The sequence below is a fragment of the Shewanella sp. ECSMB14101 genome (assembly GCF_000773485.1).
Classification (GTDB): Bacteria; Pseudomonadota; Gammaproteobacteria; order Enterobacterales; family Shewanellaceae; genus Shewanella; species Shewanella marisflavi.
The window spans coordinates 1-57,671 of record NZ_JSFF01000021.1 but is presented as its reverse complement, the minus strand read 5'-3'; the positions used below and the strand labels follow the sequence as shown (position 1 = coordinate 57,671).

Below are 57,671 nucleotides of genomic sequence, written 5' to 3'. Positions count from 1 at the left end.
GGGCTATCAGCCAAGGGATCTGCGGCGTGTCATGCAGACTCTGGTATTCAAATAGCGTGGCGTCTACCTGTTGCTTCACCTGAACCGTGTAACGGCCATCGATGAAGATGGCGGCACTCTCTTTGAGCACTATGGCCATGCCAGCCGAACCGGTAAAACCGCTAAGCCACAGGAGTCGCTCGTTACGCGCCGGCACATATTCTCCCAAGTATTCGTCGGCCCGTGGCACGATAAAGGCATCGAGTGAATGATTGAGCATTTCGGTTCTCACGGCGTGTAGACGTTGTGCAGTTACAGATGTCATGTAGGCTCCTCTTTTGGCCATCTATGGGTGGCTTAATGTGCAGGGATTATCTCAGTTGCGGCCAAGACTTGGAAGGGAAGTCAACAAAACTGCTGAGTTGTCGGCGTAAACCTTAGGTGAACTTAGGTTGTTTTCAAGTGGCCTGAGCCAGATCGTTAATCGCTCTTGGCACATGGATCCAACACGTATTGGCTAATTAAGCTCAGTGCAGACTGGTAAATTGAGTCATGAGTCAGTATTTTGCATATAAATAGCCTGAAGATGAGATCCTGATGCCAAGAAATGTTTGGGTGTTAACCCTGGCGCAAGCTTTTGCCATGAGTGCCACGCCCATGATGATGTTGCTGGGTGGATTGATTGGTGCCCAGCTTGCGCCCACTCCCGCTCTGTCAACTCTGCCTATCGCCGTGATGGTGATTGGGGTTGCGCTGTCAGTTGTGCCCGTGAGTCGTTTGATGCGCCGCTTTGGGCGTAAGAAGATTTTTCTCTTGGGCAGCGCGCTCGGGATGTGCGGCGGCCTGTTGGCCGCCTTTGCTACCTTGATGCAATTCTTTATACCTTTTTGTATTAGTGGCCTGCTGCTGGGCGCGGCTGGGGCCATAGTGCAGCAGTACCGCTTTGCGGCGATGGAGTCGGTCGCGCCAATCGACGGCGCTAAGGCGGCCTCTCGTGTGCTGGTTGGTGGCTTAGTTGCTGCCTTTATGGGGCCTGAACTGGCGGTGCTGGGGGAGAAATTGTTCGAAACGCCCCATGTTGGTGCCTTTCTATTTCTGATCTGCGTCTGCTTGCTGGCGGGATTGGTGCTCTGTTTTTATCAGGATAACCAGGAACATCAGGCGGCGGTTGAGCTAACACCTCAGCCAGTACGCCCCCTTGGTCATATTTTGCTGCAACCCTCTATTTGGACTGCCATAGGCGCAGCGACTATAGGCTATGGCATGATGAGTTTTATCATGACGGCCACGCCACTTCACATGCATCATATGGAGCATTACTCGCTAGCCGACACCAAATGGGTGATTCAGAGCCATATTATCGCCATGTATTTCCCCTCACTGTTTAGCGGTTACCTAGTGGCTAAGTTTGGCACCAGCCGTATGATGCTGGTGGGCTTGCTGGCCTATGGGGTGACCATTACAGTTGCTTTGCTAGGGCGAGAGTTACTCAATTACTGGGTGGCACTGGTGTTACTTGGCTTAGGGTGGAACCTGCTATTTGTGGCTGGGACTGTATTATTGTCCCGTCATTATCATAGCGAGGAACGTTTTAAAGTTCAGGCGTTTAACGACGCTTTTGTGTTTGGTTCTCAGGCTGTGGCCTCATTAAGCGCTGGCTGGGTACTGCATCAGCTCGGTTGGGAGGTGATGTTGCTTAGCTGCATTCCATTACTTGCCATACACTTGTTGTTGATGGCCTGGGGTAGGGTACCGATTGACCTCAGTATACAGACGGCAGAGGAAAAAAATCGCTGACCCTGCATAAGGCTTGGTGGAAATTCAATCAAAGCAAAGTGTTAGTATGATTTTGTGTAGCCTAATGCGGCTATTTTTATGATAAAATTCGGCCATACATAACTCTCATTGTCTCTGTAATGAGATAGCTGGTAACGGAGCTCGCTATGCAATCCCTCACCATAGATATTGGCGCGACAACGGCCTTGTTTGAAATCGAGACTCAGGGGCGTACCGAACAGTATAAGATCGCCACGGGTGAGCATTTTACCTGGGACGATCTTAATCGGCATATTGCCGATATCGAAGCGGACTATGGATTGACCGATTATGCACTTGGGGTGGCCGTACCAGGCTTAGTCAAGCAAAACACTCTCATTGCCTGTAAGGTGGCGCCTAAGCTCAATGGACTCTCTTTGCAACACCTTCATACCCAGGCTCGTTTCAGTCTGATCCACAATGATATCGATGCCGGCATGTTGGCGGTGTGTGATCCAAAAAATGCTTGCGAATTACTGCTGATGAGCGGCGCAGGGATAGGCATGGCAATCGCTATCAAGGGTGAGCCGTTTCTCGGGGCGGGTGGCGTTGCCGGTGAACTGGGTCATTGCCGGGTGATGAGTGAAGGCGGCGAGTACAGTTTGGAGCAGCTGGCCAGCGGCGAGTCGATCCGCATCAGAGGCCTTAAGAGCCCGCAGGAGCTTTACCGTGCGGGCAGTTACTTAGGGATGGGGATTGCCTGGGCGATCAACCTGTTCAACCCTAATCGTATCTGGTTGGCAGGCCCTATGATGAATCAGCCCGACTACTATAAGGGCTGTGTTGAGTCTCTGAAGCAGTTGGCACTGACATCGCCACTCAGTGATGTCAATATCGCCCGGGTCGATGATATGGAGACCCTGGTTTGTCGTGGCCTTAAGGTGTTGCTCGATAAGCATCAGCTAGAAAAAGAACAAGCCTAATCGACTCTAGTGTATGACGCCGTCTGAGAGATATGAGACTGCTGCCGTGATGTGAGGCTGTAGTTTATCTGATAAAAACACGCCGATACATTAGCTGACTGGCACATTATCTACTGGTGTCGGTCTCTATTGTCGGTACCGCAATATGTTTGCTACCCCACCTTGAAGATTTTTCTTTCTTTAGACTAATGCTTTTTTGTATACAGTATGCTAAAAATGCAGGTTATCCATTGATGTTTTCTACGGTGACCGCAGACTTGTTCGGCGGTTGCCTTGTAAGGTGTAAGATATGATTGAAGCGAGTGTAACAACCACCAAGGGCGTGGGCGGCTCAACGCCCGAGCAGGAGCTGGCAAAATTATCTGATATGACTCAAGGCGTTGAGGCTCCCTCGGCGCAAGAGTATCGTGCCCGCATCGAAAAGGCGCAGGGCCTGATGCGTCAACAGGGGATAGGGGCTATCTACCTTAATGCAGGCACTAACCTCTACTATTTTACCGGAACACGCTGGTATGCCAGTGAGCGTATGGTGGGTGCCATTTTGCCTGCCGATGGCGAACTGGAATATATCGCTCCGGCGTTTGAACTCGATACCCTCAAGGGCTACATGGTGATTGAGGGGCGGGTGAACTGCTGGCACGAAGATGAGAGCCCCTATGCGCTGTTTGTTAAACGTCTGGGGGAGCTGGGGATTTGTCAGGGTAAGTTGGCCATGGATGAGTCGGCGGCCTTTTTCATCTTCGATGGCGTACGTCAGCTGAGCAGTGAGTTTGAATTTGTGAACGGTAAGTCGATCACCGCAGCCTGTCGCATGATCAAGTCTGAAGCTGAGTTGGCCCTGCTGCAGCGTGCTAAGGATATGACGCTGGAGGTGCATAAGGCGGCGGCGCGTATCTTACGTGAAGGGATCACAGTGGGCGAGGTGGAGAATTTTATTCATCAGGCGCACAAAGCCGTGGGCGCACCGGCGGGTTTATACTTCTGTATTGTGCTCTTTGGCGAAGATACCGCCTATCCCCATGGGGTGAAATCGCCTAAGGCGCTGGCGTTAAACGATACCGTGCTGATTGATACAGGGTGTCAGTTACATGGTTATAACTCAGATATTACTCGTACCTATGTGTACGGTACCCCAAGTGAGCGTCAGCGTCAGTTGTGGCAACTTGAGCAAGATGCCCAGCTGGCGGCCTTTGAGGCAGCTAAATTGGGTGCGCCTTGTTCTAGCGTCGATCGCGCCGCGCGCGATGTGATCGAACAGGCTGGTTTCGGCCCAGGTTATGACCTGCCGGGTCTGCCCCATAGAACGGGTCATGGTATAGGTCTGGATATTCACGAATGGCCCTATTTAGTGCTGAACGATCACACGCCGCTGGCCGCAGGCATGTGTTTTAGTAATGAACCCATGCTGTGTGTTCCAGGCGAGTTTGGGGTGCGTCACGAGGATCATTTCTACATGACGGAGAGCGGGCCGAAATGGTTTACCCAACCAGCTCACTCAATCGATAATCCCTTCGGGTATTGATATAAAAAAACGCGCCCTAAGGCGCGTTTTTTATTGCTGCAGAAGCGAGTTGTGCACCTGCTATTTATCAATGCTGATCAGCTCGACATCGAAGATGAGCACTGAACCGCCGGGGATCTTGCCAGCGCTGCGGTTGCCATAGGCCAGGCTGCTGGGAATAAAGAAGCGGGTCTTTTCGCCTTCGACCATCAGCTGCACCCCTTCGGTCCAGCCTTTAATGACGCGATTGAGTGGGAAGGCGATAGGTTCGCCGCGCTCGACTGAGCTGTCAAATACCGTACCGTCGATCAGGGTGCCATGGTAATGCACTGTCACTGTATCGCTCGCCTTAGGGTGGTCGCTGCCATCGCCCTTTGCCAAGACTTGGTATTGCAATCCCGAGGCGGTCTCAACAACTCCCTCTTGTGTCTTGTTTTGGGTTAAAAAGGCTTCGCCCTTGGCGATATTTTCCTTTGCCGCCTTTTGGTTGTTCATACTGGTAAAGAAGTAAAACAAAACGCCGGCGATCACCACGACTGCTAATATGATTCTCATTATTGATTTTCCTGTAAAAGTGCGGCCCTCATCATAGCCAATTGTCCTCTTTGGGTAAACGAGCCCTAGGTAAACTTATTCTTGGCTAATTGGCTTTTAATTAAATGAAATCAGCGCTTGCCCCTGGGGTGACAAGATGGCGAATAACAGCCCGAGATTGATCAATACCATTAGCCAGAGCATCAAGCGAAAGGAGCGCTTACTGGATTTGTGCCTGAGTTGCTGCTGAGCCAGCATAGCCCCCGGCCAGCCACCAAGAAGCGATAACCAATGCAATCGACTCTCTCTTATACGCCATCTGTCTTGTTGGGCAGCCCTTTTGTCTAGGGCATAGCAGATAAAAGTGAGCAGGCTCATAATGGCATAATAGATAAAGACGCCTATCGGCAGCAGGTGTTGCTGCTCGGCAAGTAGCAGGCCGATAAATAGCCCGATAATCAAGAATAGGCGCAATTTAGCGCCTAACGTCCATCGAGTCTTTTTCTGTTTACGCTTGTTCCCATTGCTCTTTGTGGCACTGGGTTTGGCCCTATGCTCGTCTAATTTTTGATGCTGCTTTGGGTTATTTGGGCGATGTTTTCTCATAGTTTAATCTAGGGATAAATGCCGACAGTGCGCTTTATACCATTTAGAAATAGACGATCTCCAGTTCATACAGGGTGGCGTTATCATCATAAGAGTCATACTTAGCCACGAGAGAGAAGTTGTTCTCTGAAACTTCGACGCTGTCGAACTCATCGTTAGCCTGGTCGAACTGCTCAAGCAACTTATTTTTTCGCGATGGAATAGCCATACTTTCGCAAAGCTCTGTGAGGTCGGCATCATCCATTTGTTGATAGATGCCAGAAGCCAGTTTGACCTTATGCAAGGTGTCGCCGTTGAACTTGAGCTGCAGATGGTTGCCTAGCAGCCACCATTCGCCATCACTGGAGATCGCTAACCTTGCCATGGTGGGATAAGTTTTCTGAAGCTGCTGCAGGCTGGGGCGGTCCTGGAGTAACGAAGGGGTAAGACGCTGCAGCAGTGGCGAGAGTGACTCGTTGTCGGGTTGTTTTCCTCGCAGCGTCAGTTTCCCCTTGTCTTGATAGAGACTGAAGCCGGTTAATTGGGCTTCAGGTGCGGCGTCCTTGTTCTGATGAAAGGTGTCAAAATTAAGGGTTAGATGACGATTACCGTCACTAAGTTTTAGCTGGTCAGGACGTTTTGCTTGATTGATGCCTAAGGCTTGGCTCACCTGAGACATGGGCGTGCGATAGGCGAACTCACCATTAATCAGCCAGGGAGCGCCATCGAATCCGTCGCGATAATCGATAAGATTCTGCCCCGTATTATTCAGAGGACTAAAGTCAGTAGAGATGGCCGATAGTCGCTTTTTGGTAAATACAAACCAGAGTTGCCTGCCGTAACCCCAAGCAAAATCCTGCGCGCTAAGCGGTAACTCTATGCTTGCGGGGCCGAGTAACTCATAGATCGCCTCGGGGCTCATGCCAAGTGTTGCGCCGTAGACCCCTTTGTCTAACGAGACTAAGGCGGGAGGCACAGTCTTCGCCGCCGCAAGCTTGGCGGCTGATTTAGGGGTAGGTGGCTCGAAGGTGTATTCAAAGTGTGACTGACGGATCTCATAGCCTTTGCTGTCATAGGCAGCCGCTTGTTGAGACAGGCTTTTATCATGATCGCAGAGACGATATAGCTCAGCTTCGAGATGGGTCTTTAGCTGGGTCATTTTAACCATCTCTTGTTGCGAGTGTTGAGACAGCTTTTTTTGCTTCATCTTGCTGACAATATGATTGCCCACCTGGGTGAGTAAGATAGCTTCAGCGCCTTGCTCTGTGGCCCGTTGGACAAGTTGCGCCAATGCCGCCTTAAAGGCCTCACTTTCCAGAGGCTTAGTATCAGCAGGATATTTATGGCTGGTAAGGGTCAGAGAGATAGGTGTTAGTGTTTGTTCAATACAGCTTGGCTTTTTATCATAGATCTTGGCGCTTATATCTGCGCCTTTATGATCGTCATTGGCCGTGGCGTTAGCGGTAAGGCAAAGAGACCCCAATAGCAGAGTGAAAGGTGAGAGTGTCCTGAAAGTCGATGTCATGTGGCGCGTCCCTGATGCCAAAGTATGTCACTAACTTGAGAGACTGAGGACAAAATGTCAAATTTTCATAGGATTATCGATATTCACTTTGCTGGGAACCGGGGCGGAGTTTAAGCCGCCCTTTAACACTGTTTGTTAAATTCGCCTCTAACGAGCGGCTATGCTTTTGTGGGTTTAAGGGAGATCCACAGCTTGATATGACCTTCGACCACCACAACGTCATTCTTATCCAGAGCAGTCACAGCCACCAGCATGTCACCTTCAACCCACTGCTCTGGCTTAACCTGGGCGATACAACGGATATCGCTGCCTGCCTTGGCGGTGTAGTCGACGCTCATCCCCTTGGGGATCCAGCGCAGATGAGGCGGAATAGAGGCCTCAGCCATAGTCCCCATAGCCATCTCTAGGCCGTTACAGATAGCAATCACATGTACCGTGCCTATGTGGTTTTGTACTGTCTTACGCTTTCGCACCAGCACCTGGCAATAGTTGGGTTTTAGCTCGGTGATAAGTGGTTTAACGGTGGCAAAGTAGGGGGCCATACGAGACACCATGACGGAAAATAGCTTATGGCCAAATGGCCATTTGGTCAGTCGGTGGTAGAGTGCCATCACTTTTGTTGGTTTGTTATTCATTGGCTTATCTCGCTAATAGAAAACCTTGTCTGCTGTATAGAGAAAGTTTGGTCTGGTCAGATGAGTTGCTAGACTAGCCTAATAACAACCGCTTAACAATAGTGGGCCGGACGTCTCGTTAAACCAAACTTCATTTTCCATTGCTGGGCGAGGATGCGTATAATCTGCCCCGACAAGCGAATGCTGTAACTCAGACCAACTTAAGGATTTTGCGTGAAATATCTGCTGACCTATTTTAAAGGGATGGCCATGGGGGCCGCTGATGTGGTGCCCGGCGTGTCCGGTGGCACTATCGCCTTCATTACAGGCATACTCCATCCACTATTGGACAGCATAAGAAAGGTCAACCCCAGCCTGTTAGGCATGATACGCCAGCAGGGGATAAAAGCCGCATTTATGCACATTAATGGGCCATTTTTACTGGCGGTGTTTGGCGGCATTTTGACCAGTATTTTTACCCTGGCAAAGCTAATCACTTACATGCTGCATAACCATCCTATTCCTGTGTGGTCATTTTTCTTTGGGCTGATTCTGATCTCTGTGGTGCACATGCTCAGACAGGTTAATGGCTTCTCAGTCGGACGTTTGCTGCTGTTTGCACTCGGTGTGGCCTTCGCCTGGGGGATCACCGTATTGCACCCGATAGATATGCAGATGAATACCCTGAACGTTTTCATTGGCGGCAGTATTGCCATTTGTGCCATGTTGCTGCCGGGGATCTCCGGCAGTTTTATCTTGTTGCTACTAGGGCTTTATACCTCAGTGCTGGGTGCCGCTAAGAGCCTGGATATTCCTGTGTTGCTAACCTTTGCCAGCGGTTGTGTGTTTGGGCTGCTCTCATTCAGTCATCTGTTGTCGGCACTGCTGCGCAAATATCATGACGCCACCCTGATCTTTTTAACCGGCTTGATGCTCGGTACCTTGGGTAAGATTTGGCCCTGGAAGCAGGTGCTGACCTGGCGTGAAAATTCGGCCGGAGAGCAGGTGCCTTTGCTGGAACAGAATCTCTCTCCGATGAGTTTTGAGCAGTTGACGGGGCAGCCGTCTCAACTTGCGCTGGCTATCTGCGCCATGTTGCTGGGCATCGCCTTGGTTGGTGGGTTAGAGTATTTTGCTGGCGCAAAGGATAAAGCTGAATAAGCGAATGGGGTCTGGACTCATGGGCGAGTTGTTTTAGTCGCTTATTCCACGGCCTGAATCGCACGACCTGGTTCTAGCGAGCAAGTACGCAGCTACAGGTCAAAAGGTTAAGCTCTTAGCACTAGCACTAGCATTAGAGCAGAGAAAGTGCCACGCAAGATGGCCGCTGGAATCAGGTATTCGCGGCCATCATGCACAGGGCAGACTGGTTTAGCCTGCCTGGCGAGAGTTGTCGATGGTTTTCTTGTCGTAATATTCGAAGGGGAACAGGTTGCGAATGCGCTGGGTGACGGCATCACTGACGTTTGCCGACACATGCAGTCTCACACCGCCGTTCTTTTCGGCGCGCACCACGCAGGTGAGTTTTTCACTCTTGGCGATAGCTCTGCACTCTCGTTGAAATTTCTCTGGGATCTTGCCCTTATGGGAAATAAGACGCCCATCCTTAAAGTGCATCTCAAACAGGGGTAAGCCACGTTTGCCTGAGAAGATCAGCTTATAGATCACAAAAAGACCCACCAGGATAAAGACGATTTTAAATAGGGTTTCAGTCATAATCACTCCTTAGCTTTATAGCTTGAAGATACTCCCGGCAACGCTTTTTTCCTAGCGGCTTAGATCAAATTTTTAATAAACTGGCTATACTCTTCGAAGGAGTTTAATACGTTAAGGACAACACTATGCACCTCTCTAATGCCCGTCGCTGGGAAAAGCTCTGCCATCAGCAAGCTAATATTCTGCAAGATTTATCAAAAACCTTTCCCGAGCGCGCGCGGGAGCATCAGGAACTGGTTAACTATTGGCGTATGCTGGCTGAGCGGGTTCGCCGCGGTGAGAGCCTGAAGCTGTAATAAAAAACCGCCAATCTTGGCGGTTTTTTTGACAATCACTTAGGTTGGGGAAAGAGGGTTAGAAGCTGTAGCTGGCTGACGCCAGAATAGTGCCTTCATTTTTCCAAGGACCATCGGTGATCTCATTTTCGCTGCTCAGGTTAGTGTCTAACCAAGCCAGTGAAAAGCCAAATCCATTCATCTCTGTTGAGACGCCGATTGAGTAGTCTAGATAGTTTTCACCCCAGTCCAGATCGGCACCGTCGCCATAGTTGTAGCCTACATGAAGGTCAAGACTCCAGTTTTCGGCGAACCCGTAAGAGTAGTTCACTTCAGTGTAGTGCAGTGACACGTCTGCGTTGGCATAGTCGTTGGTGTACCACTGTGCAACATGGAAGTCGGCGATATAGAAGCCCAAGGTCGCTTCCAGATACTGGCTGCTCTCATCTTGTCCAGGATAGGTGTAGTAGGTGAGGGTAAAGTCATATTCTACTGCATCATCTTCGCCAAAGGCGCCGGCATAACCTGCGTAAATGTCAATCTCGACATCGGCGTCATAGCTTTCATCATCGACATTACTTCCCCAAGCGCCGACAAAAAAACCACTTTCCATGCTGTAATCTATGCCGGCTTGAACGGCAAAGTCGCCAGCGGTTTGTGAGACACCGCGAAAGCGGTAATCGTTAGTGATGCCTATCTCTCCCGAAACTTCGGCTTGAGCTAAAGGTGTAATTAGCGCAGTTGCCAAGGTTAAGCCAGCTAGTTGGGCTATCCGTTTCTTATTAAATTTTTTATACACGGTGGTTTCTCCATTTCACTTTGTTGACACCAGTCTGATTAGCAAGCTAACCCGACCAGATTAAGCCAAACAACAGCTAAGATGCTGAGACAACATGGCAATACTGATAATTATTTTTGTTCAAAAACGACGTAGATCTTGCGGCACTCCTGCAGCACTCGCCATACCCCTTTAAACCCTGCTGGGATAACGAAGCGATCGCCTTTAGTGACCGTGATGCTATTGCCAGCTTCATCGATAATTTCGCTGCTGCCTGACAAGATCTCGCAATACTCATGTTCGCTGTAGTTGACCTTCCAACTGCCGACCTGACCCTGCCAGACCCCGGCGTGAAATTGATCGCAGGGGCTGGAGTAGTGATTCTCCAGTTGCTGTTTCGGCTCCCCGCTAAGCACCTTCTCAGGTGCGACTTCATAATGTTCTGTCTTAACCTTATGTTGGCCAAAATTGATGATGGCATCAATAGTTTGCGTCATATCGGCTCCAAAAACTATAACAAATATTTAAGGCGCAGCACTGCGCCTTAAGGGAATTTATTTCATGGTAGGCATCACAAACTCTGCCTGACCGCTGTTACCTTTTGGCCAGCGGGCGGTGATCGCCTTTCGCTTAGTATAGAAACGCACCCCATCTGGACCATGCATATGCAGTGGGCCAAAGAGCGAGCGTTTCCAGCCGCCGAAGCTATGGAAGGCCATAGGGACTGGGATAGGGACATTGACCCCTACCATGCCGACCTGTACATGATGGCAGAAGTGTCTGGCTGCCTCACCGCTCTGGGTAAAGATGGCGGTGCCGTTACCAAACTCATGCTCATTGATCAGCGCTAGCGCCTCGCTATAATCTTTGACGCGCACGATAGCAAGTACCGGGCCGAAGATCTCCTCTTTATAGATGGTCATCTCTGGAGTGACATGGTCGAATAGGCAGCCACCGAGGAAGTAGCCCTGCTCGTGGTCAGCAACAGTGAGTTGACGGCCGTCAGCCAGCAGAGTCGCCCCTTCGGCAACACCTGTGTCCACATAGCCGCGCACCTTCTCCAGATGCTGAGCCGAGATCAATGGTCCCATCTCCATCTCACCTTCGAGGCCATTGCCCACCTTGAGTGCCTGGATCTGTGGCAGGAGTTTCTCTACTAGCGCATCGCCCACATCACCGACGGCAAGTACTACTGAGATCGCCATGCAGCGCTCCCCTGCACTGCCATAGGCGGCGCCCATCAGGGCACTGACCGCCTGGTCAAGATCAGCATCTGGCATCAACAGCATATGGTTTTTCGCGCCGCCCAGCGCCTGGACTCGTTTGCCGTGTGCGGCTGCGGTTTGATAGATATACTCGGCAATAGGGGTTGAGCCAACGAAACTCACCGCTTGAATATCTTTGTGGGTCAGTAAAGCATCTACCGCTTCCTTATCGCCGTTGACCACGTTAAACACGCCATCTGGTAGGCCTGCCTCAGTGAGGAGTTCTGCCATACGCATTACAGAGGTAGGATCTTTCTCTGAGGGTTTCATGATGAAGGTGTTACCCGCTGCAATGGCGATGGGGAACATCCACATAGGTACCATGACCGGGAAATTAAAGGGCGCGATGCCTGCAACCACCCCTAAGGATTGGTTGAGTGTCCAGGCATCGACGCCACCACCGACTTGCTCTGTATGCTCGCCCTTGAGCAGATGTGGGATACCGCAGGCAAATTCCACGACTTCCAAGCCGCGAATGATTTCGCCCTTGGCATCGTCAAGCACCTTGCCATGTTCACGGGTGATCATGGCGGCCAGTTCATCCATGTTGGCTTCGACCAGGGCCTTGAACTTAAACAGGATGCGTGAACGGTTGAGCGGGGTCATCTCTGACCAGGGGCCGTGGGCCTTTTTCGCCAACTCGACGGCTGCATCGACCTCTATGGCGCTGGCCAGAGAGACATTAGCCTTGTGCTGACCTGTCGCGGGTTCGAAAACGGCGGCGCTGCGTTCACTCTTGTCTGTGTGTCGGCCGTTGATGTAGTGGTTTATCTGCTGCATAGCACGTAAATTCCCTGCAAAAATCTTAATGTCTTTCTATTGAATAGGGTTAGCCAACGCTGATGATGGCATCGCTTAAGGTATTGATTATCTGATCTATCTGCGCCTCTTCCACTATCAGTGGTGGCGATAGGGCGATAGTGTCGGCCGTAGCCCTGACTAAGGTACCGTTCTTGAAACAGGTCTCGAAGATACCGTAGCCACGCTTACCAATGCCTTTGTCGCTTGGGCTAAACTGGATGCCAGCCACTAGGCCTGTGTTACGAATGTCGATGAGATTCGGCAGTCCTTTGAGGCTGTGTACCGCCTGTTCGAAGTAGCCTTCCAGCGACTTGGTGCGTTCGAACAGCTGCTCCTCTTGATAGATATTTAAGGTGGCTATCGCGGCGGCCGCAGCAACCGGATGACCCGAATAGGTATAGCCATGATAGAGTTCGATGGCGCCCTCTGGGGCGTCCATGCTGGCATCATAGATAGCATCATCGATCAGCACGGCGCCCATAGGAATGGTGCCATTGTTGAGCGCCTTGGCGGTGGTGATCATGTCTGGTGTGACGCCCCAGCGCTGACTGGCAAAGGCATCGCCTACGCGTCCAAAGCCGGTGATCACCTCATCGAAGATCAACAAAATGCCATGTTGCTTAGTGATTTCTCGCAGACGCTTGAGGTAGCCCTGTGGCGGCAGAATGACGCCGGCAGAGCCTGACATAGGCTCGACGATCACCGCGGCGATATTTTCGGCGCCATGGAGCGTGATCAGTTGTTCGAGTACCTCTGCTTTTTCTGCGCCAGCCTCAGGGAGTCCTTTGCAGAAGGCATTGGCCTTGATATCTAGGGTATGGGGCAGATGATCGACCCCTTGCAGTAACTGCTGGCTGAAGGTGCGGCGGTTACCGCCAATGCCACCTACTGAGATACCGCCGAAGCCGACGCCATGGTAGCCAAGCTCTCGACCGATAAAACGGGTACGGGTGGCTTCACCACGGGCTCTGTGATAGTTGAGGGCGATCTTTAATGCGGTGTCGACAGACTCAGAACCCGAGTTAGTGAAAAATACCTTATTGATCCCCTTTGGAGCGATGGCAGCGAGACGCTCGGCCAGTTCGAAGGCCAGCGGATGGCCCATCTGGAAAGAGGGGGCATAATCCATTTCGTGGATCTGTTTGCTAACCGCTTCAGAGATCGCCTTGCGACCGTGACCGGCATTACAACACCATAGACCTGCGGTGCCATCGAGTACCGGGCGACCCTTCACATCCGTGTAGTACATCCCCTCCGCCTGCGCGAGCAGGCGTGGGCTTTGCTTAAACTGTCTATTGGCGGTAAAAGGCATCCAATAGTGTTCCAGAGTGCCTGTGGCCTGCTGGTCAGCGCGATTAAAATCTTCCATATCATCTACCCTGGTTCTGTGTAATTGTTGTTTTATTGAGTGGTTGATATTTGCTATGCTATGTCAGAAATAATGAACATGAAAGCTTTTTGTTCATTATTTATAGCAAAAAATAACTTTTTGTAAAAAATATTGAAATTGAATTGGGGTTAAGCGTAATCTAGGGCAGGCATTGTCGCTGTATGAATCGCGCCTGGGCCGGTTCAGCATTGACGCTAAAGCAATTATCACCCGTTAAGAGGTCAGAATGAGTACTCCACAAAATCGTGAACAATGGCAACAGATGGCGGATAACCTGGTTATTCAGGGGCAGGCATTTATCAATGGCGAGTATTGCGCCGCCGATTCAGGTGACACCTTTGATTGCATCAGCCCCATAGATGGTAAGGTGCTGACCCAGGTAGCCAGTTGCGATCTCGTTGATGCTAACCGCGCCGTGGCCAATGCCCGCGAAGTGTTTGAGCGCGGCGATTGGTCTCAGCTGCCGCCGGTTAAGCGCAAGCAGGTGATGATTCGCTTTGCCGATCTGCTTGAGGCTCATAAGGATGAGTTGGCCCTGCTGGAAACCTTAGATATGGGTAAGCCTATCCGTTATTCTGGCGCCGTCGATGTGGCGGGCGCCGCCCGTGCCATTCGTTGGTCGGGTGAGGCGGTCGATAAGATCTATGATGAGATTGCCCCGACGGCCCACAATGAAATTGGCATGATCACCCGTGAGCCTGTGGGTGTGGTGGCGGCGATTGTTCCCTGGAACTTCCCCCTCTTGATGGCATGCTGGAAGTTGGGCCCTGCGCTGGCTACAGGTAACAGTGTGGTGTTAAAACCGTCAGAAAAATCTCCCCTAACCGCCATCCGTATGGCGCAGTTGGCGATAGAAGCTGGTATTCCTAAAGGTGTGCTTAATGTGCTACCGGGTTACGGTCATACCGTGGGCAAGGCGCTTGCGCTGCATATGGATGTCGATACCCTGGTATTCACCGGCTCGACTAAGATCGCCAAGCAGTTGATGATCTATGCGGGCGAGTCCAACATGAAACGTGTCTGGTTAGAGGCGGGCGGCAAGAGTCCGAATATCGTCTTTAATGATGCGCCAGATTTGAAAGAGGCGGCCATCGCGGCGGCCTCAGCCATCGCCTTTAACCAGGGCGAGGTGTGCACCGCTGGCTCTCGTTTGCTGGTGGAGTCGGGCGTTAAGGAAGAGCTTATTAAACTTATTGAAGCTGAGATGCAAGCCTGGCAGCCAGGGCATCCGCTGGATCCTGAGACCACCTGTGGCGCCGTCGTCGATCAGCAACAACTGGACAATGTACTGCGCTATATTCGCGCCGGAGTCGCCGAAGGGGCCCAGCTACGCCAAGGTGGACAGCAGGTGTTGGCTGAGACTGGTGGTGTGTATGTGGCGCCGACTATCTTTGCCAATGTGAACAATGAGATGACCATCGCCAAGGAGGAGATCTTCGGGCCTGTGCTTTCTGTGATCGCCTTCGATGGGATGGAGGAAGCTATTCGTATTGGTAACGATACCATCTACGGATTGGCCGCAGGTGTGTGGACCTCAGATATTAGCAAGGCCCACAAGACGGCCAAGGCGCTGCGCAGTGGCATGGTGTGGATCAATCACTATGATGGTGGCGATATGACAGCGCCGTTCGGCGGCTATAAGCAGTCGGGCAATGGCCGGGATAAGTCGCTACATGCCTTCGATAAGTACACAGAGATCAAGGCAACCTGGATTGCTCTCTAGTTTAGTCTGGTCTAGGTTCAGCTCACGCTGAAAACTGCTTTACCAATAGCCCTTTAGCTTATAAAGGGCTTTTTTATGTCTGTCATTTCGCTTGGTCATTATAAGTCACTTGTCCTTATCCCTATGCATCGTATATTGTTTTAGCAGTAAAACGTTATCACATTGAGAAGAGGGGTGAGGTTGATGCTGACGAGCCCCCAGATTGGGAGTCTATATGGAATATCCGTTGGTGACGACGGCTTGGCTTGAAGCGAACCTGTTTGAGTCAAATCTAGTCCTGCTCGATGCGAGCATGGAGAGTGTCGTTGGCAAAGAGCCTATCTTGTATGATGAGTTTGTCTGTATCCCCAGGGCGCAGAAGTTCGATCTTGAGAAGGTGTTTTACGACAGCACATCAACTCAGCTTCACGCCATGCCGACGCCTGAGCAATTTGCCAATGAGGCCACGGCGCTGGGGATCGACAGAGACAGTTTAGTGGTTGTCTATGATAATCAGGGGATCTATAGCGCGCCCAGAGCCTGGTGGATGTTTAAACTCATGGGCCATGCAAACGTCTACGTGCTCGATGGTGGACTGCCTCAGTGGCTAAGCGAGTCACGCATGACCAGTGAAACCTATCAGATACCAGTGCTCGATGAAGCGCGCGAAGCCTATCGGGTCGATTATCAGCCGTCGTTTATCTGTGATGCTAATCAAGTGCTGGAGCGGCTAGGCGGTAATAGTGCCATCTTAGATGCCAGGGCGGCAGCGCGTTTTAGCGGTGAAGCCAGTGAGCCAAGGCCTGGGGTGCGTAGCGGGCATATTCCCGGCTCAGTTAACCTGCCGTTTGCCGATCTACTGCGTGGTCACAGAATTAAGCCTGTTGAAGAACTTGAGCAGATCTTTGAATCGCTGCTCGGTGATATGGAGGCTGAGCGTATCTTCAGTTGTGGCTCAGGCATTACCGCCTGCATCTTGATCTTGGCCTCGGTGGCTGCTGGTCACGACAAGGCGGTGCTTTACGACGGCTCCTGGGCCGATTGGGGCACCAACCCTGATCTGCCCATTGAATGATACCAATCGTAATAAATAACTGATCATTTTAGCTTGTTAAAACGCTCGATAACTGCGTTAGTATTTTTGATTGTAGAATAACTACTTATCGAAAAATCCTGCCTTGTTCTCAAGCGTTTTTCCTGTGCTATTTCTGATCACTTACTTACTGTGATTGGTATTAGGGCTTAATTGCCACTAACAGAAAAGGTGCCTAGGGCACCTTTTTTATAGGTTATCGATTTAAGGCTAAAACAGATCTTTGAGCCTGTGGTATAGCATGCCGGCTGCCAGCATGGGCGACCGAAACGTTGGTCCGCCGGGGAAGGTCATATGTTGTACCCTGTCGAAGATATCGAAACGCTCAGCCTGGGCCGTCAACGCTTCGGCGATCAGCTTGGCGGCCATGTGGGTGGCGTTAACGCCGTGGCCGGCATAGGCCTGTGCATAGAGAATATTGGGGCAATCAGGTAGCCTGCCGATCTGCGGTAGACGATTGGCGCCAATGCCTATCATGCCACCCCATTCGTAGTCGATTTTGACCCCTTTAAGTTGAGGGAATACCTTCTCCAGGTTAGGGCGCAGGGCGGCGTTGATGTCCTTGGGATCTTTGCCCGAGTAGGTACATAGGCCGCCAAACAGCAGGCGATTATCCTGGGAGAGGTGGAAGTAATCGAGATCGATACGCATATCGGCAAAGGCCATATTTTGTGGAATGATCTCGTCACACTGTTCCTGGGTCAGTGGTTCGGTGGCTAACAGATAACTGCCTGCTGGCAGCACCTTGCCACCCACATAGCTATTGAGTTCGTGGCCGATATAGGCGTTGCCCGCGAGCACTAGATAGCGACAGTCGACGCGGCCGTGCTGAGTATGCACTATGGGGCGCTCTCCCTTAACTATCTTGGTGGCGGCGCTATATTCGAACATCTTCACCCCTAAACTGCGGGCCACCTTGGCTTCGCCAAGGGCGAGATTGAGGGGATGCAGGTGGCCGCTGTTCATGTCGACTAGTGCGCCGCTATAGATGTCTGAGCCTATCACTTCGCCGAGCTGGTGTTTCTCCAGCAGTTTAAAGCCTTCGCGCCCCTGATTGAGCATCTCCTGGTAGTCGGCGGCAAGCTCCTTCATGTGTCTGGGCTTGGTGGCCAGATCGCAGTAGCCCATCCTTAGGTTACAGTCGATATTATGTTCGGCGATACGGTTACGTACTATCTCCACCGCTTCGAAGCCCATCTCGTGAATGGCTGCCACACCCTCAGAGCCTATTTCGTTACGAAACTGTTCGACATCGTGGCCTATACCACGGATCAGCTCGCCCCCATTGCGGCCCGATGCCCCCCAGCCGATCCGCTTAGCCTCAAGCAAGACAACGCTGAAACCTTTCTGAGCCAGCTCTATGGCGGTGTTGATACCACTAAAGCCGCCACCAACGATGCAGACATCGGCACTGATCTGTTCGGTGAGCTGAGGCTGTGGTTCCAGGGCATTAGCTGTGGCATGGTAGTAAGAATCGGGATATTGGTCACTGTGGACCGGGCGCTTGCTAGTCATCTTGGCTCCGAATGCGGGGTTTATTCTTGTTATTCGACTAAATTGGTCAGAGTAAGTATACTTTTGACCCTTGAGTTGGTTATACTTCACACCTGTTGATTATATTTAACATGCTTTTTAGTTTGATACAAACTAGTATGGGAAATTGTTTCGGCTGGGGTCTTGTTGGATAGGAGATGTTTTTTGGATATAGGCGCAAATCTCAAAGCTGTTCGTAAAATGAAAGGGTTATCGCAACGCGAGTTAGCCAAACGTGCCGGCGTGACCAACAGCACCATCTCTATGATCGAGAAGAACAGCGTCAGTCCGTCGGTAAGCTCCCTGAAGAAAGTTTTGTCGGGATTACCTATGTCTCTGGTGGATTTCTTTTCCATCGAAGAAAGCATGCCCTGTGAGCAGAAGGTGGTTTACCGCTCAGGTGAGCTGCTGGATATCGGCGATGGTAATCTGGATTACAAGCTGATCGGCAGGGACTACCCTAATCGTGCCATGTCTGTGATGAACGAGGTCTACCCGCCAGGGTCTGATACCGGAGAAGAGATGTTACAGCACGAAGGTGAAGAGGCGGCCATGGTGATTGAAGGTAAACTAGAAATCACCATAGGCGATGAGGTCTATGTGTTGTCCGAAGGCGACAGTTACTACTTTAACAGTGAGCTGCCCCATAGGTTCCGCAATCCATTCGATAAACCTTGCCGTATCGTCAGCGCGACCACGCCTGCCAATTTCTAATCTGTCTGCTGGGCGCAGAGCCCAGCACCTCCACTTTCCCCTCATGTTTTCCTGTTCATTTCCCTGTAATGTTTTCGCTTACTTGTGTAAATAATTTTACCCATAAGATTGGCTTTTACGATTTTTAATCGCCGCCAAACTTTGGGAGCTGTTTCACAAAACAATTGACCCTAATTTAGTCGATTATCGGTGGTGATATTAAATTTTATCGTCTTTCACTATTGTTTTAATTAGTTTTTATTTTATTTGTTACCTGCTTGTTTATTTTGTTTTCTAAGACCTATTGCCTCGTTAACTATTTCAGTGTAGTGTGTGAAAAAATGAACATTGAATGAAGTCTGTTCATTGCTATAACGATAAAAAGACGCAATAAGCTAAAGGTGAACTATGTCCGATGAAGGACTTGCTGTTATCGGTGTTACGGCCTGTAATCAACAGATAGGCCTGCACCCTTTTAATATCGTCGGTGAGAAATACCTACTCAGTATTGCCGACGCGACTCAAGGCTGGCCACTGGTCATTCCTGCGCTGGGACATTGTCCTGCGTCAACTATCTTACCCAGGTTAGATGGTCTGCTGTTCACCGGTTCGCCCTCTAACATCGAGCCCCATCACTATGACGGGGCGGCGAGTGACCCTGATACCCTACACGACCCTAAGCGCGACGCGACCAATCTGCCGCTTTTAAAGGCGGCTATCGACGCTGGCGTGCCTGTGCTGGCCATCTGCCGCGGATTTCAAGAAATGAACGTAGTGTTTGGCGGGTCTTTGCATCAAAAATTGCATCAGGTTGGCGATTATATTGAACACAGAGAAGATACGACGGCAAATGTCGAGGTGCAGTATGGCCTGTCTCACCCTGTGAAGATTGAACCGGGAGGATTGCTCCACGAGGCTTGGGGCCGCAATTTAGCAGAGGTGAACTCTGTGCATACTCAAGGTGTTGACCGTTTGGGTGTTGGATTGCGGCCAGAAGCTTACGCTCCCGATGGATTAATCGAGGCGTTTTCGGTCAAAGAGGCTAAGAGTTTTGCACTAGGGGTGCAGTTTCATCCTGAATGGAAGGTGCTAGAGAACCCCTTCTATCGCGCGATTTTTAGTGCCTTCAGTCAAGCCTGCCAAGCCAGAGCAGCGCAACGCAAGAGATAGTAACCATGAAGAAGTTAATTGAATATTTAAAAGCCAATAAGATCACCGAAGTTGAATGTGTTATCAGTGACATGACGGGTATCGCCCGCGGTAAAATCGCCCCCGTCGACAAGTTTATCGATGAAAAGGGGATGCGCCTGCCTGAGAGCGTCTTGCTGCAAACCGTTACCGGTGACTATGTTGATGATGACATGTATGACAGCCTGCTGGACAAGGCGGATATCGATTTTGTCTGTGTGCCCGATGAGAATGCGGTATTTATGTTGCCTTGGACAGTCGAGGCGACGGCTCAGGTGATCCACGACACCTTCGATAAAATGGGGAATCCAATTGAACTATCTCCCCGTAACCTGCTGAAGAAAGTGCTTAAGCTTTATGAGGACAAAGGTTGGAAACCTGTGGTTGCGCCTGAGATGGAGTTTTATCTTACCCACAGAAACTCAGATCCTGATATTCCATTAATCCCGCCTGTGGGACGCAGTGGCCGTAAAGAGTCAGGACGCCAGTCGTTTTCTATCGATGCGGCCAATGAATATGATCCCCTGTTTGAAGATATGTATGATTGGTGTGAGGCTCAGGGGCTTGATATCGACACCCTGATCCACGAGGAAGGCACCGCCCAGATGGAGATCAACTTCAGTCATGGCGACGCTCTGTCATTGGCTGATCAGGTGTTTGTCTTTAAGCGTACTCTGCGCGAGGCCGCTCTTAAGCATGACGTGTGTGCCACCTTTATGGCTAAGCCTGTAACCGATGAACCGGGCAGCGCCATGCACATTCACCAGAGTGTAGTGGACACCAAAACAGGCAAAAATATCTTTACCAACGAAGACGGCACAAAAAGTGCTAAGTTCCTGAGCTATATCGGTGGATTGCAAAAATATATTCCAGAGTTGCTGCCGCTGATGGCGCCCAATGTGAACTCGTTTAGACGTTTCCTACCTGGCACCTCGGCGCCTGTTAACCTGGAATGGGGCGATGAGAATCGTACCTGTGGTTTGCGTATTCCTGAGTCGTCTCCACAGAACCGTCGTATCGAGAACCGTATTGCCGGTGCCGATGCCAATAGTTATCTGGCGATCGCTGCGACCTTACTGTGCGGCTACATGGGGATGGTGGAAGATGTGAAACCATCGACACCTGTGCAAGGCCGTGCGAATGAGAATCGTCAGGGGATCAGCCTGCCATTGACCTTGGAAGAGGCGCTAGCCGTGATGTCTGAAAGCTCTGCGGTGAGGGAATATCTAGGTGAGACCTTTACCTCTGGTTATATAGCGGTGAAGCAGACCGACCTTGAAAATTTCCGCCGGGTAATTAGTTCGTGGGAACGTGAGTTCTTATTACTGACAGTTTAATTGGTTACTGCACTTTGATGGTGCACTCTTCTCATCAGTTTGGGGCGTTGGTACGTCATGTGACGTACCGATTACTGAGATGGGAATAGCCAGCGTTAAATCGTTTTAAATTCAGATTGAACGGAAAAATATTCAGTTTTACACTACGGGAGAAAAAAGAGGTAGATGGGTTCGATGCGATTGTAAGCTGTAGCATTGGTCAATAATAACAAAATAATGATGTCGATTAGTCGACACTACTATGACTGACAGTTTTACCCGTGAAAACGTGGTAGCAATGGAGAAATCGATGACACTTTTAAATACTGTTAAAGCATCTTGTTTGCTTGTGGGATCTGCCTTAGCGAGTGGTGCACTTCAGGCTGAAGAAGTACTTAAAGTCTATAACTGGAACGACTACATCGCTGAAAATACACTCGATAACTTTTATAAAGAAACCGGTATTCGGGTCATTTATGATGTTTTCGACAGCAATGAGATGGTTGAGGCTAAGCTGTTATCGGGTCACTCTGGTTATGACATCGTTGTACCTTCTAATGATTTTCTTGCTAAACAGATCAAGGTTGGGGCGTTCGCTCCGCTGGATAAAAGTAAGCTGACGAATCTTGGCAATCTTAATGCCGATCTAATGAAGCAGTTAGAGAAAGCCGATCCACAAAATCGTTATGCAGTGCCTTACCTTTGGGGCACAACAGGCATAGGTTATAACGTTGAGAAGGTGAAAGCCGTTTTAGGTGAAGACGCGCCCGTCGATTCTTTAGCCCTTATTTTTGACCCTAAATACGCCGAGAAAATCTCAAGTTGTGGTTTCTCTATGATGGATTCCGCCGATGAGATGATGTCGCAAGCGCTCTCTTACTTAGGGCTAGATCCAAACAGCACTTCAGTTGAGGATTACAAAGCGGCAGGCGAGGCGATTGAAAAAGTGCGTCCTTACGTGACCTATTTCCACTCATCACGTTACATCACTGATTTGGCCAATGGAGACACGTGTGTTGCCTTTGGGTTCTCCGGCGATGTGTTCCAAGCCGCTGCACGCGCAGACGATGCGAAGAATGGGAACGAGATCAAGTATTCCATAGCCAAAGAGGGCGCGAACCTGTGGTTCGATATGTTAGCCATTCCCGCCGATGCTGAGAATATCGATAACGCCCATGTGTTCATCAATTACCTGATGCGTCCCGATGTGATTGCCGAGATCTCTAATTACGTGGCGTATGCCAACCCAAATGATAAGGCTCAGGCTTTGGTAGACAAGGAGATATTAGATAATCCTGGCATCTACCCGAATGATGAAATAATTAAAAACTTGTATATTCGCGAGGTTCGTCCCATGAAGGTTCAACGTGTAATGACTCGCGCTTGGACTAAAGCAAAATCAGGTTATTAATGTGAAAATTTATCCTACTCGCACTGGCGAGTAGGGTAGTTAACTTTTTGAATGTTAGACAGGTTCGATGCGGTTGTAAGCTGTAGCATTGGCAATAATAACAATGAAAGCCGTCACAAGCGGCAATGCAATGGCAGTAATCATCAGACTACTGGCAAGCTAACAAGGAGATAGCATGAAGCTTTTAAAGAAAATGACAACACTGGCTCTAGTGACAGCTGGAGTATTTAGCAGTTCAATGGCGACCGCTGAAGAGGTTGTACGTGTATATAACTGGTCTGATTATATTGCCGAAGATACGCTTGCCAATTTCGAAAAAGAAACCGGCATTAAAGTTATCTATGATGTGTTTGACAGCAACGAAGTGGTCGAGGCCAAGCTACTGTCTGGTCGCTCTGGCTATGATATCGTGGTGCCGTCAAATAACTTCCTCGCCAAGCAGATCAAGGCCGGTGCTTTCCAGAAGCTGGATATGGGGCAACTGAGCAACCATAAAAACTTAAATCCAGAATTGATGAAGCAACTCGAAAGTGCCGATCCACGTAACGAGCACTCAGTGCCTTATCTGTGGGGTACTACAGGTATCGGTTTCAACGAAGCTAAAGTGAAGCAAGTACTGGGTGAAGATGCGCCGCTAGATTCCTTGGAGCTGGTATTTAATCCTAAGTATGCTGAAAAGATTTCCAAGTGTGGTTTCTCTCTGCTGGACAGTGCCGATGAGATGTTGCCAATGGCAATGGTCTATTTAGGACTGGATCCAAACAGTACTAACAGTGAAGACTACACCAAGGCGGGTGAAGTCTTAGCTAAGGTGCGTCCTTACGTTACTTACTTCCACTCATCACGTTACATCACAGATTTAGCCAACGGTGACATCTGTGTGGCATTTGGTTACTCGGGTGATGTTTTCCAAGCCGCGGCTCGTGCCGATGAGGCTGAAAATGGTCATGTGATTGGCTATTCGATCCCGAAAGAGGGCGCAAACCTATGGTTTGATATGTTGGCTATCCCGTCTGATGCCAAAAACGTGAAAAACGCGCACACCTTTATCAACTACCTGCTACGTCCAGAGGTGATTGCGCCAATTACCAACTATGTGGCTTACGCCAACCCTAACGTACCAGCACAAGAGCTTGTGGATGAAGAGATCCGCAACGATGCTGCTATCTATCCAACTCCGGAAGTCTTGTCTCGCTTGTATGTGGCCGATGTTCGTCCAATGAAGGCGCAGCGCGTGATGACCCGCGTATGGACCAAAGTTAAATCTGGCATGTAATGCCGAGTGTCGAGAGGGCAAGTGCGCTTGCCCTCAATTAATCAAGATCATCTAAATATTGCAGTAGGCGCCCCCTGTGGTGCTTTTTGTGGAGAAGTATTATGGCTAGCAATTCGGGCGTCACCAATAAACCGACAACAAAGACGCAAGGAGAGGTGTTGCTGAAGATAGAGAGAGTCAGCAAGCTATTTGACGATGTTCGTGCTGTTGACGACGTCTCGCTAAATATTAATCGTGGGGAAATCTTTGCTTTGCTTGGCGGTTCGGGTTCAGGGAAATCCACACTGCTTCGCATGCTGGCAGGCTTTGAAAAGCCGACCGAGGGGCGTATCTACCTCGATGGCCAGGATATTACCGATATGCCGCCCTATGAGCGTCCTATCAACATGATGTTCCAATCTTATGCTCTGTTTCCACATATGACTGTGGCACAAAATATCGCCTTTGGTCTCAAGCAGGATAAGATGCCAAAGGAAGAGATAGAGCAAAGAGTTAATGAGATGCTCAAGCTGGTGCATATGGAAGCTTATGCTAAGCGTAAGCCTAACCAGCTTTCTGGCGGTCAGCGCCAGCGTGTCGCCTTAGCGCGTTCACTGGCTAAGCGTCCGAAACTCTTACTGCTCGATGAGCCCATGGGCGCACTCGATAAAAAACTTCGTACCCAGATGCAACTGGAAGTGGTCGATATTCTTGAGGCTGTAGGGGTGACCTGTGTGATGGTGACTCACGATCAGGAAGAGGCCATGACCATGGCCGAGCGTATTGCCATTATGAGTGACGGCTGGATAGTGCAGACCGGTTCACCTATGGATATCTATGAGAGCCCGGCGAACCGCATGGTGGCTGAGTTTATTGGCAGTGTTAACCTGTTTGAAGGGGATATTGTCGAGGATGAGGTTGACCATGTGGTGATCAAAGCTCCCAACCTTCCTCAGCCTTTCTATGTGGGCTACGGGGTATCAACCAGCGTCGATACCACCAAGGTTTGGGTCGCTATCCGCCCCGAGAAGACCCATATCAGCCGAGAGCAACCCCAGGAGTCTTACAACTGGTGTGCTGGGGAGGTTGAAGATATCGCCTACCTCGGGGGGATCTCGGTTTACTACATACGTCTGAGCAATGGTCAGTTGATTCAGTCTGTCATGACTAACAGCGATCGCCGTGCCGACTCGCCAACCTGGGAAGAGCATGTCTTCGTGAGTTGGGAAGCGACCAGTGCCGTTGTATTGAGATCTTAACGGGGGCGTTATGAAGAAGAAATCATTGAGGTTCCGCTTGCCCAAGGGGCAATGCTGGACCATAGGTGTGCCCTATTTTTGGCTGTTGATGTTCTTTGCCTTGCCTTTTGCCATCGTATTGAAGATCAGTTTATCGACGCCAGCTGTGTCGATTCCGCCTTATGAGGCCTTATATCAGTATGCTGATGAGTCACTGCAGATCATGCTGAACCTGGGCAACTACATATTGATTTTCCAAGATAGTCTCTATGTAAATGCCTATTTGGGCTCCCTTAAGATGGCCTTTATCACCACGTTAGGTTGTCTGCTGATTGGTTACCCTATGGCCTATGCCATTGCCAGGGCGCCTAAACAGCACCAAACCGTGTTGATCCTCTTGGTGATGTTGCCCTCCTGGACCTCGTTTCTTATCCGTGTTTATGCCTGGATGGGGATACTGAGTAACAATGGGGTGATCAATAATGTGCTGATGTGGCTTGGCGTGATCTCTGAGCCGATTCAGATGCTGAACACTAACTTTGCCGTCTATGTGGGTATTATCTATACCTATCTGCCCTTTATGATCTTGCCCCTGTACGCCAACTTGTCTCAGCTTGATGGTAGCCTGCTAGAGGCTGCAGCGGATCTGGGCTCACGTAGCCTGAATACCTTCTGGAAGGTCACTTTGCCTTTGTCTAAGGGCGGGGTGATTGCCGGTTCCATGTTGGTGTTTATTCCTGTGGTCGGGGAGTTTGTTATCCCTGAACTGTTGGGCGGTCCTGACTCGCTCATGATAGGTAAGGTGCTTTGGCAGGAGTTCTTCAACAATCGTGATTGGCCGGTTGCTTCGTCGCTCGCCATCGTGATGTTAGCGCTCTTGATCATTCCTATTACCTTATTCCATCGTTATCAGTCCAGAAGTATGGAGAAGACGATATGAGCAACAGATTACGTAAGATGAGTTTCTCCACTCTGATGCTGTGGGGTGGCATGGCTTTCCTCTATGCGCCCATGTTTATTCTGGTCTTCTACTCTTTTAACGAGTCTAAGCTGGTAACGGTATGGGGTGGTTTTTCGGCTAAATGGTATGGCGAACTGTTTCGTGACGAGCAGATCCTCGATGCGGTAGCAACCAGTTTGAAGGTGGCGTTTTTCGCTTCGACCATGGCGGTGATTTTGGGCACCATGGCGGCATTTGTGATGACACGTTTTGCTCGCTCCTGGGGCAAGATGACACTGTCAAACATGATCACCGCGCCGCTGGTAATGCCTGAAGTGATCACGGGTCTCTCTCTGTTGCTGCTGTTTGTGCATATGGCCGACCTACTGGGTTGGCCGGCAGAGCGAGGGATGTTGACCGTGTGGATTGCCCACTCCACCTTTTGTGCGGCTTATGTTGCCGTGGTGGTGTCATCTAGGCTACGCGAGCTGGACCTCTCTATCGAAGAGGCGGCGCAAGATCTGGGGGCTACGCCTCTCAAGACCTTCTTCCATATCACAGTGCCTATGATATCGCCTGCGCTGATCGCAGGGTGGCTGCTGTCATTTAGCTTATCGCTCGATGACTTAGTGATCGCCAGCTTTGCCTCTGGGCCGGGCGCGACGACACTGCCTATGGTGGTCTTCTCCTCGGTACGTATGGGGGTTTCGCCAAAAATCAACGCACTAGCGACCTTGATCATATTGATCGTTTCGCTTATCGCCTTTATCTCTTGGTATATGGCAAGACGCGCCGATAAACGCAGTCGTATGGCTAGCGACTAGGCTCGCCACTTTCGTGTTTCGCTCAAGATAACAGGTCGCCGCGCCGCGGCGCCTGTCAAATGCAACCCATTAATTATAACGATTCAGGGTGAATGATATGACCTGTACACCTCACGCAAATTCCTATTATGCGGCGTCAGCCAATAACAAACAGTTGCGGGACAAACTCAGCGACAACATAGAGACGGATGTCTGTATTATCGGCGCCGGCTACACCGGGCTTTCCTCGGCGATACATCTACTGGAGGCGGGCTTTAAGGTCACAGTACTGGAGGCCGCCAGAGTCGGTTTTGGCGCCTCTGGACGAAACGGTGGCCAGATAGTTAACAGCTTCAGCCGCGATATCGACACCATAGAAAAGGTTGTTGGGACTGAACAAGCCAAGCTGTTTGGTCAGATGGCCTTTGAAGGTGGGCGTATCCTCAAAGGGCTGGTAGCAAAATATAATATCCAGTGCGATCTGAAAGATGGCGGCGTGTTTGCGGCGCTGAACAAGAAGCAGATGGGCCACCTCGAGGCTCAAAAAGCCCTGTGGGAGAAGCATGGACACCTTGGTCACCTGGAGATGCTCGATGCTAACGCTATTCGCGGTGTGGTGGATACCGAGCGTTACGTGGGTGGCCTGCTAGACAAGAGTGGCGGCCATATTCACCCGCTTAATCTGGCGCTGGGTGAGGCCGATGCGGTGGAATCCTTAGGTGGTCAGATTTTTGAAGACTCAGCGGTTATTCGCGTCGATCAGGGCGATAGTCCTGTGGTGCATACTCAAGAGGGCTCGGTGAAGTGCAAGTTTGTTATCGTCGCCGGTAACGCCTATCTCAAGGGGCTGCTGCCAGAGTTACAAGCTAAGTCTATGCCTTGCGGTACTCAGGTGATCACCACTGAACCTTTGGGTGATGAGCTGGCGCATTCGCTTTTACCACAAGATTACTGTGTGGAAGATTGTAACTATCTGCTGGATTATTTCAGGCTTTCTGGCGACAAGCGTCTCATCTATGGCGGTGGCGTGGTTTATGGTGCCCGGGATCCTGCCGATATCGAGGCGATTATCCGCCCTAAGATGCTGGCGACCTTCCCACAGCTAAAAGATGTGAAGATTGATTTTACCTGGACGGGCAACTTCCTGCTGACTCTGTCGCGCCTGCCACAGGTTGGGCGTATCGGCGGTAATATCTATTACTCTCAGGGCTGTAGTGGCCATGGGGTGACTTATACCCATCTGGCGGGGCAGATTCTGGCAGAGACCATCAATGGTCAGGCTAAGCGTTTCGATGCCTTTGCGCAGCTACCTCACTATCCTTTCCCAGGTGGTCACTTGTTGCAGGTGCCCTTCTCGGCTATTGGTGCCTGGTATTACACTATGCGTGATAAATTAGGCGTTTAGCCTAAGTGACAAAAAGCCTGCATATAGCGGGCTTTTTGTTGTCAGCTTAACCCTTTTCACGGGATAAAAGTGAAAGGTTGTCATTGATGTGAGCGGCACGGCGTGTGGTCTTCGGAGGACCTAATGCGCTTGGGCAGTATTTATTTTAGACCGTTGATAAAAGGGCATTTACCTGTGGAGTCGAGCTTGTGAAGTCAAGCTTGTGACATCTGCTGGTATGCTTATCATAGTAAGCTATTGAACTCATCGAGGGGCAGCGGCTTACTAAACAGATAACCCTGTCCTTGCTCGCATTCCAGTTCGATCAGCTTCTCCAGCTGTTTGCTATTCTCTATGCCTTCGGCGATCAGTTTAAGCTTTAGGGACTTACCCAGACGAATTACGGCTCTGACGATATCCAGGCTCTGATCGTCTTCAAACATATCTTTGACGAAGGACTGATCTATCTTCAAGGTATTGACTGGGAAAAACTTAAGGTAGCTTAGGCTTGAATAGCCTGTGCCAAAATCATCGATGGCGATAGTTAATCCTAAGGCGGAGAGGGTGTTGAGTACGCCAAGGGCCTCGTCAAAATCATACATTAAGGCGCTTTCTGTCACCTCCAGTTCCAAGTAGCGACTTAATAGCCCTGTCTCTTCCAACACTTTGGCGACTTCATCACTGAAGTTGGGATTGGTAAATTGCTTGGCGGCAATATTTACTGCTACTTGCATAGGTCTCCCTCTGTCTTGCCAAACCTTGGCGGCAACACAACTCTTTTTTAAGATGATCTCACCGAGCTGGTTGATAAGCCCGGTCTCTTCAGCCAGTGGGATAAAGTCGAGGGGGGAGATGAGCTTGCCGCTAGGATCGCGCAATCTGGCAAGGGCTTCGGCGCCAATGATCTCTTGGGTCTGTAAATCGACCTTAGGCTGTAAGTAGACCTCTATCGATTCTGTGTCGATGGCATTTCGCACTAGGGTGATCAGTTTGTGGCGCTTGAGTAGTTCACGCTCCAAATCTTCAGAAAAATAACAGAAGCGATTGCGGCCCAGATCTTTGGCGCGGTACATGGCGGCATCGACATGGGTCATTAACTCCTCTGGCCTGAGGGCATCTGAGGGGTAGATGCTGATACCGACACTGGCCGAGAGGGTATTTTCCTGGCCCTCGATTCGAAATGGCGTATTGAGGCTATGGACAATGTCGGTGGCGATGGAGTCGACCTGGCTGGTGGAGGTCAGAGAGGGCAGTAGCAGGATAAACTCATCCCCGCCTATCCTGCCTAAGGTGGCATTGGGATCGATTAAGGATTGCAGGCGTTTGGCGACCTGTTTTATCACCTGATCGCCATAGCTATGACCCAGGGAATCGTTAAGGTATTTAAAGTGGTCGATATCGATAAGCAGCAGCGCCACACTCATATTGTAGGAGTCGGCTACCGCACAGGCGTGATTCACCCTGTCATGGAGCAAGATACGATTGGGAAGATCCGTTAACTGATCATGGTTGGCCAGATGGCTCATCTTGAGTGACATGGCCACAGATTCGCTGCAGTCGTGAAACACCATGATACCGCCAGTGACATTGCCTTCGCTATCTGTGATAGGGGCGGCGGAATCCTCAATATGGAAGGTCGTGCCATCTAAGCTTGTTAGCTGGCAGTTGAGCGCCATGGCGACATTGCGTTTTTCTTTGATGGCTATGGTCACAGGGTTGGCGCCACGATACTTGGTCTTAGCGTCACACTGGTCCATCACCTGATCTATGTGAAGGCCAATAGCATCGCGACATACCCAGCCCGTTAGCCGCTCGGCGATGGGGTTCATAAAGGTGATTATTGAATCGCAGTCTGTAGCAATGACGGCATCACCAATGGCGTTAAGCATGATCTTAAAACGACGGTTTTCTATGTCGAGTTGGTTTTTGGCGCGTTTAATGGAACTGATATCTGTCAGGGTCAAGAGTAGGCCTACAAGCTGCCCCTCATGCTTTCGTATCGTAAGATGTGCTTGGGCATCGGTGATCTCATGCTGGTTGTTTGGGAGGCTGACCTCAAATTGATGTTTCAGTTTGCCGCTGTTGATGCACGAGAGCATCTTCTCATAGAGGTTTTTGGGCAGCAGGTTTGAGGCGGGTTTGCCCAGAGCGTCATGAGGGGTAATTTCAAACCATTTGCCATTGTAGTCATTATGAAAACGATTATGCAGATCCTTTGACCAGTAGGAGATAAAGGAAGGGATCTGATTCACCAGTGCCTGCATATCCTGGCGTGCCTCTATGATGGCTTGTTCCTGGCGTTTTAGTAACAAGTGGTTTTTGATTCGTAATCGACAGTTATCGAGATTGATAGGCTTACTGATAAAGTCGATACCACCTAAACTGAGCGATTTATATTCGAAACTGCTCTCGCTATGGGCGGTGACAAAGATCACCGCGCTATTGCAGGTTTTAGGATTGTTTTTGAGCCGCTTACACATCTCAAAGCCGTTTATCTGCGGCATTTCGATATCTAATAGTATGATGGCGGGCTGGTGTTGCTCGGCTTTGTCCAGCGCGTCCTGGCCGCCAGTACTGCAGATGATTTCGGCAAGATCGGTGAGGGCTTGCTCTAGGAGATGTAGATTTGGCCCCTCATCATCAACAACTAATATTTTTTGTCGGGTTGCTATGTCGGTGCCGAAAAGCATAGAAGAATTCCTTTTCAAATCTGCCGCCTATATCTATATTAGCTGACTATAATCAATTTACTTAGGAAATTTACCGCGCAGCAGCAAAACGAGTATAAATACTACCTTAGGCTGAGTTATAGACAGGATATGCCTATTATCTCACTGATTATATGCGGTATCTTTTAGCCCTTTATCTGGGACAAGAGTTAGCCTCATTATAGTAGCCCTCGGCTGAAGCATTGGATGATTAAAAGGAGTTAGTTCCATGGTGCGACAGATCTCTCGAATATCATCCCTGTTTGGCGCCCGTTCACTGCTTCCCCTCTCTTTAGTCGCCGTTTTAGTGGTGGCGCTGACCATCATTGTCTTGTTTGAGTCCCGGTTAAATAGCAATGTCATCGGTGGTGTGCGCGCCAACTTGTCGGATATTAGCGAGCAGGTCAATAATCAAGCGCAAGGTAGGCTGACAAGTTATATCAATAGTTTACGGTTTTTATTTGAGACGCCGCCCATCTCAGGCCTGTCCAGGGCAAAGGCAAATCAAGGCGTCGATCCTGTGGATGGCACTCAATACGGCCAGTGGCGTCGCCGCCTCGAGACTATCTTTGTCGCCTTCTTACAAAATAATCGTGAATATGAGCAGTTGAGGGTGCTAAACGCCGAGGGGATGGAGCTAGTGAGGGTCGACAGGCACGCAGGAGGGATACATGTGATACCTGATGCAAGCCTTCAAAATAAGCGCGATAGAGACTATTTTAAGGCGAGTCAGACACTGCAAAAAGGCGAGATCTATACGTCTCCTATCACCCTAAATAGAGAGTTTGGCAAGATTGATTACCCCTATCGACCTATGCTGCGTCTGGCAAAACCGATATTTGACGATGCGGGGCAGCGCTTTGGTTTCTTAATCGTCAATATAAACGCCTATAACCTGCTGGAAACGTTTGAAGCATTTGTGCCAACACCCTATGAACTGATTTTGACCGACAGCCAGGGGTATTTTTTACTACATCCCGATAGTGAGATGCGCTTTAGCCGTGACCTTAACCCCGAGGAGGTTTGGTCTAAGCATTATCAAGTGGCTAAGGCGTTATCACGTCAATTTGAACTCGTGGTAGACACTTATCATGAGGACAAGCTCTACTATGCTTTTAACCGAGCCATTAGTTTATCAAACGATGCCCTGAGTGGGCGCCTAACGGCCACTTTGATGGCCCCTCGGAGCTATGTAAAGGAGCTGGCTATTGGCCGGCGCGTCAGTGTCTATTCTTTCATGTTGATCATCGGGGTGCTGTTTCTTTTTGTGGTGTCTATCTTGGGACGCAGTGCGCGAAACAGTATGGCGCTGGCTAAAGAGAAGGCGCAGTCCGCGGCGATTATTCATGGCTCTCAAGATGCCATCATAGGGGTGAGTAATAGTGGCCATATCAACAACTGGAACCGAGCGGCGGAGTTACTGTTTGGCTATGATGTCGATTATGCTAAAAGGCACTCTATTAACGAGTTGACGTTAGTGCCTGAGCATGATTTGAAGGACTTAGTTGCCAAGGCTAATCACGGCAATAACACTCTAACCTTTGATGCTAAATTGCCAATCAGCGAGGGGGAAAGTCGGGAGTTTTTTGTCTCTGTTTCGCCAATCATAGGGGAAAATAAGCAGGCGCTGGGGGTCGCGTTTATCTTTCGTGATGTCTCGATTGAGAAGCAGGCCGCCAGGAAGATCCGACAGGCCAATGCCGAGTTGGAAAAGAAAGTTGCCATTCGCACTCAAGAGTTGCAAAAGGCTAGCCATGTGAAGAGTACCTTTATCTCTAACATTAGTCATGAGATGAGAACACCGCTTAACGGTATTGTCGGCACCTTAAACTTGATGAGAAAGGAGCCGCTGAGCGAGCGTCAGAAGCGTTATCTGGAGATGGCTGAGGTTAGTGTTAATGGCCTCTCTAGCTTAATTAACGATGTTTTGGACCTCTCCAAGATTGAGGCTGGCAAACTTGATTTGGATATCAGTAGCTTTAACCCCATAAATTTGGTTGAAAGTATCTGTAGCAGTATGGCGGTAAAGGTTCAAGAGAAGGGCGTAGAGTTCATCATAGATGTGATTGACCTGCGCTGCCAGAGTGTAGTGAGCGATCCTCATAGGCTCTCGCAGATATTAACCAATCTGGTTAATAACGCGATCAAGTTTACTGACCGTGGCTATATCAAGGTAAAGGCCTATAGCCGACTCAAAGAGACGGGCGAGCTTGAGTTTATCTGTGAGGTATCAGATACAGGCATAGGGATCACCAAAGAGAATCAAGCTAAGCTCTTTAGTGCTTTTTCCCAGGCAACTTCCAGCATCGCCGCTCAGTACGGTGGCAGCGGACTCGGTTTATCTATCTGTAAGGAGTTGAGTGAACTCTTACATGGCAAAATGAGTTTCGAGTCGACGGAGGGGAAGGGAAGCTGCTTTACCTTTTCCATGCTACTTGGGCAGCAGGACTATCAGTTGATGGCCACGGAAACTGTGCTCCAAGATGTACCCTGCTGCGTGCTATTGGAGCATCCTGAGCAGCAGGCTTGTGTCGAGGCTGCAATCTCGCGGCTTGGCGGCACGCTGGTCTCCGAGGAGATCTTTAAAGAAAGCCTTAACCAAGAGGGCACAGAGACGCACAACTTGCCTCAGGTGCTTATTCTTGAACAGTGCCACGCTTTGTTGATGGAACTCGATAGCCGATGGCCTGACTTCGCCGAAAATCATGATAGTCTCCCCCGGGTGTTGGCATTTCAAAAGAGTGCTGAGCAAAATAAGTCGCTGGATAATATCGTGCTCGAATACCTCAATAATCCGCTGCTTTTTTCCGAGTTAATGCAGAAATTTGGCGGTGGGAAAAGCTTGGTATTGATTGAGAAATATCAAAATGTGGATGAGCAGCGTAGCTTAGGCGAAGAGGAGATGAAGCGTCTTCAAGGCGCACGGGTGTTAGTGGTCGACGATAACGAGATCAATATCGAAGTGGCTATTGGGATCCTGTCTGACTTACCGCTTGAGTTTATTAAAGCCACCAATGGTCAGGAGGCCCTTGAGCAGCTCGCTCAATGCGGTGAGGGGCATCGGGTGGATTGCATCTTAATGGATTGTCAGATGCCGGTACTCAATGGCTATGACTGTACCAGGGCCATCCGCGCAGGGAATGCCGGTGATCTGTTTATCAATATCCCCATCATCGCTATGACAGCCAGCGCCATGATGGGAGAGCGCGATAAGTGTATCAAGGCGGGGATGAACGATTACATCACTAAGCCTATTGAGGCTCAGCGCCTATTGGAAAAGGTGTGTGACTGGCTTTTGTCCACCACTGACGGGGAAGGGAAACCTCCTAAGCTGGTGGCATCTGAATTGCCAGATCAGCTGTCCAATAAGGATGAAGAGTATGTCTGGAATCGCAAGCAGGCGCTCAATCGCCTAATGAATAACGAAGTGCTGTTTGGCGAGATCTGTCAGATGTATTGTGAGAGCACACCGACACAATTGGATGAACTGGAAGCTGCCATTGATGCCAAGGCTTTTGAGCAGGTGAGACAGTTGAGTCACAGTCTTAAGGGGCTATCGAGTAGCATAGGCGCGATACAGTTGCAGGAGTTGTTTCTTAGCCTTGAAACGGAGGCGAAAATGAAAAACAGTGACAAGCTAAATCAACTGTTTAAGGGAGTGAAACCCTGTTATCAAGCCTTAATAAGCCGCTTGCAAGATGAACCTATATCCAACAACGAGGCGAAGAATGCGTCATTGTAGGCATCTGTACAATTTGGGAGTAAAGGATTTCGATGGCGTTAAATAATGATTTGTATCCATTAGTTTTTTCTCGAAAGGGACGCATACTGATCGTCGATGATATGCAGGTTAACATCATCATTTTACGGCAGCTGCTGAGCCTGACCAATGAAATTGCCACAGCCTTAAATGGCGAGGAGGCGTTAAGCCTGTGCCAAAGCTTTAAGCCGGATCTGATTCTGTTAGATATTGAGATGCCCGGAATGTCGGGCTTTGAGGTGTGCCAGCGCTTAAAAGCCGATCCCAATACTCAAGGAATTGCCGTAGTGTTTGTTTCGGCCCATCACGATGAGGAGCAGGAGATGCGCGGTTTTGAGTTAGGGGGCGTTGATTTTATTCACAAGCCGATCAATGGGGTGATCACCCAGGCGAGAGTGAATAATCAGCTGATGTTGAAACGCCAATCTGAGCTGTTGAAGTCTATGTTACAGCCGGAGAAGAGTGCTAAGGATCCGGATTAAAAAAGAGTGGCAAAAATGGGAAACAAAAAAGCCTGCATAGGATGCAGGCTTTTTTGTTTTAAATTGGTGGCCCCTCACAGACTTGAACTGTGGACCTAACGATTATGAGTCGTGTGCTCTAACCAACTGAGCTAAGGGGCCGACTTAGGATAGTCGTCACTATCGAAAGCGCAAAGAAGTATACGAGGTTTAAAAGCGCTTGTCACCACTGATTTGGCAAGAATTCTAAACTTTGAATTCAACTGCTTATCTGTTGTTCAATCAGCTTTCGCTGTTGGTTGAAAAATAGAAAAGCCAGCCCTAGGGCTGGCTTTCATCGAGAAAGAACTCAGGTCAATCTGGCTTATTCATCCAAGAAAGACTTAAGGATCTCTGAGCGAGAAGGGTGACGTAACTTACGCAGTGCCTTAGCTTCAATCTGACGAATACGCTCACGGGTCACATCGAACTGCTTGCCCACTTCCTCTAGGGTGTGGTCTGTGTTCATGTCGATACCGAAACGCATACGCAGTACTTTAGCTTCGCGAGCCGTTAGGCCGGCAAGCACTTCGTGGGTCGCATTCTTCAGACTCTCACCTGTAGCGCTGTCTAATGGCAGCTCGAGGGTGGTATCCTCGATAAAATCACCTAAATGCGAATCTTCATCATCGCCGATAGGGGTTTCCATTGAGATAGGCTCTTTGGCAATCTTCAGCACCTTGCGAATCTTGTCTTCCGGCATCAACATACGTTCGGCCAGCTCTTCAGGTGAAGGCTCGCGTCCCATTTCTTGTAGCATCTGACGAGAGATACGGTTAAGTTTGTTGATGGTTTCGATCATATGAACCGGAATACGAATGGTTCTGGCCTGGTCGGCAATCGAACGCGTGATCGCCTGACGGATCCACCATGTCGCATAGGTCGAGAACTTGTAACCACGACGGTATTCAAACTTATCCACCGCCTTCATCAGGCCGATGTTACCTTCCTGAATAAGATCCAGGAATTGCAGACCACGGTTGGTGTACTTCTTGGCGATAGAAATAACCAGACGCAGGTTAGCCTCAACCATCTCTTTCTTAGCGCGGCGAGCCTTGGCTTCACCGATAGACATACGACGGTTGATATCTTTAATAGCCGCAATTGCCAGACCGGTTTCATTCTCGATAGCATCGAGTTTAGCACGGCAGCGTTGTACATCTTCTGCCACCATCTGCAGGCCTTCAGAATAAGGCTTCTTGGCCGTGATCTCGTCGTTGAACCATTCGATGCTGCTTTCGTTAGTGGTGTAAACCTTAACGAAGTTTTTCTTTGGCATCTTAGCTTGTTCAACACATAGCTTCATGATGAGACGCTCTTGAATACGCACCTTATCCATCATTTCACGCATGCTCTTAACTAAGCGGTCAAACTGCTTAGGTACCAGGCGGAACTCTTTGAAGATTTCACCGATCTGGAATAGGGCTGCGGTCGATTCAGGGTGCTCGCGTCCTTTCTGCTCAATCACTTTCAGGGCGTTTTCATGGGCCTGGCGTAGCTGAGTGAAACGCTCTCGCGCCTCTTCTGGATCCGGTCCCTTTGGCGAATCGTCTTCATCGCTATCGTCATCTTCGTCTTCGTCATCGTCTTCGTCGTCGAGATCGTCATCCGAAAGTTCCGAGCCGATGTGAGTGGCCGTTGGGGCAACATCTTCAGCGTTGGGGTCAACAAATCCAGAGATAATGTCTGATAGTCTGACTTCTTCAGCTTCATAGCGATCATATTGCTCAAGGATCATGGCGATCGCTTGAGGATATTCGGCTACAGAGGCTTGAACCGTGTTGATCCCTTCTTCAATTCGCTTGGCAATAACGATTTCGCCTTCGCGGGTCAGAAGTTCAACCGTACCCATTTCACGCATGTACATACGTACGGGATCTGTGGTACGCCCTAGCTCAGCTTCAACCGTAGCCAGTGCTGCGGCAGCTTCTTCGGCAGCATCTTCATCGGTGCTGTCTTCAGACATCATGATCTCATCGGCATCCGGCGCCTGCTCATAGACGCGAATACCCATGTCATTAATCATCTGGATAATATCTTCGATCTGATCTGAATCGACCATATCTGCAGGCAAGTGATCATTCACTTCTGCATAGGTTAAATAACCTTGCTCTTTACCTTTGGCAAGCAACAATTTAAGTTGCGACTGCGGAGTCTGCTCCATAGATATCATCCAAGTTGGGTAACTGTTACAACGACGGGCAACGAGTGCCGCGCAAATCGTCAATTATAGCCGTGTGCACTGTGCTGTGCTAGTCCAAGTGTTTACTTTTGCGAGATAAATTATGCTCTAAGTTTGTCCTTGGATTACTGCTATGAGCTTTTTAAGTTGCATCCGCTCTTCTTTAGTATGGTGCTGTTTTAAGCTCAATTCCTGATAACGTTGCTCAATATATTGATTATTCAACCATATCAGGGCTTTTTTGAACTCTTGCTGAAGGTTTTCATCCGCCACTTGATGCTCCCATTGGGCTAGTTTCTTCAAGGTGGCGAGTTGTTCATCGCCCCTGAACTGTTCAAGTAGTTGTGCGCTGTTAACCTTCTCTGCGCGAGTTCTGTCGAGTAAGAGGGTGAGCAAATCTATGCCCGCCATCTTGATATGTTTTAGCGCTGGCTGCACCGGCAGGTTATTGCCTAGGTGCGGGTGCTGTACCAACAGGGCGATGGCTAATCGCAATGGGGTACCGCGTCCTTTGAGCGCTTTGTTTTGCAGAGGCTTTTTCGCATCAATGCGTTTGAAGCCCAGTTTTCGCTGCAATTCTTCTGCACTGTTCATGCCGAGTTTATAGGCCAGATTTTCCAGCAGTAAACTCTGTAGCACAGTGTCTTGTACTTTTTCAATCAGGCTCATGGCTTGTTTGGCCAGGGTGCCCTTATCTGTGCCATAGCGCGTGGCTAAGGTGTCAAACAGAAACTCGGGCAGCAGTTTTGCCTTTTCGATAAGCTGTTCAAAAGCTGGTTTGCCAATTTGGCGAACCAGTGAATCAGGGTCTTCACCTTCAGGTAAAAACATGAACTTGACCTGATCGCCTGGTTTGAGCAGTGGCAGGGCAGTTTCCAATGCGCGCCAAGCAGCTTCGGTGCCGGCCTTATCGCCGTCATAACAACAGACGACCTCTTTGGCACTGCGTAGCAGCAGCTGAAATTGATCCGCTGTGGTTGAGGTGCCCAGCGATGCTACTGCATAGTCGACCCCAAATTGTGCCAGTGCTACGACGTCCATATAGCCTTCAACAATCAGGATCTGATTCGGCTCCCTGTGTCTCTGTTTGAGTTCATACAGGCCGTAGAGTTCATAGCCCTTATGAAATATGGGCGTTTCAGGCGAATTCAAGTACTTTGGCTTACCATCGCCCAAGACCCTGCCGCCAAATCCTATGACTCTGCCACGACGGTCCCGAATGGGGAACATAAGGCGATCACGAAATCTGTCGTAGCGTTTGCCACCCTCGTTTTCGATCACCATGCCCGCGGTCAGTAGCTTGTCCTGGGCATCCTGACTCTGGCGATAACGGCTGAGCAGGCCATCCCAACCCTCGGGGGCAAAACCGATATTAAAGTGTTCTATTACTTCGTTTGACAGGCCACGATGCTCGAGATAATCGAGTACTTTTTGTTTATCTGTATGTTGCTTAAGCTGATTTTGGAAAAAGCGACTTGCCTCTTCCATTAATTGGTATAGATCCCGGCTTAAGCCTTCGTCACGGCGTTTACCCGTGCCTTTCTCTCTCGGTACATCCAGACCCAAACGGCCGGCCAACTCTTCAATGGCGTCGACAAAGTCCAGTCGCTCATATTCCATGACAAAATCGATGGCATTACCATGGGCACCACAACCGAAGCAGTGGTAAAACTGTTTATCTCGACTAACAGTAAATGAGGGTGACTTTTCGCTATGGAAGGGGCAACAGGCAGAGTGATTTTTGCCCGCCTTTTTCAGGGGGACCTTAGCATCGATAAGATCGACTATATCGGTGCGAGCTACAAGCTCATTGATAAACTCACGAGGTATCGCCATTGCTGTATAAATGCCGCCTTTTCGCGAAATTAAACCGAAAGAGTAGAAACAAACAAGCCGTGCGTAGGCACGGCTCATTCATACATTGGACTTAAAGTTACTTGAGTTTTGCCTTGATCAGAGCGCCTATTGACGCCATATCAGCTCGCCCTTGTACCTTAGGTTTCAATGCTCCCATTACTTTGCCCATATCCGCCATGGATGATGCGCCTACCGCTTGGATAGTCTCATCAACTAGCGTGGCAACTTCCTCTTCAGAAAGCGGCTTAGGCAGGAAAGTCTCGAGGACTCGAATCTCTCCGGCTTCAGCTTGCGCTAGTTCGTCTCGGCCTGCCGCTTCATATTGAGCGATAGAGTCGCGACGTTGTTTTACCATTTTGGTTAAGACCGCTATGGCTTGCTCATCATTCAGCGTCTCGCGGCTATCCACTTCGATCTGTTTGATGGCAGCCAGTGCCATACGAATAGTCCCAAGGCGCACCTTATCTTTGGCGCGCATGGCTTCTTTCATCTGGTCTTTTAGCTGATCAACTAGGCTCATAAGAGATTAGTATAAACGTACGCGACGCGCGTTTTCACGAGAAAGCTTCTTAGCAAGACGCTTTACTGCAGCAGCTTTAGCGCGCTTACGTGCAGTAGTTGGCTTCTCGTAGAATTCACGAGCACGAACGTCGGCTAAGATACCAGCTTTTTCACAAGAGCGCTTGAAACGACGTAAAGCTACGTCAAATGGTTCATTTTCACGTACTTTAATAATTGGCATACGCCATCACCCCTTAGGTGTAGTTTGTATTGAGTTAATTTCTTAACCCAAGTTAATTTAAAAATGGTGCGGAATTCTATACCGACCGTCGACCTTTTGTAAACCCCTTTGTCGCGATCCTTTTTGGGATCTTTTGCAGAGGTACAGGTTAAAGTTTAGCATTCTCTGCTATTGATATCATGGTCGGTTTGCCTGAGGAGATGTGTGATTGCCTGTACCTGTGGGGCTTTGCCGAGGTTTTACTTGATGTTAGAGGCAAAAACTAAGTCGATTGGTATTTCCGTCGGCGAGCAGGTAAAATTGTCCGCCACTTTATTTAGGTAGATTTGGAAAAATGCGAGTTATAGGTATAGAGACATCTTGTGATGAGACGGGTATCGCCGTGTATGACGACGAAAAAGGCCTGTTATCTCATACGCTTTACAGTCAAGTGAAACTACATGCCGACTACGGTGGTGTAGTGCCTGAGCTCGCGTCGCGCGATCATGTGCGTAAGATCATTCCCCTTATTAAGCAGGCGCTGAAAGACGCTGATTCAACTCAGGATGATATCGACGCCATTGCCTATACCAAAGGGCCCGGATTAGTGGGAGCGCTACTTGTCGGCGCCTGTGTTGGCCGCTCATTGGCCTTTGCCTGGGGGAAACCCGCGGTGGGCGTGCATCATATGGAAGGTCACTTGCTGGCGCCTATGCTGGAAGATGACGTACCTGAATTTCCTTTCTTGGCCCTGTTGGTCTCAGGTGGTCACTCTATGATGGTGGCTGTTGAGGGCATTGGGCGCTATGAGTTGCTGGGAGAGTCTGTGGATGATGCCGCAGGTGAAGCCTTCGACAAGACGGCTAAGTTGATGGGGCTCGATTATCCAGGTGGACCGAGACTCGCTAAGCTTGCCGCTAAGGGCGAGCCCAACTGTTACCGATTCCCGCGGCCGATGACAGATCGCCCAGGGCTGGACTTTAGTTTCTCTGGTCTGAAAACCTTTGCCGCTAATACCATCGCCGATGAGCCAGATGATGAGCAGACGCGCGCTAATATCGCCCGCGCTTTCGAAGAGGCCGTGGTCGATACCTTGGCCATTAAATGTAAGCGCGCCTTGAAACAGACGGGCTATAACCGTTTGGTGATTGCCGGTGGCGTGAGTGCGAATACTCGCCTGCGTGAGAACCTGGCCGAGATGATGCAGTCTTTAGGCGGCAAGGTTTACTACCCAAGGGGCGAGTTTTGTACCGACAATGGCGCCATGATTGCCTACGTGGGCATGGCGCGCCTTAAGGCCGGACAGGTTGAGCCTTTGGCGGTTAAAGGGATGCCGCGCTGGCCGCTGGACTCCTTACCACCAGTATAAATAACATGAAAAAGGCGACTGTGAGGTCGCCTTTTTTCTCTTTGTATTTGGCCTGTCACCAGCTATTTGCGCTTGGTGGAGACTGAAATTATCTGCACTGAATTCAAGGGCACGGATTTGCGGCAGTCGATAGTCATTGGTGAGTATCAGTCTGAGTGATATCAGAGATCGACAAGGCCCTTTGGCTATTCGTCGTTGGCTCGTTTTTTACGCGATACCTTAGATTCTTCTCCCTTACGCAGCCGATGGATATTTTCCCTGTGACGTATAACGATGAGCAAGGAGAGCATGGCGACGGGCAGGGTAAAGCGCTCGTCAAAATACCAGGTGTAGATTGGCGCCAGCAGGGCGGTAATAATCGCCGCCAGTGAAGAGTAGCGACAGATGAGTACCAATATGACCCAGGTCGCGATAAGGGCCAGCGACAGATCGGCGCCTATGGGGGCCATTGCGCCGAACGCGGTGGCAACCCCTTTGCCGCCCTTAAATTTAAAGAAGATAGGAAAGATATGGCCCAAGCAGGCCGCGATGGCGATTAAACCGAGAGAAACGGCATCTACACCGAGGCGAAAGGCTAAATAGGCAGGCGCAGCACCTTTTAGCATATCGAAGAATAACACCATGGCCGCGGCACTGGCGCCACCGATACGCAGTACATTGGTTGCCCCTGGGTTACCTGAGCCTTGGCTACGGGGGTCTGGTAATCCCCTGAGTCGACAAACTAGCACGGCACTGGATATCGACCCCGCCAGATAGGCAGTCAATATCAGCGCTAGAGTCAGCAGCGTTAAGCTCAAATTGGTTTCCTTATCCTTCTTAAGGTATTATCCCGCCCTAGTTATTGAGGCGACCGGCTAAACCTTGTATTTTACGCACAGGTTGATTGGGCTTATGTAGTGACAACGGGCTTGACGCGACCGTTTTCTTATCCCTGTTTCGTTGTCATTACAGTCGCTTATCCTACTTGGGTTTTTGGCTGTACGAAAGGGGAAATCACAGATATCTGTGTAATCACGCCATTATAACCATATTGGTCGTTGTAGCTTATTAGACCTCTTCTATTACCTAATTTTGTTGCCTATCGGGAGGCATTATGGACAAGGTGCTTATTTCACAGCTTAAAGTCGAAACCGTTATCGGTATTTATGAGTGGGAAAAGCAGATCCATCAGAACCTGCTGATCGATCTCGAAATGGCTTGGGACAACAGTTTAGCGGCGGCCAATGATGATTATCACCATGCCCTGTGTTACGAGACTGTCTCTAACCGTCTGACCGCGCTAATTACCGAAAAGCCGATAGAACTGATTGAAACCGTGGCGCAGATCTGTGCCGACTGTGTGATGAAGGAGTTCGATGTGCCTTGGGTGAAGGTGAGGGTGATGAAACCCGGTGCCGTGCCCAGTGCTCAGGCGGTGGGTGTCGAGATAGAGCGAGGTCATCTGTAGACTCATGGCTCGTATTTTTATCAGTATCGGCAGTAATATTCATCCAGAGCGTTACTTTAACGCGGCCTTAAAGGCGCTGGCTGAGCATTTCGATAACCTGTGTCTCTCCAGCGTGTTTGAAAGTGAAGCCGTTGGCTTTGATGGTAGCAATTTTCTCAACATGGTGGTGGGCGCCGACACGCAACTTAGCATTGCTCAGGTGGTCGCTCTGTTTAAGCAGATAGAGTCAGACAATGGCCGCCTGCCAGGCGCGAAAAAGTTTAGCCCCCGTACCTTAGATTTGGATCTGCTGCTCTATGACGACTTGGTGACCGCATCGCCCATCGTGTTGCCAAGAGCTGAGATCACCACCAATGCCTTCGTGCTCTGGCCGCTGGCGGAGATTGCCCCTGAGCGGGTGCATCCGGTCGCACAGCTTTCCTACCAGACCCTGTGGGATAATTATGATAAGTCACAGCAGAAGCTCTGGCCTATCGAGTTTCAATGGTCCTATTAATTTCATTACCCGACCTAAACCTTAAAGGATAATCATGGATATTTTTCAGGTAATTGTTTTGGCCCTGATCCAAGGCCTGACTGAGTTTTTACCTATTTCGAGTTCGGCGCATCTTATTTTGCCGGCGCAGTTACTGGACTGGCAGGACCAAGGACTGACCTTTGACGTGGCAGTCAATACAGGTTCTCTGTTAGCCGTAGTGATCTACTTTCGCCGTGAGTTATTTTCCATGTTTACCGCCTGGACCGGCAGCCTAGTGTCACGGGAGCAGACCCAGGAGAGCAAGCTTGCCTGGTGGATCATCTTAGCCACCATACCAGCGGTGATTGTCGGCTTTACCGCCAAAGACTTTATCTCGACTCATCTGCGTAATATCGAGGTGATCGCCACCACGACCATAGTGTTTGGTTTGCTGCTGTGGTGGGCCGATAAGCTTAATCGTGAAGGATTTAACGAGTTTCAGGTGGGCTGGAAGAAGGCACTGCTTATCGGTATCGCCCAGGCGATGGCGTTGATCCCTGGAACCTCTCGCTCGGGGGCAACCATTACCGCGGCGCTGGCGTTGGGGCTAAGCCGTGAAGCAGCAGCGCGCTTCTCATTTTTGATGTCTGTGCCTGTGAGTCTGGGGGCGGCGATCTTAGTGGTTAAAGATCTACTTTCTAGTCAGGAAGCGATAGATTATCAGGCGCTAATCATCGGGACTGTGCTCTCCTTTGTTGCGGCCTATCTCTGTATCCACTACTTTTTGAAGATCATCAGTCGTATGGGGATGACGCCTTTTGTCATCTATCGTTTAGCCTTAGGCGCCGTATTGTGTGTCGTTATTTTTGCCTGATCGCCTAGGCCATGAGAGATTATCATGAAGAGTCATTATTTGTGCCCCCTTTGTCACAGCCCATTGCATGTCCATCAGGCATCCGAGGGACTGCACTGCGCCAACAAGCATCATTTCGATAAGGGAGAGCAAGGTTACTGGGTCTTTAGCCAGGCCAAGAAGCCGCATCTGGATAGTCGCCAGTTAATGCGCGCAAAACACTTCCTGTTGGAATCTGGCATTTTCACGCCGGTTGTTGAGGCGATGCAGCGTCAGTTGAGTGCGTTGACTCCGGCAGAGACAACCCTTAGTCATCTCGATTTCGATTGCGGCGAAGGCTATTACCTAAGGGCGCTGGCAGCTGTTTTCGAAGCCTTATCCCTCACGGTATCGCAAACCGGCATCGCCGAAGCGGAGAACGCCCTGTTTGTCGCGGCCAAGGCGCAATCGGGGGCTAGCCTGATCCAGAGTCAGTTAAAAAAACTCCCTTTTGAAGATGCCAGTTTCGACTTGGTGACCTTGATTGACAAGCCGCTTAAGGGTAAAGAACTGCTTAGAGTGTTAAAGCCGGGCGGGCATCTGATGTGGTTGTCGCCTGGGCCGCGGCATCTGTGGCAGATAAGAGAGTTTATCTACCCTAATTTAGTCGAGAAAGGCGGTGAGCCGCAGCAGCCCAGTGGTTTGACCTTAGTGGCAAGCGAACACATTCGCTTTAATTTGGACATTAACGGTGAGCAGGCGCTAACGCTACTTGAAATGACGCCTTATGCCTGGCGTGCAAACGATAAGGTCAAGCGGCAAATTGCTCAGCAGGACTTTGCGCAGCTTGAGATCGATCTCTACCTCACCTTAGCGACTAAGGATGCCTAGTGGGGCGGGTGACATTAACCGCCACTAGAAAATCGCCACGGCTCGGGTTACTCTTTGAGCCAATCATTCACTTAACTTTTGGAAACCAGTATTGATGATGCGTAAATTGCTGTTGCTCATCTTGAGTCTCGCACCACTGCAGTTACTTGCCAATGTTTATTCCCTGCCAGCCGACGGCGGACGTCTTATTGGCGAGCTGCAAACCCATGTGGTGCAGAAGGGGGATTACTTCAAGACCATCGCCGATAAATACAATATTGGGATCTTAGAGTTGATGGAAACCAACCCAGGTGTGGACCCCTTTCTGCCGACACCAGGTACAGAATTGGTGATCCCGACTCAGATGTTGCTGCCGGATGTGCCGCGTAAAGGGATAGTGATTAACTTGCCAGAGTTGCGCCTCTACTATTACCCCAAAAATGGTCGCGAGGTGCATGTCTTCCCTGTGGGTATAGGTCGTATCGGCCGTGAGACCCCTGAGATGACCACTAAGATCAAGGCGCGTATTCCAAACCCAAGCTGGACTCCGCCGGCGAGTCTGCGCGCCGAACATCTGCGCGAGCGCGGTGAGGTCTTACCGAGAGTGGTGCCAGCAGGTCCTGACAATCCGCTTGGAAAGTATGCGATGCAGCTTTCTTATGGTGATGGTAGCTATCTTATTCACGGTACTAATAAAGATTTTGGTATCGGCATGCGGGTAAGCGCCGGCTGTATCAGGCTGAATCCAGATGATATTGAGTGGTTATTCCACCAGTCTAAATATGGCGACAGTGTAAGAGTGATTAACCAAACGGTTAAGATCTCCTCAGAGCCAGATGGCCGTCAGATCATCGAGGTACATTCGCCGTTATCAGAGTCAGAAGATCAGCCGCGCGAGAAGGTGATTAGCCTGAGCAGTAAGATTGTGAAGTTTATTAGCCAAGAAGGGGTCGACAACACTAAGGCCAATGATGCCCTGTTGACTCAAAACGGTATTCCTATGGTAATTTCCGCACCATCGTTAACCGCATCGCAAGAGACTGATATTACGCCAGAAGGCTGATAGCCAGCGCTAAAATGATTTTATTAAGGCGTCCTCAGGGGCGCTTTTTTTATGTTTAGAAACGATATCGTTTACTGACATTGATGGCGCTGAAGAGATTTGAGATTCAGAAAGTAAAGCTGGAGAGATTCGAGAATTAGCGGTTTGAAGCATAAGGGAAAATATATCGGCAACACAGAAGTGTTGCCGATACAGACAAATTACTTCTTGTAAGATTTCCAAAATCATTGTTTTTCGTTGTTTTACTTAAATTGAGTTTGTGTAATAAATCACATTGTTTTCAATCGGATATGGTTAAAGTTTGTCTCTTGTTGTTCGCTTGAATTCCCCTAGGTATACTCAGGTGTGTGTCACTATGCGTGTCACTAAAATGGGGAATGAGATGGCAGAGAACAAACTCACAGCAGCCAAAATTGATAGGTTAAGAAAGGAGATTCAAGATAAGCCGAAATCTGTCGCAGATGGCTTAGGTTTGTCTATTCGATTCACGCCTTCCAATAAATCTGAAGCCAATGCACTTTGGTTGTTTAGGTATAGGGTTGGTGCTAGAACCACTAGCCCAAAGCAATTAGCCTTAGGTAAGTACCCCGATCTATCGATAGCTGCCGCTCGTAAGAAGCGGGATAAATGCCGTCAGTGGTTAGCTGAGGGGTTAGATCCGGCAATAGAGCTAAAGCTAGGAGAAGCTCAGACGTTAAAGCCAATAACGCTTTGGGATGCTGTTAATTATTGGATTGACAATTATGCAGTAGACAATCGAAGAAATGCGGAAGTAAACCGGCAACAGCTTCATAAGTGGATACCTGAGCGTGTTAAAGTTCTCCCTGTTGACAGGCTTAAAACCCACAATATGTTAGAGATTTTCCCAAAGACTCGGGTAAAGCAATATCCTGTCGCAGCATTCACAGTGCTCTCCAATTTAAAGTTGATTCTCAAGTATTGTGCTAAGCGCGGTTATGCTAAAGCGAGTGCTGATATTTATGAGATTGACGTTGAAACCATTGGCGCACGCACCCCTATCAGTAAATCTAGAACACTGATCAAAGATGGTAATTGGCAAGAACTACGAGATCTAGTCGATTGGGTCGAGGCTAAGTGTTGCCTTCCTTATTACCAACACATGCTTAAGCTACTGTATTGTTTTGGCTGTCGAACTAACGAAGTCAGATTGTCGCAAATTGCCGAGTGGGATTTAGACGCCAGGATATGGACGGTACCTAAGTCGAACAGCAAAACTAAGACGGAAATTAAGCGCCGCATTCCCGTTGCACTTATACCTTGGATAGAGAGCCTCATAGAAGATGCTAAGGCACAAGGGAGTGATTATTTGCTCGCAGAAGTTAAAACAGACAAGGCTGTGGCTGTTTGGGGGGGATCGATATACAAAAAGTTAGGGCATCAAGATAAGTGGACTCTACATGATATTCGAAGAACAGTAGCGACGGGTTTAGCGGATTTAGGTGTTATGCCTCATGTCATCGAGTCACAGCTTGGGCATGTGTTGAAAGGTGTGGCTGGCATCTATAATCGCAGCGACTATCTGGTAGAAAAGGAGGCAGCGATGGAGCGCTGGCTAGAGAGACTAGATGCCATTTCGGAAGTTTCTGAAAATATTATTTTTTTAAAATGTGATGTCGATCAGGGTGCACAAGTCGGTTGATTTTTTCCCGTAGGATTATCGAGTTAGACCAAATTTTGAGGGGGATTTTTTTGTCAAAACTACAAATCTTAATGTAATGGCTGTAAATGTATAGCGTTGTTTTACAGACAAATATCAGCGCTGATTTCGCTTTAAATTTTTGATAAGGCTACGTTTTCCTGTTATGTGATGAGAGTTTGTTTTTTGTTTAACGCTGTTCTCTATTGTGTGGTTCTTTGCAAAACATAGAGGAACAGCAATGAATAACGCTAACGTTCAAGATTTATCTAAGCCTCAAGCCGAATCCAAGCGTACGCCTCCACAGCTAGTCAGTTCAGACGAGCGCAAGAGAAGGGCAGCCAAAAAGAAAGAGTCTATTGATGCAAGGAATGAGCGGGTTATAGAGGAGCAGCTCAGGCAAATAGTTTATGTGCTTAAAACGTTTGACGATGTGATTGTTGATACGTGTAGCCGGTTGGATGTGTCCAGAGAAGAGCTATTAGCCAAGGCTTTTCAAGCCAATAAGCATCTGCTTGAACCTGGTGGTAACTCCGAAGAAATTAGCATCATTTACTCTTTGAAAGATAGAGTACTCGCAAAAGAAATTCCCCTTCCTGACATAAACTCACTTGCCTTTTCTAGCCCAGATTTGCCATCGATGCAGTTAATCTTGCTCGATTTATTGTTCGCCTTTTGGCGAGTAATTGCTCAAGCCGAAGACCTAGGTCAAAGCCAGGGGTCTGTCATCAATGATGGAGCCCGCAAGAAACACCAACGTATTCAAAACAGCATAAATAAAGAAGGTACAAAGACAAAAACGACATTAAAACGCGAAGAAGAGGCTCGTGAATTTATAGAAAAGCGCCTGGGAGCTGAGGGTATTCGCTATGTTAAGCAAATGTCGATTGCGCACCTAGCAAAGCGCTTAGATGAAGAGCGTGGCGATCTACGTATACCTATTCGCACCTATGAAAAAGCAATAAAAGTGGCTTTAGCCGAAAAGGGCATAGAGAAAGGGCGAAAGGCTAAGAAGAAAACGATAAGCACAAATTAAACGTAAAAGACACATTACGCCCTTATGCGTTTTTTTTTAGTCATTTTCTCCCATACAGTGTGTACAAACTTAAACCTAGTAAAACTGTCAGGAGAAAAAATGCATAAATTTGAACCATTACCTCGTCTGCTTACACAGCAGCAGGTTTGCGAGTCTATCGGCGTAGGGCGTACATGGCTATGGCGAGCTGAAAATGAGGGGCGTTACCCTAAAGGCATACGCTATAGCAAGCGGTGCGTTAGGTATAGAGCAGATCTACACGATCAGTTTATTAACGGTAAGTTTGGGGAGGCTGCAAATGATGATTAATAGCAATTTCGAAGTTGGTATCGGCAACTTGGCGATAAACATGGATACCCTGCCTAAGTCCGCACCTTTGGCACACGAGTTACTGTCTAGCATGCATAAGAAACATAGGCAGATCATGCTGTTTTGGTTGAATGGCTATTCAACGTCTCCTATGGGATACGGCATAGCTGACGTTGAGGTGATTAAAGAGGATGGCTATGTCAGTGAGTTACGAAATGGCTACCTTATTGATTTTAGCGTGGCTCAATGCGGTAAGCTTAGTAAGCACTATATGACACCTGAGCAAATAGACCTGTTTCTCAAAGAGCCTCTCGCCATGAAAGTCTCAGTGTGGAGCAAGCTCAATAATGAGAAGTTACAGCGTGATAGCCAGCAGTTGAAAAGCATCAAGTTGCGACGCGGTTTTGGCTGGATTATGGAGAAGCTGGGTATTGAAAACCCAATGGATTCAGCCAATGACGATTGACTCGATTAGAGCATGACAAAAAATATGGCTCCTTTGAAGGAGCCATTTTTCTATCACTTTTAAGGTTAACAGTTTGCCGACCACAACCTTATCAAGCGCATGGATTATAGCATGGTATTTGAGCTAACCAATTACGTTAATACACTGAATTTATTTGTTTTACTGCTAGCAAACAACCTGAAACATCATTTTAGGGATTGTAAGCCTAACTTTTGTAGTCTTAGATGGCTGGTAGCCTGTGTAGCACCTATCGGTGAGCTATTTCAGCAGCCTCTTCTGCGGGGGTATTTAATAATATCTCCCCGCTTTTTGGGGAGGTGTTATGTATGTTAGCGACTCGCCGGTTATTGATTGTTTAGGGGCAACCTGGTCAGTCAATGCTAAACCATCGGGGATATATCCCTCAATGGCTAAACGGTTTATCAGTCAATTCTTAATTATGCTGAGTCATTATAATCGAGTGCATGTGCTTCGCTTTGACCTGCACCAGCGGGATTACAATCCAAATAACAAGCGGATCACTGTATTCAACAGGCGATTATTTAAACGATTAAAGAAGAGGTATTCCATAAAGAAGCTCGGCTATTGCTGGGTGCGAGAACAGGAGCTTGCTCAAGCGCAGCATTATCACTATGCGCTCTTTATGGATGGGCGTATCGTGCAATACCCGCACAAGGTGTTAGAGATGGTCAATCAGGTTTGGGAGGATATGGCGGGTACCTGCTTTACACCTAAAAACTGCTTCTACAACGTCTGTCGCGATGACTTTGAACAAATCCAGGCTGTGGTATACCGCATAAGCTACTTTGCCAAAGCCGTTGGTAAAGGCTGCCGCCCTCCGCAGACGAAAGATTACTCAACCAGCAGAATTGAGCTTAAAGTCGCTTAAACATGTCAATCACGTTGTAGTGAAACGGGCATATCAGTAAACTCTAGGGCGTCTTAAAACGCGAAGGTGTCGCCAACACCTGTAGGCGTAGCATTCTATTTTATTTCCTTATTTATGAGCGTAATACATGACTAACAAACTCTCTTTGCAAACGCTTGAATCTTTCCTGTGGGAAACCGCCGATATCTTGCGTGGCAATATGGATGCGTCTGAATTTAAAGACTACATCTTCGGTATGATGTTCCTTAAGCGTCTGTCTGATGCATTCGATGAAGAGCGTGAGAAGGTAGTGCAGTATTACCTCGACAAGGGCAAAACTCTCGAGCAGGCTGAATCATTGGCCGAAGACGAAGATGAGTATGACAATACGTTTTTCATGCCTGCAAATGCCCGTTGGTCTGCGCTGAAAGACTTAAAGCATAACATCGGTGAGGCGCTCAATACGGCAGCTGAAGCGATTGAAGAACACAACTCAAGCCTTGAAGGCGTGTTAGTCACTATCGACTTCAACATTAAGAACAAGCTGTCTGATAAGAAGCTACAAGACCTATTATCGCACTTTAATAAACACCGTTTACGTAATGCCGACTTTGAGCGCCCTGATATGCTCGGCACAGCATACGAATACCTTATCAAGATGTTTGCCGATAGTGCCGGTAAAAAGGGGGGTGAGTTCTATACCCCCTCTGAGGTGGTGCAGCTGCTGGTGGCACTGCTTAAGCCCCACGCAGGTATGCGTATCTATGACCCAACATCTGGATCAGGCGGTATGTTAGTACAAACCCGTAACTACCTTGCCAGCCATGGTGAGAACGCGACTAACTTGTCGCTATTTGGGCAAGAGATGAACCTGAACACCTGGGCAATCTGTAAGATGAACATGTTCCTGCATGGGGTTCACAGTGCAGACATTCGAAAGGGCGATACCCTGCGCGAACCTAAGCACACCCAAGGCGGTGAGTTAATGCTTTTCGACCGAGTTATTGCCAATCCGCCTTTCTCGCTTAAAAAGTGGGGTAAGGATGAGTGCGACAATGACGGCTTTGGGCGCTTCCCATATGGCACACCGCCAAAAGATGCAGGAGACCTAGCCTTTGTGCAGCATATGATAGCCAGTACCAATAGCGAGGGTATGGTTGGCGTAGTCATGCCACATGGGGTGTTATTCCGTGGCTCAAGCGAGAAAGATATTCGCAAAGGGATACTACAAGATGACCTGCTAGAAGCGGTTGTAGGTCTACCATCGGGCTTATTCTATGGCACAGGCATACCAGCGTGTTTATTGATTATCAATAAGCAGAAGCCTAGTGAACGAAAGGGCAAGGTACTGTTCATTAACAGTGAGCTTGAGTTTGAAGAGGGTAAAAATCAAAACAGGCTGCGCCCACAAGATATCGTTAAGATTGTCGATACCTTCGACAGTTACGCTGAGATCAAGCGCTACTCTAAGGTGGTTGAGTTAAGTGAAATTGCTGATAACGACTACAACCTCAACATTCGCCGCTACGCCGACACCTCACCACCAGTAGAGATCTTCGATGTGCGCGCCATACTTCACGGCGGCATTCCAGTACGTGAAGTGGAAGATGAGTACATTCAACAAGAGATCCTCAAAGGTTTCGATGTCTCGGTTGTGTTCGATAGAGCCAATGATGGCTATTACGCATTTAAAGCCGAAATCGAAACCAAAGAGCAGATCCGCCCGCTTGTTGAGAACAGCCTTGAGCTAATAGAAAGTATTGAGCGTATAGAGAGTGCTGAGCTAGTAAACAGTGAAAGTAATGGGCTGACCACCATGGACGGCGGGAATGCCGACAATGCAGGAGCAATTGTCGGCCAACTAGAGCGCTGGTGGGACAAGTACCAAGTATCACTGCATCAGCTTGATGCTGAAGTCGCGACAGCTGAGCAAGTGATGCAGGGCTACCTGAAGGAGCTGGGTTATGAGTAATACTATTCCAGAGGGGTGGGTGCAGAACAAATTAGGTAAGTATGTTGGTATTCAAGGTGGCAATGCTTTTAAAAGTGAAGCTTTTACCGAAGTTGGTATTCCTGTTGTCCGTATTTCAAATATCAAAAAAGATGGAAGCATTAATCTAAATAGTTCTATTTTTGCTAATGAAGATGCGTCACTTAGTCGATTCAAAGTTCAGTATGGCGATATTTTAATAGCCATGTCAGGTGCAACGACAGGAAAAGTAGGTCGTTATACTTTAAATAACTATTCATATTTAAATCAACGAGTAGGCAGATTCTTCGCTAAGGGGTCTAATGATGTTTCGATGGATTATATTCATCAAGTAACAGCGAAAGACAGTTTTGTTCAATCAATTCTAATTGATGCAATTGGTGGAGCTCAACCAAACATTAGCAATCAACAAATTGAATCGATTATTGCATTATTTCCCCCACTCCCTGAACAGCAAAAGATTGCTGCGATTTTGACGTCAGTGGATGAGGTGATTGAAAAGACCCAAGCGAAAATCGATAAGCTTAAAGACCTTAAAACCGCCATGATGCAAGAGTTGCTAACTAAGGGGATCGGCACTAAGCAAGGTGCAGGCGATGGAGAGGGTTACATACCCCACACCGAATTCAAAGACTCACCCGTTGGTAGAATCCCCAAGAGCTGGGAGGTTGTTAAATTGGAGTCCGTAGCTGTTATTCAAACTGGTGCTGCAAAAAGTTCGAAGCTTACTGGGGACTTAGTTGAGTTACCCTACTTACGAGTTGCAAATGTTCAGGATGGATTTCTAGATTTGAGTGAAATAAAAAACATCATGATTCCTAGGAGCAAATCGAGTCGTTTTCTTCTTAAAGAAAATGATGTCTTAGTAAATGAAGGTGGGGATTTTGACAAGCTTGGGCGAGGAAGTATTTGGTCGGGGCAAATTACTCCTTGTGCGCATCAAAATCACGTATTCGTTGTTAGAACTAATGTGGACAAGTTGAGTCCCAAGTTCTTCAATCACCTTTCAGGGTCTGAACATGGCAAAAAGTACTATATGGGATGCGCTAAGCAAACAACGAATCTCGCATCTATAAATTCCACTCAGCTCAAACAATTCCCTGTATTACTGCCATCTATGGAAGAACAGAATCAGATTTGTGGAGTTTTAGACTCGATAGATGAAAATATACAAAACCATCAGGCGAAGCTCGTAAAAAGGAAAGTCCTCAAAAAAGCCCTGATGCAAGATCTGCTCACGGGCAAGGTGCGAGTGAAGCTCGATTAACGATAACAGCTAGCATGAAGAGAGCGCAGCCTATGGTCGCGCTATTCGTAGCTGGATAGAAATAACGGGATAAAACAAGGAATAATCATAATCAAGGATGCTTTGTCGCCATCAAGACTTGAATCTTAAGCGAATCCCCCCTGCTTTTAATTTAAAGACAACTCAAAGGAATGAAAGATGAAAGTACTATTTGCACGTATCGGTAGTATGAATTTTTACGATGGTATCTCTGATCTTGATGCCAATATTGAGGGGGCAGGCTCTTACAATGCTGACACCAATGATGGTCATGAGCAGTATAACTTTCGTGATGTTAATGGGATTATCTATGGGTATTGTCAGTCCTCTATCAAGAATGAGATTCCTGCTGGGGTAAATTTAAGAAGAGTCGATCCGAGTGCCGCAACTAATGCTGAATATATTGATGGCGTGACGGTTATCTTTTTTTCCAAAAGCAGTCCTGACGGCTACCAAAGTATTGTTGGTTGGTATACCAACTCTCGCGTATATCGAGATTTTCAACAGCCGAGTGACCAGCATAAACGCGGTGACAAAGGCTTTAACTTAAAGTGCGACTCTAACAATGCTCGATTATTGCCAGCAGAACAGCGCGTTTATTCGATTGCTGGACAAGATTATGACAAAGCTGGACGTCCAGGGCAGTCGAATGTGTTTTATGTTTACGATCAGCGACGTCAACTTAAAGTAGATACTTGGATTCAAGAAGCAATTGAGTATGTGTTATCTAATGGTCAAGTAGACAGAATCGAAAAGGATACCTTAGAGGCTGGCGGGGATGATGGACAAGGGTTCAATCAGTCTGCAGAGCAGCGTAAAGTGATTGAAGACTACTCGATGAGGAAAGCTGTTGAGTATTTTAAGTCCCAAGACTATGAGTTCATTGCAGATCGTTCAAAAACATGCAGCTTTGATTTAGAATTTAAAAGGTTAGGCATAACATACTTTGTTGAGGTTAAGGGTACGCAGAGTAATGGCGATAAAGTGATTGTTACTCGAAGTGAGGTCGAGCATGCCAGAGCGCATTATGATAACTCTATTCTGTATGTACTTCACTCTATTCAGCTTGATGAACTAACGCCTTCAGGTGGCATTGCAGTGATCAAAAGCCCATGGGTTGTTGATGACAAAGACCTAAAGGTAATCACCTATCACTACACTGTTTGACTGTTGGTATAGAGAAACTAGGTAAATATTAAAAATTGACTGACACAAGGATAATCATGAGCAAGGATGCTTTGCCAGAACCATCACTTTCTGCTTTAGTTGATGAAGCATTTAGACAGCTTGAATCTGAATATCAAGCTAGTCGGCCAATAGTATTTTCAACTGGATATATAAGTAACCTATTTTTACCGCCTCCAAATACCGTTCTAAAACTATTTGGCATACGTAACCCAACACTGTTCGGTATGGAGGTTGCGGAACAGGAACTGAACTTACCGCTTGATATTAAATCCAGTAGCCGACATAAGTTAATCACCTCAGGTGTTGGATTGCCATCAGTCAAAAAAGTGTACCAGTGGACAAAGGAACTCTATCATCGAGTGTTCACAGATAGCTCTATTTATACTGAGATTACCATCACGCGAAGTGCACAAGTCAACTCTAATGCATTAGGCTGGTACTCTTTAGTTAATAACTCAGAAGACATGAAGCGGGCACATTCATCTGCCAGTTTTAATGAATTTAAACCTCTGCTTAGCTTTTTAACACAACGTTGCAATGATGACGTTGTGTGTTTTGAGCAAATCAAATCGCAATTTGAAAACAGAGATGTTGAGGCAATGACGCTGGCAGATAAGTTGCAATTACAATCGACTTTTTGGTTGGCGCATTCAGACGTTGAAAGTTCGACCTGGGAAATGCTTTGCCATTGGTTGCTACAACATGAGCAGCAACCAATAAAAGACAAAGAGTCTGAGTTATCAGTTTTTAGGTGTTCGGTTAGGCTGCAATTGGATTTTTATCTGGCGGCAATCGCACATTTTGAGGTGGGTAATATTCTATCGACTACGACAGATGCGAACCTAGTATTGAAACCTAATGGTGTCTTAACAAAAGGAATTTTGTTTTATACCCAAGGTGAAGCCCAAAATTGCTTTGACGGTTTACTTCATGAAATAAAACGAATTTATAGCATGAAGCAGGGTAGCGAATGTACATGGCGGCAACTCGCTGCACATATCGATATCGATGACAAGGCTGAGCGCGCTGAAAAAATAAAAGATGAGCAATACAGGCAGCTTAAATACTGGCGTAACAGCCAAAACATGCCCTCTGTTAATAAGCTACTACAGTTTTTCGCCAGTTTAGTCGGGCCAAATGACATAGACTGCGGCGCTATGCTGTTATCTTATGCCCACATAACGATAGCATTAGATAAGCTGCTGATAGAGATAAAGGCTCCTTTCAATAACTATAAGCATGCAGATGATTTGACCCTAGTGCTGCAAGAGGAGCTTAGTCGATATGCTGACTATTACTTGCGCTGCATGAAGCAAGAATTGCCTAAGGTTACTGCAAATGAAGCCTAACAAGGATGGTAAGTACGTTTTTAAATCACCCAAATACCCGAGTCTGTTTCTACCATCTCCACAAGAGGTGGCTGAACTGCTGGGGTTTCCCAATAATGCTATAAAGTTGTTGCCATTGCTTGAAAATCATTATGAGCGAAAATTAAATGTTGGTCGAAGTTCAAGAGCTGCACTGATCAGCAATGGCGTGGCTAAGCCGACAGTTAATAAATTGTATCGTTGGGTAAACCATTTACCAATACCGTTCAAAAAGATAATGAATCTGCCCACATTTTTGAAAGCATTCCGTGCAATGCGCGTTGGTTCAAATGCAGGCTTATGGCATTCCATATCAAATGGCTTAAGCGCTTTTCCCCATGATAGCGAGCTGATTACACTGTGTGACTTTATTGAAGCAAGATCTAACGCAGACTACCAAATGGTTAAAGCAATAAGGAGCCAAATTAAATCGGGTTTTATTGATAAAAATGATGGCAATGCAGTTTGGCTGGCTCAGCTAACGACATGGCAAGCTAATAGCTTGGTACCCGCTGATCAATTGGATTTTTACTCCCGTTACCCACAAGCACCGGATGATCCTATGTTTCAACAAGAGGAGGGTATAAATGCATTGTTGGAAGCTGTTTATCACCTTAATTTAGACTTTTATCTTGCAGCAATTGCTCACTTTGAAGTGGGTTTAGTACTTTATGAACAAAGGCGCTGGGGCGATCTAGATGTAGATAACTACGTTGGAGTGTTTTCTTCTGTTATCAATAGGTGGGTGCATGAGGATAAACAAATGACGTGTTTTGAAGCTATGCTGGTGGAGTTTAAAGAATCACTGGGTAACAACGGCATTGGTTGGCGGGAGTTATCTGGCTTTATTGCTATTGACGATTCTGGAGAGAGTGAGGAGTTGCTTAGAGACAGGCAATATAATCGCTTAAAAGATTGGCGTAGAGGGGTCAATATGCCATCAGATTTAAAGCTAAGGTTATTCGTTGAAGCTGCATTTAAGTCTGTTGAAGGTTATTGCCCTGAAACTGCTCTAATTTATTTTCGTATTTCGAAAGGGTTAGACCTCTTTGTTGCTAAGCAATTTCAAATTGCTCAGTATCATAACGCTGGAAAAATAATGGAGAAAGTCGTTGCTCATTATCCGAGGTATTTCCAACATTACAAAAGCATGTGGCTGAATAATAAACTACTGACAACTGATTAAGCTGCCAGTAGTTTCGATATTTGAGCAACTAGTCGTTATCTAGCTGCTCTTGCCAATCATCTGGGCGCTCATCCTCACCACGACTCTGCCAATAGGCATCGTTATTTGGGTTCAGTTGATTGCTATGATTGTCATCGTCATGCTTTGCCATGTCGGGTATCTCCTTGTTTCAGCTTCCACCTTTTGGGTGACTTCTTTAGCCGCACTATTTTTATGCGTTTAATAGTGTCGGCTGTACCATTTGTAAGCATGCTATTTGCCTGCTTGCTTGCTTGCCATTGCCAGAGTTCTTAGCT

51 protein-coding genes and 1 tRNA gene (1 of these 52 running past the window's edge) are annotated in these 57,671 nt (G+C 48.4%); 33 read left to right on the top strand and 19 right to left on the bottom strand.

Going from position 1 to position 57,671, the window contains the following annotated elements; genetic code table 11:
* A protein-coding gene (locus NY07_RS14910; RefSeq protein ID WP_033540147.1) for an aminopeptidase P family protein crosses the window boundary here: on the bottom strand, positions 1-304 show its 5' portion. Its footprint begins 1,484 nt before the window's first position; 304 of the gene's 1,788 nt are visible here — the first part of the coding sequence; the start codon lies at positions 302-304; its stop codon lies beyond the left edge, outside the window.
* Positions 305-576: 272 nt separating this feature from the next.
* On the opposite strand from NY07_RS14910, the gene NY07_RS14905 reads away from it, so the two are divergent.
* The 3 genes from NY07_RS14905 to NY07_RS14895 all read left to right on the top strand — a co-directional run bounded on the left by NY07_RS14905 (position 577) and on the right by NY07_RS14895 (position 4,239).
* Positions 577-1,776: an MFS transporter gene (locus NY07_RS14905; protein WP_033540146.1), complete on the top strand. Its 1,200-nt coding sequence runs from the start codon at positions 577-579 to the stop codon at positions 1,774-1,776.
* 146 nt (positions 1,777-1,922) lie between these two features.
* A complete protein-coding gene (locus NY07_RS14900; RefSeq protein ID WP_033540145.1) occupies positions 1,923-2,717 on the top strand; it encodes an ROK family protein in 795 nt (264 codons plus the stop codon).
* Positions 2,718-3,006: 289 nt separating this feature from the next.
* Positions 3,007-4,239, top strand: a complete 1,233-nt coding sequence (locus NY07_RS14895; RefSeq protein WP_033540144.1) for a M24 family metallopeptidase — start codon at positions 3,007-3,009, stop codon at positions 4,237-4,239.
* A 60-nt stretch (positions 4,240-4,299) separates the two neighbouring features.
* Here the strand turns inward: NY07_RS14895 and NY07_RS14890 are convergent, their stop codons facing one another.
* The 4 genes from NY07_RS14890 to NY07_RS14875 form a co-directional block, all read right to left on the bottom strand.
* Complete coding sequence (locus tag NY07_RS14890) at positions 4,300-4,773, bottom strand: FKBP-type peptidyl-prolyl cis-trans isomerase (protein WP_033540143.1); 474 nt, start codon at positions 4,771-4,773, stop codon at positions 4,300-4,302.
* A 96-nt stretch (positions 4,774-4,869) separates the two neighbouring features.
* A complete protein-coding gene (locus NY07_RS14885) occupies positions 4,870-5,358 on the bottom strand; it encodes a DUF1294 domain-containing protein (RefSeq protein ID WP_140946931.1) in 489 nt (162 codons plus the stop codon).
* Between the two features lie 43 nt (positions 5,359-5,401).
* Positions 5,402-6,862: a hypothetical protein gene (locus NY07_RS14880; RefSeq protein WP_033540142.1), complete on the bottom strand. Its 1,461-nt coding sequence runs from the start codon at positions 6,860-6,862 to the stop codon at positions 5,402-5,404.
* A gap of 158 nt (positions 6,863-7,020) precedes the next feature.
* The gene (locus tag NY07_RS14875) at positions 7,021-7,497 is read right to left on the bottom strand and encodes a hotdog fold domain-containing protein (RefSeq protein ID WP_033540141.1); all 477 of its coding nucleotides are present in this window, start codon (positions 7,495-7,497) and stop codon (positions 7,021-7,023) included.
* Between the two features lie 213 nt (positions 7,498-7,710).
* Here NY07_RS14875 and NY07_RS14870 point away from each other — a divergent pair, with 213 nt between their 5' ends.
* Positions 7,711-8,637 carry a DUF368 domain-containing protein gene (locus NY07_RS14870; RefSeq protein ID WP_033540140.1) on the top strand — a complete coding sequence of 309 codons (927 nt, stop codon included), beginning with the start codon at positions 7,711-7,713 and terminating at the stop codon, positions 8,635-8,637.
* A gap of 210 nt (positions 8,638-8,847) precedes the next feature.
* Here the strand turns inward: NY07_RS14870 and NY07_RS14865 are convergent, their stop codons facing one another.
* Positions 8,848-9,192, bottom strand: a complete 345-nt coding sequence (locus tag NY07_RS14865; RefSeq protein WP_033540139.1) for a DUF3634 family protein — start codon at positions 9,190-9,192, stop codon at positions 8,848-8,850.
* Between the two features lie 125 nt (positions 9,193-9,317).
* Here NY07_RS14865 and NY07_RS19635 point away from each other — a divergent pair, with 125 nt between their 5' ends.
* Entirely contained in the window at positions 9,318-9,488 is a 171-nt protein-coding gene (locus NY07_RS19635) for a hypothetical protein (protein WP_181404190.1), read from the top strand.
* Positions 9,489-9,546: 58 nt separating this feature from the next.
* On the opposite strand, the gene NY07_RS14860 is transcribed toward NY07_RS19635, so the two are convergent.
* From NY07_RS14860 to NY07_RS14845, 4 genes are all read right to left on the bottom strand, one after another.
* Positions 9,547-10,266, bottom strand: coding sequence for a TorF family putative porin (locus tag NY07_RS14860; protein ID WP_033540138.1), 720 nt, complete (start codon positions 10,264-10,266; stop codon positions 9,547-9,549).
* 110 nt (positions 10,267-10,376) lie between these two features.
* Complete coding sequence (locus tag NY07_RS14855; protein WP_033540137.1) at positions 10,377-10,742, bottom strand: cupin domain-containing protein; 366 nt, start codon at positions 10,740-10,742, stop codon at positions 10,377-10,379.
* Positions 10,743-10,799: 57 nt separating this feature from the next.
* Entirely contained in the window at positions 10,800-12,290 is a 1,491-nt protein-coding gene (locus NY07_RS14850; protein WP_033540136.1) for a CoA-acylating methylmalonate-semialdehyde dehydrogenase, read from the bottom strand.
* A 49-nt stretch (positions 12,291-12,339) separates the two neighbouring features.
* Positions 12,340-13,680: an aspartate aminotransferase family protein gene (locus NY07_RS14845; protein ID WP_033540135.1), complete on the bottom strand. Its 1,341-nt coding sequence runs from the start codon at positions 13,678-13,680 to the stop codon at positions 12,340-12,342.
* A 247-nt stretch (positions 13,681-13,927) separates the two neighbouring features.
* On the opposite strand from NY07_RS14845, the gene NY07_RS14840 reads away from it, so the two are divergent.
* Both NY07_RS14840 and NY07_RS14835 read left to right on the top strand, forming a co-directional pair.
* A complete protein-coding gene (locus NY07_RS14840) occupies positions 13,928-15,424 on the top strand; it encodes an aldehyde dehydrogenase (RefSeq protein WP_033540134.1) in 1,497 nt (498 codons plus the stop codon).
* 214 nt (positions 15,425-15,638) lie between these two features.
* Entirely contained in the window at positions 15,639-16,478 is an 840-nt protein-coding gene (locus tag NY07_RS14835; RefSeq protein ID WP_033540133.1) for a sulfurtransferase, read from the top strand.
* A 228-nt stretch (positions 16,479-16,706) separates the two neighbouring features.
* On the opposite strand, the gene NY07_RS14830 is transcribed toward NY07_RS14835, so the two are convergent.
* Positions 16,707-18,011 (bottom strand): NAD(P)/FAD-dependent oxidoreductase, encoded by a 1,305-nt coding sequence (locus NY07_RS14830; RefSeq protein ID WP_033540132.1) that lies wholly within the window; start codon positions 18,009-18,011, stop codon positions 16,707-16,709.
* Between the two features lie 183 nt (positions 18,012-18,194).
* Here NY07_RS14830 and NY07_RS14825 point away from each other — a divergent pair, with 183 nt between their 5' ends.
* From NY07_RS14825 to NY07_RS14785, 9 genes are all read left to right on the top strand, one after another.
* Complete coding sequence (locus NY07_RS14825) at positions 18,195-18,743, top strand: cupin domain-containing protein (protein ID WP_033540131.1); 549 nt, start codon at positions 18,195-18,197, stop codon at positions 18,741-18,743.
* A gap of 387 nt (positions 18,744-19,130) precedes the next feature.
* Positions 19,131-19,892, top strand: a complete 762-nt coding sequence (locus NY07_RS14820) for a gamma-glutamyl-gamma-aminobutyrate hydrolase family protein (RefSeq protein ID WP_033540130.1) — start codon at positions 19,131-19,133, stop codon at positions 19,890-19,892.
* Between the two features lie 5 nt (positions 19,893-19,897).
* Positions 19,898-21,247: a glutamine synthetase family protein gene (locus tag NY07_RS14815; RefSeq protein WP_033540129.1), complete on the top strand. Its 1,350-nt coding sequence runs from the start codon at positions 19,898-19,900 to the stop codon at positions 21,245-21,247.
* 289 nt (positions 21,248-21,536) lie between these two features.
* Positions 21,537-22,637 carry a polyamine ABC transporter substrate-binding protein gene (locus NY07_RS14810; RefSeq protein WP_033540128.1) on the top strand — a complete coding sequence of 367 codons (1,101 nt, stop codon included), beginning with the start codon at positions 21,537-21,539 and terminating at the stop codon, positions 22,635-22,637.
* Positions 22,638-22,812: 175 nt separating this feature from the next.
* Entirely contained in the window at positions 22,813-23,913 is a 1,101-nt protein-coding gene (locus NY07_RS14805; RefSeq protein ID WP_033540127.1) for a polyamine ABC transporter substrate-binding protein, read from the top strand.
* Positions 23,914-24,014: 101 nt separating this feature from the next.
* Positions 24,015-25,151, top strand: coding sequence for a polyamine ABC transporter ATP-binding protein (gene potA / locus NY07_RS14800; RefSeq protein WP_033540126.1), 1,137 nt, complete (start codon positions 24,015-24,017; stop codon positions 25,149-25,151).
* A 10-nt stretch (positions 25,152-25,161) separates the two neighbouring features.
* Positions 25,162-26,070 (top strand): ABC transporter permease subunit, encoded by a 909-nt coding sequence (locus NY07_RS14795; RefSeq protein WP_033540125.1) that lies wholly within the window; start codon positions 25,162-25,164, stop codon positions 26,068-26,070.
* A complete protein-coding gene (locus tag NY07_RS14790) occupies positions 26,067-26,894 on the top strand; it encodes an ABC transporter permease subunit (RefSeq protein ID WP_033540124.1) in 828 nt (275 codons plus the stop codon). The genes NY07_RS14795 and NY07_RS14790 overlap by 4 nt, the downstream gene beginning before the upstream one ends.
* 97 nt (positions 26,895-26,991) lie before the next feature.
* The gene (locus NY07_RS14785) at positions 26,992-28,278 is read left to right on the top strand and encodes an NAD(P)/FAD-dependent oxidoreductase (protein ID WP_033540123.1); all 1,287 of its coding nucleotides are present in this window, start codon (positions 26,992-26,994) and stop codon (positions 28,276-28,278) included.
* A 224-nt stretch (positions 28,279-28,502) separates the two neighbouring features.
* Here the strand turns inward: NY07_RS14785 and NY07_RS14780 are convergent, their stop codons facing one another.
* Positions 28,503-30,947, bottom strand: coding sequence for an EAL domain-containing protein (locus NY07_RS14780; protein WP_033540122.1), 2,445 nt, complete (start codon positions 30,945-30,947; stop codon positions 28,503-28,505).
* Between the two features lie 247 nt (positions 30,948-31,194).
* Here NY07_RS14780 and NY07_RS14775 point away from each other — a divergent pair, with 247 nt between their 5' ends.
* Both NY07_RS14775 and NY07_RS14770 read left to right on the top strand, forming a co-directional pair.
* On the top strand, positions 31,195-34,707 hold the full coding sequence (locus NY07_RS14775) for an ATP-binding protein (protein ID WP_052125777.1): 3,513 nt from the start codon (positions 31,195-31,197) through the stop codon (positions 34,705-34,707).
* 32 nt (positions 34,708-34,739) lie between these two features.
* Positions 34,740-35,207, top strand: a complete 468-nt coding sequence (locus NY07_RS14770; protein WP_052125775.1) for a response regulator — start codon at positions 34,740-34,742, stop codon at positions 35,205-35,207.
* A 64-nt stretch (positions 35,208-35,271) separates the two neighbouring features.
* On the opposite strand, the gene NY07_RS14765 is transcribed toward NY07_RS14770, so the two are convergent.
* The 5 genes from NY07_RS14765 to rpsU all read right to left on the bottom strand — a co-directional run bounded on the left by NY07_RS14765 (position 35,272) and on the right by rpsU (position 40,006).
* Positions 35,272-35,348 (bottom strand) — tRNA-Ile (locus NY07_RS14765).
* 202 nt (positions 35,349-35,550) lie between these two features.
* Positions 35,551-37,389 carry an RNA polymerase sigma factor RpoD gene (rpoD, locus tag NY07_RS14760; protein ID WP_140946930.1) on the bottom strand — a complete coding sequence of 613 codons (1,839 nt, stop codon included), beginning with the start codon at positions 37,387-37,389 and terminating at the stop codon, positions 35,551-35,553.
* Positions 37,390-37,515: 126 nt separating this feature from the next.
* On the bottom strand, positions 37,516-39,243 hold the full coding sequence (gene dnaG / locus NY07_RS14755; protein ID WP_033540120.1) for a DNA primase: 1,728 nt from the start codon (positions 39,241-39,243) through the stop codon (positions 37,516-37,518).
* Positions 39,244-39,340: 97 nt separating this feature from the next.
* Positions 39,341-39,784, bottom strand: a complete 444-nt coding sequence (locus tag NY07_RS14750) for a GatB/YqeY domain-containing protein (protein ID WP_033540119.1) — start codon at positions 39,782-39,784, stop codon at positions 39,341-39,343.
* A gap of 6 nt (positions 39,785-39,790) precedes the next feature.
* Entirely contained in the window at positions 39,791-40,006 is a 216-nt protein-coding gene (gene rpsU / locus NY07_RS14745; protein WP_006080725.1) for a 30S ribosomal protein S21, read from the bottom strand.
* Between the two features lie 334 nt (positions 40,007-40,340).
* Here rpsU and tsaD point away from each other — a divergent pair, with 334 nt between their 5' ends.
* On the top strand, positions 40,341-41,354 hold the full coding sequence (gene tsaD / locus NY07_RS14740; RefSeq protein ID WP_033540118.1) for a tRNA (adenosine(37)-N6)-threonylcarbamoyltransferase complex transferase subunit TsaD: 1,014 nt from the start codon (positions 40,341-40,343) through the stop codon (positions 41,352-41,354).
* A gap of 185 nt (positions 41,355-41,539) precedes the next feature.
* Here tsaD and plsY read toward each other — a convergent pair whose 3' ends face one another.
* Positions 41,540-42,151 carry a glycerol-3-phosphate 1-O-acyltransferase PlsY gene (plsY, locus tag NY07_RS14735; RefSeq protein ID WP_033540117.1) on the bottom strand — a complete coding sequence of 204 codons (612 nt, stop codon included), beginning with the start codon at positions 42,149-42,151 and terminating at the stop codon, positions 41,540-41,542.
* A gap of 296 nt (positions 42,152-42,447) precedes the next feature.
* Here plsY and folB point away from each other — a divergent pair, with 296 nt between their 5' ends.
* The 14 genes from folB (at position 42,448) to NY07_RS14660 (ending at position 57,375) form a co-directional block, all read left to right on the top strand.
* A complete protein-coding gene (gene folB, locus NY07_RS14730; RefSeq protein WP_033540116.1) occupies positions 42,448-42,801 on the top strand; it encodes a dihydroneopterin aldolase in 354 nt (117 codons plus the stop codon).
* A 4-nt stretch (positions 42,802-42,805) separates the two neighbouring features.
* Positions 42,806-43,297: a 2-amino-4-hydroxy-6-hydroxymethyldihydropteridine diphosphokinase gene (gene folK / locus NY07_RS14725; RefSeq protein WP_033540115.1), complete on the top strand. Its 492-nt coding sequence runs from the start codon at positions 42,806-42,808 to the stop codon at positions 43,295-43,297.
* 34 nt (positions 43,298-43,331) lie between these two features.
* The gene (locus NY07_RS14720; RefSeq protein ID WP_033540114.1) at positions 43,332-44,132 is read left to right on the top strand and encodes an undecaprenyl-diphosphate phosphatase; all 801 of its coding nucleotides are present in this window, start codon (positions 43,332-43,334) and stop codon (positions 44,130-44,132) included.
* A 24-nt stretch (positions 44,133-44,156) separates the two neighbouring features.
* Complete coding sequence (locus tag NY07_RS14715; RefSeq protein WP_033540113.1) at positions 44,157-44,981, top strand: methyltransferase domain-containing protein; 825 nt, start codon at positions 44,157-44,159, stop codon at positions 44,979-44,981.
* 94 nt (positions 44,982-45,075) lie between these two features.
* Positions 45,076-46,023 carry a L,D-transpeptidase family protein gene (locus NY07_RS14710; RefSeq protein ID WP_033540112.1) on the top strand — a complete coding sequence of 316 codons (948 nt, stop codon included), beginning with the start codon at positions 45,076-45,078 and terminating at the stop codon, positions 46,021-46,023.
* 382 nt (positions 46,024-46,405) lie between these two features.
* Entirely contained in the window at positions 46,406-47,683 is a 1,278-nt protein-coding gene (locus NY07_RS14705; RefSeq protein ID WP_161783170.1) for a tyrosine-type recombinase/integrase, read from the top strand.
* Between the two features lie 238 nt (positions 47,684-47,921).
* Positions 47,922-48,716, top strand: coding sequence for a hypothetical protein (locus NY07_RS14700; RefSeq protein ID WP_033540111.1), 795 nt, complete (start codon positions 47,922-47,924; stop codon positions 48,714-48,716).
* Between the two features lie 298 nt (positions 48,717-49,014).
* Positions 49,015-49,491 (top strand): hypothetical protein, encoded by a 477-nt coding sequence (locus NY07_RS19060; RefSeq protein WP_052125771.1) that lies wholly within the window; start codon positions 49,015-49,017, stop codon positions 49,489-49,491.
* A gap of 322 nt (positions 49,492-49,813) precedes the next feature.
* Positions 49,814-50,380 carry a YagK/YfjJ domain-containing protein gene (locus NY07_RS14685; protein WP_052125767.1) on the top strand — a complete coding sequence of 189 codons (567 nt, stop codon included), beginning with the start codon at positions 49,814-49,816 and terminating at the stop codon, positions 50,378-50,380.
* A gap of 127 nt (positions 50,381-50,507) precedes the next feature.
* On the top strand, positions 50,508-52,331 hold the full coding sequence (locus tag NY07_RS14680; RefSeq protein WP_033540109.1) for a type I restriction-modification system subunit M: 1,824 nt from the start codon (positions 50,508-50,510) through the stop codon (positions 52,329-52,331).
* A complete protein-coding gene (locus tag NY07_RS19055; RefSeq protein ID WP_052125766.1) occupies positions 52,324-53,616 on the top strand; it encodes a restriction endonuclease subunit S in 1,293 nt (430 codons plus the stop codon). Before NY07_RS14680 ends, NY07_RS19055 begins: the two co-directional genes overlap by 8 nt.
* A 177-nt stretch (positions 53,617-53,793) precedes the next feature.
* Positions 53,794-54,801 (top strand): protein NO VEIN domain-containing protein, encoded by a 1,008-nt coding sequence (locus NY07_RS19050; RefSeq protein ID WP_033540108.1) that lies wholly within the window; start codon positions 53,794-53,796, stop codon positions 54,799-54,801.
* 56 nt (positions 54,802-54,857) lie between these two features.
* Entirely contained in the window at positions 54,858-56,171 is a 1,314-nt protein-coding gene (locus NY07_RS14665; RefSeq protein WP_033540107.1) for a hypothetical protein, read from the top strand.
* Positions 56,161-57,375 (top strand): hypothetical protein, encoded by a 1,215-nt coding sequence (locus tag NY07_RS14660; protein ID WP_033540106.1) that lies wholly within the window; start codon positions 56,161-56,163, stop codon positions 57,373-57,375. Before NY07_RS14665 ends, NY07_RS14660 begins: the two co-directional genes overlap by 11 nt.
* Before the next feature lie 28 nt (positions 57,376-57,403).
* On the opposite strand, the gene NY07_RS19815 is transcribed toward NY07_RS14660, so the two are convergent.
* Entirely contained in the window at positions 57,404-57,526 is a 123-nt protein-coding gene (locus NY07_RS19815) for a hypothetical protein (RefSeq protein ID WP_258311730.1), read from the bottom strand.
* Between the last annotated feature and the right edge of the window lie 145 nt (positions 57,527-57,671).

Coding starts and splice junctions, on each gene's coding strand:
- NY07_RS14905 (WP_033540146.1), top strand. CDS start 577: ATGCCAAGAAATGTTTGGGTGTTAACCCTGGCGCAAGCTTTTGCCATG.
- NY07_RS14900 (WP_033540145.1), top strand. CDS start 1,923: ATGCAATCCCTCACCATAGATATTGGCGCGACAACGGCCTTGTTTGAA.
- NY07_RS14895 (WP_033540144.1), top strand. CDS start 3,007: ATGATTGAAGCGAGTGTAACAACCACCAAGGGCGTGGGCGGCTCAACG.
- NY07_RS14890 (WP_033540143.1), bottom strand. CDS start 4,773: ATGAGAATCATATTAGCAGTCGTGGTGATCGCCGGCGTTTTGTTTTAC.
- NY07_RS14885 (WP_140946931.1), bottom strand. CDS start 5,358: ATGAGAAAACATCGCCCAAATAACCCAAAGCAGCATCAAAAATTAGAC.
- NY07_RS14880 (WP_033540142.1), bottom strand. CDS start 6,862: ATGACATCGACTTTCAGGACACTCTCACCTTTCACTCTGCTATTGGGG.
- NY07_RS14875 (WP_033540141.1), bottom strand. CDS start 7,497: ATGAATAACAAACCAACAAAAGTGATGGCACTCTACCACCGACTGACC.
- NY07_RS14865 (WP_033540139.1), bottom strand. CDS start 9,192: ATGACTGAAACCCTATTTAAAATCGTCTTTATCCTGGTGGGTCTTTTT.
- NY07_RS19635 (WP_181404190.1), top strand. CDS start 9,318: ATGCACCTCTCTAATGCCCGTCGCTGGGAAAAGCTCTGCCATCAGCAA.
- NY07_RS14855 (WP_033540137.1), bottom strand. CDS start 10,742: ATGACGCAAACTATTGATGCCATCATCAATTTTGGCCAACATAAGGTT.
- NY07_RS14850 (WP_033540136.1), bottom strand. CDS start 12,290: ATGCAGCAGATAAACCACTACATCAACGGCCGACACACAGACAAGAGT.
- NY07_RS14845 (WP_033540135.1), bottom strand. CDS start 13,680: ATGGAAGATTTTAATCGCGCTGACCAGCAGGCCACAGGCACTCTGGAA.
- NY07_RS14840 (WP_033540134.1), top strand. CDS start 13,928: ATGAGTACTCCACAAAATCGTGAACAATGGCAACAGATGGCGGATAAC.
- NY07_RS14835 (WP_033540133.1), top strand. CDS start 15,639: ATGGAATATCCGTTGGTGACGACGGCTTGGCTTGAAGCGAACCTGTTT.
- NY07_RS14830 (WP_033540132.1), bottom strand. CDS start 18,011: ATGACTAGCAAGCGCCCGGTCCACAGTGACCAATATCCCGATTCTTAC.
- NY07_RS14820 (WP_033540130.1), top strand. CDS start 19,131: ATGTCCGATGAAGGACTTGCTGTTATCGGTGTTACGGCCTGTAATCAA.
- NY07_RS14815 (WP_033540129.1), top strand. CDS start 19,898: ATGAAGAAGTTAATTGAATATTTAAAAGCCAATAAGATCACCGAAGTT.
- NY07_RS14810 (WP_033540128.1), top strand. CDS start 21,537: ATGACACTTTTAAATACTGTTAAAGCATCTTGTTTGCTTGTGGGATCT.
- NY07_RS14805 (WP_033540127.1), top strand. CDS start 22,813: ATGAAGCTTTTAAAGAAAATGACAACACTGGCTCTAGTGACAGCTGGA.
- potA (WP_033540126.1), top strand. CDS start 24,015: ATGGCTAGCAATTCGGGCGTCACCAATAAACCGACAACAAAGACGCAA.
- NY07_RS14795 (WP_033540125.1), top strand. CDS start 25,162: ATGAAGAAGAAATCATTGAGGTTCCGCTTGCCCAAGGGGCAATGCTGG.
- NY07_RS14790 (WP_033540124.1), top strand. CDS start 26,067: ATGAGCAACAGATTACGTAAGATGAGTTTCTCCACTCTGATGCTGTGG.
- NY07_RS14785 (WP_033540123.1), top strand. CDS start 26,992: ATGACCTGTACACCTCACGCAAATTCCTATTATGCGGCGTCAGCCAAT.
- NY07_RS14780 (WP_033540122.1), bottom strand. CDS start 30,947: ATGCTTTTCGGCACCGACATAGCAACCCGACAAAAAATATTAGTTGTT.
- NY07_RS14775 (WP_052125777.1), top strand. CDS start 31,195: ATGGTGCGACAGATCTCTCGAATATCATCCCTGTTTGGCGCCCGTTCA.
- NY07_RS14770 (WP_052125775.1), top strand. CDS start 34,740: ATGGCGTTAAATAATGATTTGTATCCATTAGTTTTTTCTCGAAAGGGA.
- rpoD (WP_140946930.1), bottom strand. CDS start 37,389: ATGGAGCAGACTCCGCAGTCGCAACTTAAATTGTTGCTTGCCAAAGGT.
- dnaG (WP_033540120.1), bottom strand. CDS start 39,243: ATGGCGATACCTCGTGAGTTTATCAATGAGCTTGTAGCTCGCACCGAT.
- NY07_RS14750 (WP_033540119.1), bottom strand. CDS start 39,784: ATGAGCCTAGTTGATCAGCTAAAAGACCAGATGAAAGAAGCCATGCGC.
- rpsU (WP_006080725.1), bottom strand. CDS start 40,006: ATGCCAATTATTAAAGTACGTGAAAATGAACCATTTGACGTAGCTTTA.
- tsaD (WP_033540118.1), top strand. CDS start 40,341: ATGCGAGTTATAGGTATAGAGACATCTTGTGATGAGACGGGTATCGCC.
- folB (WP_033540116.1), top strand. CDS start 42,448: ATGGACAAGGTGCTTATTTCACAGCTTAAAGTCGAAACCGTTATCGGT.
- folK (WP_033540115.1), top strand. CDS start 42,806: ATGGCTCGTATTTTTATCAGTATCGGCAGTAATATTCATCCAGAGCGT.
- NY07_RS14720 (WP_033540114.1), top strand. CDS start 43,332: ATGGATATTTTTCAGGTAATTGTTTTGGCCCTGATCCAAGGCCTGACT.
- NY07_RS14715 (WP_033540113.1), top strand. CDS start 44,157: ATGAAGAGTCATTATTTGTGCCCCCTTTGTCACAGCCCATTGCATGTC.
- NY07_RS14710 (WP_033540112.1), top strand. CDS start 45,076: ATGATGCGTAAATTGCTGTTGCTCATCTTGAGTCTCGCACCACTGCAG.
- NY07_RS14705 (WP_161783170.1), top strand. CDS start 46,406: ATGGCAGAGAACAAACTCACAGCAGCCAAAATTGATAGGTTAAGAAAG.
- NY07_RS14700 (WP_033540111.1), top strand. CDS start 47,922: ATGAATAACGCTAACGTTCAAGATTTATCTAAGCCTCAAGCCGAATCC.
- NY07_RS19060 (WP_052125771.1), top strand. CDS start 49,015: ATGATGATTAATAGCAATTTCGAAGTTGGTATCGGCAACTTGGCGATA.
- NY07_RS14685 (WP_052125767.1), top strand. CDS start 49,814: ATGTATGTTAGCGACTCGCCGGTTATTGATTGTTTAGGGGCAACCTGG.
- NY07_RS14680 (WP_033540109.1), top strand. CDS start 50,508: ATGACTAACAAACTCTCTTTGCAAACGCTTGAATCTTTCCTGTGGGAA.
- NY07_RS19055 (WP_052125766.1), top strand. CDS start 52,324: ATGAGTAATACTATTCCAGAGGGGTGGGTGCAGAACAAATTAGGTAAG.
- NY07_RS19050 (WP_033540108.1), top strand. CDS start 53,794: ATGAAAGTACTATTTGCACGTATCGGTAGTATGAATTTTTACGATGGT.
- NY07_RS14665 (WP_033540107.1), top strand. CDS start 54,858: ATGAGCAAGGATGCTTTGCCAGAACCATCACTTTCTGCTTTAGTTGAT.
- NY07_RS14660 (WP_033540106.1), top strand. CDS start 56,161: ATGAAGCCTAACAAGGATGGTAAGTACGTTTTTAAATCACCCAAATAC.
- NY07_RS19815 (WP_258311730.1), bottom strand. CDS start 57,526: ATGGCAAAGCATGACGATGACAATCATAGCAATCAACTGAACCCAAAT.